Consider the following 56,995-nt stretch of genomic DNA (forward strand, 5'->3'; position numbering starts at 1 on the left):
AAAAATCAATCACCTTGGCAGTTTCTGTTGCTTTTTCACTAGCCTCTGCCATCCCTAACTGCTTTTTGGCAGCTGGCGTCATCTTGTCGGGCGTCCAAACCGGGTACCAGACCAGCTGTACCTGACAATGGTTGATCCCCGCAACGCTAGTCACGGCCCGCTCAATTTGGTTTTGCAAATAGGTGGACAAGGGGCAGCCAGAAATCGTCAAGGTCATTTTGACCACAGCGGTATCGTCGTTGAGATCAATGCCGTAGATTAAGCCCAAGTTGACCACATCAACCAGCAATTCTGGATCTTCCACTGATTGCAGCGCGGTCATGATTTGGTCAATTAATTTTATTTTTGCTGTTTCCATGCTCATTTCCTGTCTTGTTAATTTGCTTAAAAGTTTCTGCTCTTATCATAGCACAGACACAAGATCTGGTAGTATGGTTAAATAAAAATCCATAATTAGTAGGCAAGACTAGGATTGCTCTTCAGGATAAAAAGCTTCTAAGAACTTTACGTTCAAGTTAACGACCTGCCCCTTTTCATCAACTACTTCTACAAAGGCGGTAGTGGTGGGACTAGCGGCAGCTTCCGCAATGAACGTTTTGGCGGCCTGATAGGAAGCAAACTCCTGGCTGAAGTAATGCTTTCCGCCCGCCACTAGGCAGAGCTTGAAGCTGCTGATATTAGCTGTGTTTGCCACAACTTCAGCAAGCGCTGGTTTTTGGGCAGCTTTTTCCGGATGGAACTTGCTAGTCCGCTCTAAGTGATAAGTGGTCCGCTTCTTCTCTTGAATCTCAGCCACCTTATCCTTAACCTGCTGCTGTTCTTCCCGCTGGCTGGACTTAATTGCCGTTAGCATGGCCATGCTCTTTTTAAGCGGTTCTGACGGCTCAACCGGCATGCTTTCAGACAATGCTTCCTGGGCTTTTTCGGCAGCAGCTTGTTTGGCAGCAGCAATTGCCTCGCGGTGTTCAGCTTCCCGGCGCTTAATAAAGGCTTCAATTTTCGGCAAAACTGCCGCTGGATAAATGGCATTGTTCTTTTTATAGCTGCTCGGCAAAATTTTCAATTCTGCTAAATATTGCTTGACTTTACCTTGTTTCAATTCAAGCCGTTTGGCCAATTCGGACAAGGTCATCGTCTTCAGCCGCTTTTGCCGTTTGGCGGCTTGCTGCTTGGTCAACGGCTTTTCTGGCTGCGGCGTTAATGGTTTTTCACGCCCTTCACTCCAAGCCCGATATTGCTCTAGCCAGTCTGCTTCTTGTGGATAGCCTTTAGAAGCTACTAGTTTTTGCGCTAACAAATAGCCAACTAACGCTTCAGTCTGCTGCGGCACCTGGTAACGAATCAAGTTGTTGGGGATCTTTTTAGGATCGCTTTCTGGCAAAAAGACCTTAGCCGCAGTGGGCGTGTTGAACAAATCTAACCGATCTTTATTGCGAGTCACATGGATCGCAAGCAAGTTGCCCTGACGCAGCTGGCCCAATTTACGAAAAGCGGTGTCATAGTCAAACCACTGGCCGGTAGAAGGAAGGAAGTTTGGCCGTTGCAAATCCCTGAAATGGTCCAGGAAAATTTTAGCCACGGGCTGCCCATCCTCTAAGTCGAAATCAAAAGCCTTGACCCGGCCTTCCAAATCAGACGTAATTTGTCGGAACTTTTTAATTTCTTCAGCGTTCTCATCCGCTTCTTGCAGGCGATCATAGTAATGATCGTGCTTAGATGGCTGATAGGTAACCTCTACATGGCCCTTATATTCGTCGAATACTTCCACCCGCTTCTTTTCCTGGTAGCGATTGCGCCAGAATTTAGGCAGCGGCTTGTTGGACAATTGCAAAACCCAATCATCTTTTCTATCATAATTGCTTAAAATCTTGCCTTTATCGGTAAAGACGCCAGCATGCGCAATCACGGTTGGGCCCAGCCCGTACTTGGTAATCGTTTTGTTGCCGGTGTAGGAGATAATTTTACTCTTGCCAAACAGCATATCGCCAATTCCAATAACTTGGTGCTCGGTATTGGTCAAAAACTTAATGCGATGGGGTTTGAGCCACACGTGTTGGTCCAATAGATAGTTTTGCGTCCAGGAACGTTCCGGCACATAACTGAAATAATTTAGCAGGATGGACCCGTCTAAATCGCCACTCGAAGGAGGAAAAACGTCGGTGACGACCCCGCACCAGCTTAACCACATCCCGGTTTCGTAATAGGGACGCAAATAGCCATGGTTATTGAGGGGTGATTTATATTCGCTTGCGAAAAAGTCATACATGCGATGGCGGACCACATTAGCTTCATGATTAAGATCATGGTTCTTTTTGGTTGAAACCAATAACTTCGGCCCGACGCTTTTCTTTTGCGCGGGCCCGGGATCCACCGGCGGTTTTCGTTTAGCAAGTTGTTTTTTATGGTGCAGCATTTTTTTAATATTTTTAGTTCTCATATGTATCGTCTCCTTTAGCTTAAATGCCAGTTTTTCACATTAAATTATAACACGCCGCTTTTATTCGCCCTGGTCAGGCCCGGTTAATAAAAAAAGCAGACAGGTATCTTAACCCTGTCTGCTAAAGTTACAACTATAACTTTTCAGTTAATTTAACATCTGGATATTTATCGTGGAAGAAGCGCATGGCAAATTCATTTTCAAATAAGAAGAGCGGATTGCCATAGCGGTCCTTCACCAGTAAGTTACGGGAACTGGACATGGCCGGATCCAGCTGGTCGGGATCAATCCAGCGCGCTACCCGGTGACCAATTGAATTCATTTCCACTTCGGAATTATATTCATTCTTCATTCGGAATTGGAAAACTTCAAATTGCAATTGCCCTACTGCTCCGAGTATGTAGTCATCAGTTTGGTAATTTTGGTAAAGCTGAATGGCCCCTTCTTGAACCAGTTGGTTGATCCCCTTATGGAAGGACTTTTGCTTCATCACGTTCTTGGCCGTTACCCGAACAAATAATTCAGGCGTGAATTCTGGAAGCGGCGGGAAGACCAGGTCTTTCTTGCCGGCATAAATACTGTCGCCAATTTGGAAATTACCCGTATCATATAAACCGACAATATCGCCGGCCACGGCATCATTGACCCGGACCCGTTCACTGGACATGAATTCAGTAGCGTTATTGAGCCGGATTTGCTTGCCCGTCCGCGCCAAAGTGACGTCCATGCCCGGTTTAAATTCGCCGCTGGCCACCCGAACAAAGGCAATCCGGTCACGGTGGTTAGGGTTCATATTGGCCTGGATCTTAAAGACAAAACCAGCGAAAGTTGGATCATCAGCTGGCAATTTTTCATCTTCATTAACGAGATGGCTGCTTGGAGCTGGTGCCAAGTCAACGAAGCTTTGCAAGAAAGTCTCGACCCCAAAGTTGGTTAAAGCTGAACCAAAGAAGACCGGCGTTTGGTCGCCAGCCAGCACTTTTGCTTTGTCAAAAGTATTGCCGGCTTCTTTGATCAAGTCGATTGACTCTAGCGTCTCCTGGTATTGCGGATCCGCTGCCAATTCACTGTCAGCAACCTGGCCGTTTTCATCCAGCGGCACAAAGCGATCAGCGTCGTCTTTGCGGTAAAGTTCAATCCGGTTGTTGGCAATATCATATAGCCCCTTCAGGGTCTTGCCCATGCCGATTGGCCAGTTCATCGCCACCCCTTCAATCCCCAAGAGGTCTTCTAGTTCGGCGATCAAATCAAGCGGATCGCGGCCATCCCGGTCCAATTTGTTCATAAAGGTAAAAATTGGAATCCCGCGCTGCTTAACAACCTTGAACAGTTTCTTGGTTTGCGGCTCGATCCCTTTTGCGGAGTCAATTACCATGACGGCAGCGTCAACCGCCATCAAAGTCCGGTAGGTATCTTCAGAAAAGTCTTGGTGCCCCGGGGTGTCCAAGATATTAATCCGTTTGCCTTGGTATTCGAATTGCATTACCGAACTGGTTACGGAAATCCCCCGCTTTTTTTCAATTTCCATCCAGTCACTAGTCGCATAGTGACCAGTCTTGCGGGCTTTAACGGTACCGGCACTCCGAATGACGCCACCAAAAAGCAGCAATTGTTCAGTAATCGTAGTTTTCCCGGCATCGGGGTGCGAAATAATGGCAAAAGTCCGCCGCTTATTTACTTTTTCAGTTAATTCGTTCATTAATCTTCGTCTGCTTCTTCCTCTTGCTGTGTCAATTTATCTGGAATGGTTAACAAAACCGTGCTCAAGCGTGAGCCCTTCATGCGCCGCGTGGTCAAAACCATCCCGTTATCAAGCTTTACGCTTAATTTTTCTCCCTTGGCAGGAATTACGCCCAAGGTGGTAATCATATAGCCGGCAACCGTATCAACATCTTCCATTTCCAGGTCGGTGCCAAATTCTTCGTTGAAATCATCCAGCAGCATCTTGCCATGAATAATGTATTGCTGATTATTGAGCTTGGTAAAGAGGACTTCGGTTTGATCCACCTCATCATCAATGTCGCCAACAATTTCTTCAATCAGGTCTTCGATCGTGGCTAATCCGGTTACTCCGCCAAATTCATCCAGCAAAATTGCCAGTTGGCGCTGGGTATCCTGCATTTCCACCAAGAGATCGCTGATCAGGGTGGTTTCAGGGGCAAATAAGGCTTCCCCCATTACATCCTGATAGTCTAGTTTGTCAAACCCAACTTGCCGAGCCCGGCGCAAGACATTGCGAATGTGGATTACGCCGACAATGTGGTCCTTATCTCCTTGGTAAACCGGGATCCGGGAGTATGGTTCTCGCAGAATTTCATCCAAATTTTTCGAAAATGGATCGTCCATATCAATCATAAAAGCATCTGTGCGGGGAACCATCACTTCCCGAGCCGTTTTTTGTTGGAAATTCAAAATGCCTTGCAGCATGGAAAACTCAGGATCGGTTAACTGGTGCTGATCATGAAAATCTTTGATTTCTTGGGACAAGCGTTCCTTAGGATCAGCATCCTTGTCAGGGTCTAACTTATGTTTGAGGCGCTCAAAAAAGCCGCCCGCCGCGGGGTCGCTCATAGTGGTTCTCTCTTTCTATAAAAAGTGCATTAAATAAATTGATTATAGCACAGCTTGCTAATTAATATGATAAAATAGCGCTTAGTTAGGAGGTCCATCATGAAAAAAAGCCATATTTTGCTAGTTTTTACTTTTTTGCTGCTCATCCCCTATATTTGCAGCTTGATGATCATTGGGATCGGCTACAACGCCTTGGTGCTGCACTCAGGCGAAATCTTCCGCAGTTTGATCGGCTCTTTGTGCGGTGCCTTCATCATGATTGGCATCAAGGCAACGATTCAGCGGCCGCTGGACTTGCTCGCCAATGAAACGGCCGATGGCTTGATGAAACAACTGCTGCGCTTTTTCAGCGTTCGCCGGCGTTACTGGGCCATGGCTGCGAATGTCATCTTGGACTTCGTCTTGTGCTATGCGGCTACCAATTTGATTCGCGACTTTTTCACTTTAGACGAAATTGTTGGCAGCCTCATCGGCTACGTGCTCCTAATCATGTTTATTTCGACCTGCCTAGGGGCCTATGTCGAATATGAGAACCTCTCAATCGATCCCCAAGCCAAATAACTTATTCGCTGACCTGCAGATAAACTGTCTGGGTCAGCTTTTTTTCGGCCTGGTTCAAGCGCTGCAGAACATAAGGCGTGTCGCTGTCGCCTAGATTTTGGTAAATCTTGGCACCCATTTCAGCCGCTTTTTCCAAAAATTCCGGAATAACCTGGTTCAATGGCAACGAGAAGAAGGCCATGGTTTGGGTGCTTGCGACACTAGCAACCTCAGCCTTAGGCAAATCAAAACTCATTAAACCAGCCGGCTTAGTTACCTGGCCGCGCGGCACGCACACCCCGTACCAGTACATAAAGTTTTCAGGGCCAAAGACCACTAAACTAGCCCGTTGGTCAGCTAAGTTATTGTCAGCCAAAAACTTTTGAAAGACTTCATCTTGTTCCATTTGACTGTTGGCCTGGGTAAAAGTCCGACCGGCATCAATGGCGCTGTCGGGAAATGGCCGACCAATTAAAGTTAAAGCTTCTTCTGTATGCATCGTAACTCCTTTGTTGTCTTAATATTCTTCCAGTTCATCCCACGGGATGATTTCACCATTTAAAAAAGCATCAATTTCACCGGATGAAAAACCATGCTGGTATAAATAAGTCCGCATTTTTTGCTGCCGCTGGGTGCCTTGATAGCGCCGGGTCCGTTTATAGGCCTTAATCCCTTGCTGCTTTAAAGCTTCTAGCTGCTGGTCGCTATCTTCTTGGGACATGGCCTGGTCCAACACCATTTGTGCCAAGTCACCGCTAAAGCCGTGGCTCAGCAATTTAGTCCGCATCTTTTGCCCCAATTCGCGCTGCGAAATCTTGCCGGCCTTGCTGTTTAGCGACTTGACCACTTTTTGACCGACTGCCAGCCAGTCGCTGTCAGCAACTTCAGCTAAGCGATTTTCAATGATGTCTTCTTGGACGCCCTTTTGCTGCAGCTTGCGGCGCAAACTATTTGGACCGTCCGTACCAACATGCAGATTATTTTTAATGAATAATTTGGCATATTGGCTATCGTCCAAATATCCCAGCTCGCTGAGTTCGCTGACTGCCCGCTGGGCCGCTTGGGGCGAAGCCTTTTTCTGGTCGAGGTAGGTCAATACCTCATAAATAGTCCGTGGCTGATAGCTTAAGTAGTGTGCTGCCAGTTCACTGACTTTGGCATCCTGATCGAATTGCTTGAGCTCTTCAATTTTTTCCTCGCTCAGTTCCTGCCCCTTCAGCAGCACGTATTCAGCCAAGGTCTTTTCACTAACGGAAAAGGCATACTGCCCATCCAGAAAAATATTATAGCGACCTGGACGTTTCTGTCTACTTACTTTGGTAATTATTGGCATTGTTTTCCTCCATTCACAAAGATAATCCTAGCAAATTTTCAAAATCCTTGCTATGCGCTTTTCACTCAGAGTACAATTTAGCAAGTAATTAGTTTTTTGTAGAAAGAATTGAGTTATGCATAAACAATTTAAGCGCAAACCGCAAAAAGAAAAAGACGTCATTATTACCATTAAGCGTCTCGGCATTAATGGTGAAGGGGTCGGCTACTATAAAAAGAAGATCATTTTTATTCCCGGCGCCCTGCCAAATGAAGTGGTCGTAGCCAAAATTACGGTTGATAAGCCCCGTTATTTAGAAGGCGAACTTGTGAGAATTAAAGAAAAATCGCCTGACCGGGTCGACTTTCCCAAGGGTGTTGATCCGCGCATCGGCGGCTTGGAATTAGCCCACCTCGCCTATCCGGCGCAGTTAGCCTTCAAGCATGATATTGTCGTAGAATCTCTGCGGCGCTACCATCCGCGGGCTTGGCAAAAGTACAAGGTTAAGCCCACCATCCCCGCACCAAGCGAGTGGGGCTACCGCAACAAGGCCCAATATCAAATCGAACGGCCAAAGGGTCAGACCAAGCTGGGGTTATTTGCTCCCAATTCCCATGACCTGATTGACCTGCCGGAGATGCCGACCCAAAGTCCGCTGACCCAGAAAATTGAACGGCAAGCCAAAAGTCTGGTTGATAAATTGCGAATTCCGATTGCCAACCCTTACCGCCATACCAAGGGGCTAAAAACCATTGTCGTGCGGGAAGCTTTTGCTAGCAAGCAAGTACAAGTGACTTTGATTACGGTTGGGCATGAAATTCTCCGCCTGCCTGAATTGGCTGAAGCTTTGATGAAGCTGGATCATGTCGTTAGCGTTTATCAAAATGAAACCACTTGGGACAATCCACAAGTTTGGGGCAACAAGACGGAAAAATTAGCGGGCCAAAACCAAATTATGGAAGTCCTCTTAGACAAGAAGTTTGCCCTGTCGCCACGGGCCTTCTTCCAGCTTAACCCGGTTCAAACCGCCAACTTGTACCAAACGGCCCTGAAGTATTTGGACCTGACGCCGGACATGACCTTGATTGATGCTTATGCCGGCGTCGGAACCTTGGGCATTTTAGCTAGCGACTTTGTTAAACAAGTCATTGGGATTGAAACCATCCCTGAAGCTGTTGCCGATGCTAAACACAACGTCCAGCTCAACCATGTTAAAAACGCCGACTACCTGCAAGGCAGCGTTGAAAAAATTCTGCCGCAATTGCAAAAATCGGGCGTCCCGATCGACGCTTTGATCGTTGACCCGCCAAGAACGGGGTTGGCTAAGAGCTTGATCAAGACTTTGTTAAAGGTGCAGCCTAAGACTTTTGTTTACATTTCCTGCAACCCATCTACCTTGGCCCAGGATCTGGTCTTATTAGGCGAAAAGTACGATGTCCGCGTAATTCAAAATGTCGACATGCTGCCACAAACGCCACGCTGCGAATGCGTTGCTAAGCTGGTTTTGCGCGATAAATAAACTAAAAAGCCAAGATGAAAAATCATCTTGGCTTTTTTTAGTGGTTGTTGAGGTAGCTCATCAAGTGACCGTCCCGAAAAATGCATCACAGAAGAAAGACGGCCACCCACTTGTTCGGGTCTTTTACAATATACGTAATAAATAATAATTGGAATTATCAGATGCTGCCAGCAAAAGGAAAATAGGAGCAACATCCTCAGGGAATCTTTTCCAATAATAATACAATTCTGGAGATAAAAACTTACTTATTCGTTATTCATCTACCTCGTCCACACCAATCATTATAGCAGGATGTAAGCGCTTTTTAAACCCTATTTAAGGTATTTTGCCAAGAACTTTTGCACATGTTGTTTATAAGCTTTGGGATATGATTCAAACGACTTGGCATGGGCCACGCCCTTGGTTACCCATAGCTCCTTAGGTCCCCGACTTGCTTGATAGTTCTGGTAAACCATCCAAGTAGGCACAAATTTATCCTTGTTGCCGTGGATGAAAAGCATTGGCCGCTGGTTATGGTGCAGCATTTTAATAGCTGAAGCTTCGCCCAAATAGTTGCCGACTTTGATTTTATTAATTAAAGACAGAATTTCCACTAAAGGAAACCGCGGAACTGCCGGCATGTTATATAAAGCTTGAGCCTCATGCTCGATTTCATCTTTGACATCGGTATAACCACAGTCTTCAATGAAGGCTTTTACCTGGCTCGGCAACTTAATCCCACTAGTCATCATCGCCGTCGCCCCGCCCATGGAGACGCCAAAGATTACGATTTGCGAATCCTGGCCATTTTTCTTAATGACCTGCTTGCCCCACTTGCGCACATCATAGCGTTCCGGCCAGCCGTAGCCGATGTACTTGCCTTGGCTCTGACCATGGGCCCGGGCATCAGGCAAAAGAGTATTGTAGCCAAGTTGATGGAACATGGCGGCATATTCGCCCATGGTGTTTTTATTATTCATGTAGCCATGCAGGATAATCACTGTTTTCTTTGAGCCGGCCTTAGGAATATAATTAGCGTCAAGGCGCAAGTTGTCAGTGGCCGACTTCATGTACCAGCGCTGCTTCTTGGTCTCGCGATACCATTTCTGGTCTTTGTATACTATACTGGTCTTAGCATAGTGTGTCTTGCTTCCTAAAAAGCTCTTTTTGCCTGGTACGACCGCAACATTAAAAAAGTACATCCCGGCTGCCCCTAAAACCACGCCAAGGACGACAATAACGCCAATTAGCCACGCCAACCAGTGATGCTTTTTGGGCGTGTTTGTTTGTAATTTATGCAATTTTTCTTCTCCAGTTGTATATAAATATCAATAACAACTAGTATACTTTTTCTTAACAAAAATAGCAATATCAAAAATGCAATTAACCAATTTTTTACAGTTGATTACCGATCTGGATAATCAAATTACCTTTTATTACCAAATTGATGGACAGACCTTTCCCTTATCCAAATTAACCCTCACCAGCACTGCCTGCCTAGCAACGAGCTCCCAAACTCCGCTGACCAAAGAACGGATTGCCAAAATTGTGAAAAATATGCATCACCGCAGCCTGCCGCTGCTGGTCGGTTCGTCGCAAACAAAAAGCGTTCCTGTTTATGGCCTCCATATTGATCTGCAGGCACATACAGCAACGCTGATGTAGTATATTTTTTATTTTTGACGGTATTGGCGGATGTGGTTTTGCGTGCCCGCAAAGTACCAAACGCCCGTTTCTTCATCACTGGTCAAAACTTCCCCATCAGTTGGGTTAGCAAGAGCAGCATTAAAGATCGTTTCGTATTCTGGAATTGTTACATGCTTCCGACGGTCCAAGAGCGCCTGGTCACCTCTAGGGTTCAACTGGTCTTGGTAGCCATCAACCAAGTTGCCTGAGTAAAATTCAGCCATCGCCCCCGAGCCGTAGGAGAAGAGTCCGATTAAGGAGTTGGGTTCAAGTTCTCCGCGTTCTAAGAGGCTGAGCAAGCTCAAATATAGGGATCCGGTATAAATATTGCCAACTTCCATTGAAAGCTGCTTAGAAGCTTCAAAGGCCTTTACCAGCTTTTCTGCCACTTCAGGGCTTTCCCCGGCAATTGCCAGGTCGTTAGCCTTCTTGCCCATCTTGGTGAATGGCAGGTGATAAACAATGCTGCTGAAGTCTTGCGTGTTCCAGCCCTTTTGCTCCTTGTAAGCCGCAAAAGTATGCTTGAAGAAATCTAAATAAACCTGGGTTGAATACTTGCCATCAACCATGGCCACGGCTGAGTCATTCGGGCGCCAGAAGTCATTGATGTCATCGCTCCAGGCACTGTGACCGTCATTTAGGTCAAGAATCCGCGGCGAGCTGGAAATCAATAAGCTGATGCTGCCCGCTCCTTGGGTAACTTCCCCAGCTGTTGCCACCCCGTAACGAGCAATATCGCTGCCAATGACGAGGGCAGTTTGGTCAGGATGAGCCCGAACAAAATCGCGAGCAATCATAATCCCGGCCGTCAGACCGAAGCAGGCTTCTTTTACCTCAAAAGTCCGCACTTCCGGCGCTAAATTTAAGGCTTTTTTGACAAATAAGGAGGCTGACTTTGATTGGTCGACGCTGCTTTCAGTCCCAAATACCAAAAGGCCGACTTTGGCTGAATCAATATTATCCAGGTAGCGCAAAGTTCCATTGATCCCCATCGAAACCGCGTCCTGGGTGGAGTCGGCCAAACTCATGCGCTTTTGGCCGATCCCAATCAAGTACTTGTTGGGATCAACATTGCGGGCTTCAGCCAGTTCCACCATATCAACGTATTTATTAGGGGTAAAAAAACCAATCTGATCAATACCAATACTCATATATTTTTCTCCTAGCAATTATTTTTTCTTGTTCATGCGCAAGCGTCGTAAGCTGGCCTGGGCCGCTTCTTGGGTATAAGTCTGTTTTTGACGCAAATCAGCCAAGACTGCCTTTTTCTCGGCTTCGCTGGCATCGAGGCTGGCCACTAAATTGCGGGCTTGCAGGCGCATATGACCCGCTTGAATGCCATCAGTAGAAATGGCCTTCAATGCTGCCAAATTGTTAGCAAGACCTACGCTAGCAATAATTTCTGCCAGCTGCTTGGCTGAAACTTGGCCTAATAGCTGAAAGTTCTCGCTGACGTCGCTGCGAGCCTTGATTGACCCGCCGACCGTGCCAATTGCCAATGGCAGGGTCAATTCGCCAGTAAGTTCACCGTTCTCATAATACCACTTGCTCAAGCTGCGGTATTGGCCGCTTTGATTAGCCCAGACCGCGACGGCATTTTCGACCGCGCGCCAATCCTGGCCCAGAGCCAGCAAACAGGCGTCAACGCCATTCATAATGCCCTTGTTGTTGGTAACGGCCCGATAAACATCATCATGCCCAATCTGACTTAACAAGGCGATGCGTTTGGCAGCTGCTTCGCCTCCGACCGCCTCAGCGGACACGCTCCCTTTAACTTTGACAAATTGGCTGGGGTAATTGGATAAGATTGCAAATAGCTTGTCTTCTACGCCGCTTTCTTGGTCAAGCTGCTGGCCCAAATATTCCAAGATAGCATTGGTTTTATTAGCACCCATGGCTTCCGCCGGGTCCACCAGCACTAAAAGATAAACCAGCTGTTTTTCCTGGCGAGCCGTAATTTTCTTGACCCCGCCGCCATGCCGGACAAGTGAAGCGAATTGTCGATTAGCCAAATCAAGCAGCTGCGGAAACTGCTGGCGCAATTTTTCCAAGCTGAAGTCAGAGTTGACCTGCAGCACAATCTGACCATAAATTCCCTTGCGCTGGCTCTTAGCCGTTAAGCCGCCATGATGGTTAAACATATTGGCCCCATTATTGGCTGCCGCTACCACGCTGGGTTCTTCAATCGCCATCGGGACCAAATAGTCGCGCCCATTAACCCGCAGCTTGGTAATGACGCCAACCGGCAAGGTCAACCGGCTAATTACATTTTCACTTAATTTATCAACCTGCTCAAGCAGCTGCTGATCCACACTGGCTAAATGATAGCCTTGAGCGGCCAGCAACTTGCGCCGCTCATCAATTGATAAACGATAAAATTTCATTTCTAAACGCGCTTAATTTCATATGCGATGGCTAAGCCGCCACCAATACATAGCGAAGCAATTGCCTGCTTTCCAGCCATTTGCTCCAGGCTATTGACTGCCGCCAAGACTAATCTAGTACCGGTTGCACCCAGAGGATGTCCTAAGGCTAAGGCCCCACCAGCTGGATTTAGTTGCTCTGGGGCAATCTGCAAATCGCGACTAACTGCGATGGCCTGTGCCGCAAAAGCTTCATTAAGTTCAACAACATCGTAGTCTGACAAAGACTTCCCGGTCTTTTGCAAAAGATCTTTCATGGCAAAGTAAGGCGTATAGCCCATGTAGGCCGGATCAAAACCGACCTCGCTGTAAGCACCTAGTTCAGCTAGAGGCGTGAGGCCTAATTCCTGAACCTTGCTGGCAGTCGCCAAGATGAGCATGCTAGCTCCATCAGAGACTGGCGAAGAGGTTCCCGCCGTAACCAAACCATCGGCCTTAAAGACAGGATCAAGTTCTGCCAGCTTGGCAACCGTCGTATCTGGGCGAATAGTTTCATCGTGGGTCAAAGTTTGCCCATTGAGCTCGCTTGGCAAAATTTCATCCTTGAACCAGCCAGCTTGCACGGCCTTAGCCGCTTTCATATGACTTTGGTAAGCAAATTCATCCATTTCTGCCCGGCCAACATGGTAGCGCTGGGCCACATTTTCAGCGGTAAGCCCCATGGCTTGACCAGAAAAAGCATCTTCGAGGCCATCTCGCATCAAAACGTTGACTAAGTGCCCAGCCGGGTCGTCTTTGTATTTTTTAGCTAGGACAAATGGCGTGTTAGTCATTGACTCAATTCCGCCAACGGCTACTAAGCCAAAATCGCCTAGCCGCATTTGCGCTTCCGCTAGCCGGACCGCCTTCAAACTAGACCCACAAACCTCATTGATGGTTACTGCTGTACTAGTCTGATTTAAGCCGCTTTTTAGGGCCACCTGCCGAGCGGGATTTTGCCCCTGGCCAGCTGCATAAACATTACCTAAAAATACCGCATCCAGCTGTTTGGGGCTAAGGCCATACTTGTCCAGTACTCCCTTTAAGGCCATGGTGCCTAAATCAACAGCAGTTTGGTCTTTAAAGAAGCCGCGATAACGGCCAAAAGGCGTCCGTCCGCCAGCAACGATATATATCTTTTCCAATTTTTTCTCCTAAATAATGCATAGTGCAAAATTACTACTAGATCATTAATCTTAGCGGAAAAGTCGAACGTTTACCAGTCTCTCGCCCAGACTTAAGATTTTTTCAAAAAAAAGCTCCATTTGCGGTTCTAAAACCAACAAAGTGGAGCAAATTTTTACGTTAATTACTTGCTTGCCTTTTTAGCTGGCTTGCCTTCAGCTTCCAGCTTCTTGCCAAGGTCAATAATGAAGTTGCGCAAAGCATCCTTCGTTTCTGGGTGAGTTAAACCGTAGCCAATTGAGGTTTCCAAGTAGCCTTCCTTGTTACCAACATCATGCCGGTCACCCTTGAAGACGTGAGCAAAGACCCGTTGCGTCTTGTTCATCTTGTCGATCGCATCAGTCAACTGAATTTCGTTGCCTGCGCCTGGCTTCAAGTTAGCCAAGATTTCAAAGATTTCTGGAGTTAAAACATAACGACCGATAATAGCGTAATCACTTGGTGCATCTTCAATCGCAGGTTTTTCAACGAATGATTTAACGTTGATGAGGCCAGGTACGATTTCGCTTTCTGGTTCGATTACCCCATATTTAGAAACTTCTTCATGCGGCACCTTCATAACAGCAATGGTTGAAGCATGAGTTTCATCATAGCGGTCAATCAATTGCTTGGTTAAAGGTTCCTTATCGGTCATCAAGTCGTCACCCAACATTACGGCAAATGGTTCATTGCCGACAAAGCTGCGGGCCCGTAAAATGGCGTCCCCTAAGCCCTTTGGATGTGGTTGACGAGTGTAGTAAAGGTTAACCCCGAGGTTGGTAATTTCTTGGGTTAACTTCAAAAGCTTAATCTTGCCGGTTTCTTCCAAATCTTGTTCAAGTTCTGGGTTGGAGTCGAAGTGGTCTTCGATTGGTCGTTTACTTTTACCAGTAACGATTAAAATATCCTCAATCCCAGATTTCTTAGCTTCTTCAACAATAAATTGGATCGTTGGCTTATCAACGATTGGCAACATTTCCTTTGGCATCGCCTTGGTTGCTGGCAAAAACCGCGTACCCAGACCAGCTGCCGGAATAATAGCTTTTCTTACTTTCATATATTTATCTCACTTTCTTTAAATCCTACTCCTGTATTATCATACCAGATTTAGTGTTTTTTGGTAGCGCTTGCTCGTCTTCTTTGCCGAATTATGCCCGCCAGGCGTCCAGCCGAATAGGTCAAATCGCCTTGACGAATATTGACAAAGGCAGCATTGACTGCCGTACCAAATAATAACACCATCGCCGCCAAATTCATATATAGCATGAAAATAATAAAGGTGCCGACAATTCCATAGTTTTTCCAAGTCATATTAAAATGACGCAGGTAAAAACCAAATCCCCAAGATAGTGCTATCCATCCTAGCACTGTTACGCCGACTCCTGGCCAAATAACCCGCTTGGCAGGTCGAATATTGGGCAAAGCATAGTTTAAATAGTAAACCGCAATTACCATCAAAATAAAGACAATGTGGTAACGGTAGTATAAAAGGCGCCGCAACTCCCACAGACTAGTGCCTTTTATAAATGGTGCCAGCTGCTGGAAAATCTGCTGGCCAAAGATCAATGCTAGCGCCACCCCGGTAAAAATCACAATCATCAAAGTCGTTAAAACGACGGTAACTCCCCGTACCCACAGAAACTCCAGCATGCTCTGCTTTAACTCTGCACCATGAACTCCATATAGCCGGTTCATGCCGATCCGAATGCCGTTAACCAAACACGAAAACGACCAAATAGCCACAATAACACCAAAACTCAAAACGCCGTTACTTTTAGACGTCAAGAGCTGTTTCATGACGGGCACGACCATTTTGGCAATTTTAGCTGGAAAAACCAGCTGCACATAATCGGCAATGGGTTCGGTATTAATATTAAACAAGGGAAGCACGTTCCCGATGATAATGATAATCGGAAGCATCGAGAACAAAAGGTAATATGCGATCACAATCGCACTTTGGATAATTTCTCCTTGTGCCAGCGAAATTGATAAGGCCTTGAAAAAGCGATTGGCCTCGCGCCGGTGGTCCTTAGGAATAATCTTCATATAATAAAATCTTACCTTGCAGCTTTAGTCTTCCAGCTCGTCAAAGTGTGGCAAATACTTTTCATAGCCATCATAAGGCTTTTGCAAAGTCAAAATCTTCGGGCCGTCCTTGGTAATCGCAAAAGTATGTTCAAATTGGGCAGCCTTGGAGCCATCTGGCGTTGCGTAGTAAACCCAATCGTCGTTAGGATCGCTAACCGTCTTTTGGTCAATCTGCCACTGGCCGCCGGCTTCCACCATTGGTTCAACCGTAATGGTCATCCCTTCGCGCAGCCGCAAGCCGTGGCCGGCCTTGCCCCAATGCGGCACTTCTGGGTCTTCGTGAATCGTCGGCTGAATGCCGTGACCAACTAATTCCCGAACATCGCCATAACCGTTTTCGTCTTCAACATAATGTTGAATCACGGCACCGATATCTCCGATCCGATTGCCCAAAACAGCTTGGTCAATCCCCAGATACATGGCTTTTTCGGTAACTTCCATTAAACGCCGATCTTCATCTGAGATTTCACCAACGCCGTAAGTCGTGCAGGAGTCGGTTTCATAACCGTTTAAATTGCAAGTAACGTCAACTTTTACCAAGTCGCCATCCTTCAAAATCAAATCCTTGCGCGGAATCGCATGGGCAATTTCGTCATTAACCGAAATGCAAGTGCCATACTTATAGCCTTCAAAGCCTTGTTCAGACAAGCGGCCGCCCCGTTCTTTGACAAACTTTTGGGCAAACTCTTCGATTTCCCAAGTTGAAATGCCTGGTTTGATCACATCCCGCAAGCCTTCAAACATGGAAGCGAGCAAACGACCGGATGCTTGCATCCCTTTAAGTTCACGATTTGTTTTTATGGTAATCATAGCTAACTCCTTTTTCTACAATTGTATTCATAATACAATTACTCTCCATTATAACTTTTTCTAAAAGATCTATAAAGGCGAGCAAGCAAAGAAAAATTAGGATATAATGCAAGATAGACAAATTTAGACTAACTGAAAGGTCGGAAAAAAGTTCATGAAAGCAAGAATTGTCTATGCCAGCATGACTGGCAATGATGAAGATATGGCTGACATCTTGGAAGAAGACTTGCAAGATTATGGTTTCGACGTGGAAACCAGCGATATTGGCTTCACTGACCCCAGTGACTATTTGGAAAGCGACTTGTGCGTCTTGGTAACCTACACCTATGGCGAAGGCGTCATGACCGATGAGCTGCAAGACTTCTATGATGAAATGTCCGAACTGGACTTGACTGGCAAAAAATTTGCCGTCATGGGCAGCGGCGACAAGGTTTACGGAACGGCTTATTGCCAAAACGTCTTTGACTTCGAAAAGCTCTTCAAGAAATTAGGAGCAATCGAAGTAGCCAAGCCCGTAACGATTGAACAAAGCCCAGATGAAGCAGCGATTGCATTGATCGACGCCGCTGCCCAAGAAATGAACGACGCATTAAATGGCTAAAAGTGCAGATCAAAGACGGCGTGAATTGGGCGAACGCTTAAAAAACAGCAACAGCCGACTTTGGAGCTATATGTTTTTTGGCTTTATCGCCGCAGTGATCAATACGGTCCTCTTTATGATTTTTCGCCAAGTGCTAAAGGATTCGGTCTTCATCGCAAATACCGTGGCCTTTATCTTAAGCAACCTGGCCTCTTTCTATTTCAACAACAAAGCCGTTTTTACCACCAACGTCAACACCAATCGCAAATTATGGCAAAAGCTGGTGTCGTTTTTTACCTTTAGGATTATCAGCCTGCTCCCAGATACTTTTATTATGATGGTCGGGATTAAATGGCTCCACTGGAGTGCCTTTTGGGTAAAGATTATCGATCAGATCTTAGTTGGCATCTTCAACTACCTCACCACCAAGGCAGTCTTTCAAAAAAACGAACACAAGCTTTTGAAAAAAGTTCACGCTCGTATCCAAGACCACAAAAATAGCGCTTCTCTTAAATGAGAAACGCTTTTTTGCTTGCTTAATATAATTCAGCCACCTTGGCTTGGATATCAGCTTGGTTGATAAATTCATCATAAGTAGTATCAGCGCGGCTAATGGCGCCATTTGGTCCCAACTCAATAATCTGGTTGGCAATTGTTTGAATAAATTCATGGTCATGACTGGCAAACATGATTGATCCAGGATAGGCAATTAAAGCATTGTTCAAAGCCGTAATGGATTCCAAATCCAAATGGTTGGTTGGGTCATCCAGCAGCAGGACGTTAGCTTCTTCCAGCATTAAGCGCGACAATTGGCAGCGTACCTTTTCGCCACCCGACAAGACCTTGATCTGCTTATCAATTTCATCGCCGGAAAAGAGCATCCGGCCTAAAAAGCCCCGCAAGAAGGTATTATCATTCTGTTCTTCGGTCGCATATTGGCGCAGCCAGTCCAAAATACTCAATTCCAGGTTGTTAAAGCTGGCGTTCAAGTCTTTGGCCATGTAAGTTCGCGCAGTTGTTTGTCCCCAGGTGACCGTGCCGGAATCGGGCGTCAAGTCTCCCGCCAAAATCGCCAGCATCGCGGTTGGTGCTAAACTGTTGCGCGATAAAAAGGCCACCTTGTCGCCCGGACGTACGATAAAGGAAACGTCGTTTAAAATTACCTGGCCATCCAAGCTGTAAGAAACGTGGTCAACTTTGACCAAATCATTCCCCAACTCCCGATTCATGGCAAACTTCACAAATGGATACTTGCGCGAAGACGGCTTGATGTCGTCAAGGGTGATCTTCTCCAATTGCTTTTTACGCGAAGTAGCTTGTTTAGACTTCGAAGCATTGGCTGAGAAGCGGGCAATAAACTCTTGCAGCTCCTTGATTTTTTCTTCTTTCTTGGCATTTTGATTGGCAGCCAGCTCATTAGCTAATTGGCTGGATTCATACCAAAAGTCGTAATTGCCGACATAGAGCTGAATCTTGCCCCGGTCCACGTCGCACATCTGGGTGCAGACTTGATTTAAAAAGTGCCGGTCGTGGGAAACCACAATCACGATGTTAGGATAGTCAGCCAAAAAGTCTTCCAGCCAACTGATCGTATGCACGTCTAGTCCGTTAGTTGGTTCGTCCAAGAGCAAAATGTCGGGATTGCCAAACAGTGCTTGGGCCAGCAAAACCTTAACTTTCATGCTTTCAGGCAGGCTGGCCATTTGGGCGGTTTGTAATTCTTCGGGGATTTCCAAGGACTGGAGCAATTTAGCAGCGTCAGCTTCAGCATTCCAGCCGTCAAGTTCAGCAAATTTGCTTTCTAATTCTGCCGCCTTAACCCCATCTGCTTCGCCAAAATCAGGTTTGGCATATAAGGCATCCTTTTCCTGCATTACTTGGTAAAGCTGCTTGTGCCCCTGGATGACCGTTTCCATAACGGTAAAGTCATCAAAAGCAAAGTGGTCCTGGTTAAGACTGGACAAACGGTCATTTGGGTCAAAACTAATCGATCCGGTCGATGGTTCCAACTCCCCTGCCAACAATTTCAAGAAGGTTGACTTGCCGGCACCATTAGCTCCAATTACGCCGTAGCAATTTCCAGGCGTAAACTTCAGATTAACGTCTTCATAGAGGACGCGACCTGAAAAATTCAAACTTAAGTCAGAGATTGTTATCACGTAATTACCTCATAAATTATTTTTATAAAACTTGCAATCAAAGCAAGAGTATACCAGATCCAGCAATTTATGCAAAGAAAAACCCTGCCCTAAAGAGCAGAGTTAGAACTTTTTTAACGAAAATCAGCTGGCCGTACTCCTTGACCAAAATAAGAACTAATCGCGTCCATGATTCGCTCGCTGGCATGGCCGTCGCCGTACGGATTATGGGCATTGGCCATCTTGTCGTAAGCAGCTTGATCTTCTAAGAGCTCCAGCATGGCCCGGCGCACGCTTGCTTCTTCGGTGCCAACCAGCTTCAAAGTACCGGCTTCAACGCCTTCTGGCCGTTCCGTCGTATCACGCAGCACCAAGACCGGCTTACCCAAACTTGGGGCTTCTTCTTGCACGCCACCCGAGTCGGTCATGATAAAGTAGCTGCGTTTTGCCAAGTTATGGAAATCAACCACATCTAGCGGATCAATCAGGTGAATTCGCTCATCGCCGCCCAAGACTTCCTTCGCAACTGCTTGCACGCGCGGGGACAAGTGGACCGGGTAAATGATTTCCACATCTTGATGACTATCTACCACCTGCTTCATTACCTTGAAAACGCGGCGCATTGGTTCGCCTTGGTTTTCCCGTCGGTGCATGGTTACCAAAATTACCCGATGCCCCGGCTTGATTTGATCCAGCACATCGTGGTGGTAGTCCTGCTGCACCGTTTGTTCCAAGGCATCAATCGCCGTATTGCCCGTAACGTAAATATGTTCGGGATGATGGTTTTCCTTTAACAGATTTTCCTTGGATAAGTGCGTCGGGGCAAAATACAAGTCCGTTAAATCATCAGTCATCTGCCGATTCATTTCTTCTGGGTAAGGCGAATATTTGTTCCAGGTCCGGAGGCCTGCTTCAACGTGTCCCAGAGTTTTTTGCTGGTAAAAAGTAGCTAGTCCGGCTGCAAAACTAGTAGTTGTATCGCCGTGAACCAAGACGATGTCTGGATCTTCAGCCTGAATCACCTTGCCCAGATCGAGCAAGACTTTAGCCGTAATATCTGACAAAGTCTGGTTTTTGTGCATGATATTAAAGTCATAATCAGGTTTGATCTTAAAAATTTCCAGCACCTGATCCAGCATTTCGCGGTGCTGCGCCGTAACCACTGTCACTTCATCAAAGCGCGGATCAGCTTGCAGCTTCAATACTAATGGGGCCATTTTAATTGCTTCCGGCCGGGTCCCAAAGACCGTCATAACTTTGATTTTTGCCATAAAAAGCTCCTTACCGCAATCAAATTTTGCTATCATTAAGGATAGAGAATTCAGCGAGAAGAAACAAGACCGATTAAGGAGTTTTTACATGAATTTATCAATGTTGGTCCTCATGCTGGCCGCAGCTCTGATCATTGTCAGCACATTCTGTGTCGTCTTTGGTCTGGATACGCATCGATCAAAGAAAACGCGTAAATATCTGCTATTTACCGCTTTGATTTGTATCTTTATCTTGTGGGGGCTGATCAACTATATCTTGGCCCATCCATATTAAAAGCCCTGGTGCATTCGCACTAGGACTTTTTTCTACCCACCAATGATTTCTGCGGCATCCTCTTCCGTAAACTTAAATTCATCATCATCGGCAAGTTTATTTCGGAACAACTCGATCGTTTCTCGGACCTCTTTGGTCTTATATTCATAGTCAGCAGCAATCGGTGATTGATAATCAATGCTAGCTGCTAAGATCCGCTTAATCCAATATTGGGCATCCATTTGCCAAACGACCGAAGCTAATCCAGCTAATCCGGCAGTAACTCTTTTATCCAGCTCTGCCCTTGCACCTTGATCCTTAGCAAGCTTGGAGATTTCATCACGGTAGCTTTCGATAGCTGCCAACATCTTTTTTGGCGAATTCAAATCGCTCAATACAGCATTTGCAACTTCGCCCAGATCTCCTTGTTCAACATCAACCAAACCAGAAGCCTGAAAAACTTCATGTTGGCTTAAGAATTGCGCCTTAAAGGTTTTATGGCCCGCTATCAAATACTCAATCGTATCTAAAATCAGGCTGTCAGTTGTCTTGAGTAACATCATTTGCTCCTATAAAATTCTAGTTACAGCTTGCACCTTAAGTATAGCGCGTCGCACATCTGAACAGATAACTAAAAACATCAAAAAATAAAACCCACTGGACACCAGTGAGCTTTAGCATCTGAATGACCTCGGTGAGACTTGAACTCACGACGCATGGTTTAGGAAACCAACGCTCTATCCAGCTGAGCTACGAGGTCAATCCACAGATAACTTTACCAGATTTACGCACAATTTGCGAGTTAATATTGGGTCGCAAAGAAGCTTCTCGACCGATCGCCTTCCATTCGATCAGCTGCTTTGACAAACGGCAGCCAGATCAGAAGAGCAATCACCATATTAACTAAAACCAGGACAATAGCCCGCCAGTCGTAGTTGGTTGCTAGCCAGGCAGATAAAATTGACGGCATGATTGACGGCACCGCCACCTGCACTGGGTTTACCAGTCCCATCACACTGACGGCATATGCTACGGCAACATTGACCATTGGGGCCACGATAAAGGGAATCAAATAAACCGGATTGAAGACTACGGGCAGTCCAAACAGGATCGGTTCACCAATATTGAAAAAGCTTGGCGCAATTGCCACCTTAGCCACGGCCTGCAAATCAGTGCGTTTAGCAAATAGCAAGATTGCAATCACCAAAATCAAGGTACCGCCCGCCCCGCCGTACCAAGCAAAGACATCAAACGAGCTTCTCGTCCAAACATATGGCACCACCTTGCCATGCCGAGCGGCGGCAATGTTGGCGTTTTGGGCAGTCAGCCAAATGGAATCCAGCATTGGTGCTAGGACTGACAAGCCATTCAAGCCGAAGAAACTGAAAACCGAGATGAGGAAGGTCACTAAAAGGACAAAGCCAAAACCTTGGCCAATATTAACTAATGGCCTTTGAATGGTGTTCAACAGCCAGGTCCCAAAGTAGGTATGGAAAATGCTTTGGAACAGGTAATTTAAACCGCCCACCGTAATAATTGCAATCATCCCTGGCAGCAGCGATTCAAAGGCAGCCTGCTCGGAATGGAGCGTGGAAGAACTCAGCCGAATCACCAGCCGCGCCTGGTAGCACAGCAAGTAAATGGCAAAACCGATCCCGCCAAAGATAATGGCCGTAAAAATGCCGCTTGAATCAAGCTGCTTCAGATCAAAGGCTTGTTCAATGATGATGTGCTTGCTTTTTCCTAAGACGACATAGTTGGAAACGCTCATGGCAAAGGAAGCCAAGGAAATAATGGCTCCGGCTAAACGATTAGCTTCAAACGTTTTTGCCAGCTGGTATCCCAAGGCTAAAGCTAAATACACCGAAAACAGGGCAAAAGTCCCCCGCCACACCACATTTGAGATCGCCACCAGCGGCTGCATGAAGAAGGCAAAGGTTGTCCAGCCCAGTTGATTTTTTGCCACCTTAACCAAACTTGGCACGGCAACAGCCAGTGAGCCCGACATGGTGATTGGCAGCATGGAGATAAAAGCATTGCGGATTGCCACCAACCAGCGAATGCGCCCAATCGCGTTGGCCAGCGGCAAAAAATAATCTTCTAAGAATTTAACTAACCGATTCATTTCTTACCCTTCAAATAATGTGGATGATAGCCCTTATTTTTATTCTTGCGTTTGCCGTGCTTTTTCTTAGCTTTGGCAGACTCTTTTGTTGGCTGGGACTTGGCGATCGCCTTTTTCTCCGGCATCTTGGTAGATAATTTGCCGCCAGCGAAGTAAACTCTAACTAATTCTACGGATAATTCTTTCTTCAAATCGCGCAAGTCGTGGTCATCGCCTAGCGTAACCACAAAGCCTTCACTATTCATCCGGCCAACTCGCCCAGCCCGGTGGGTGTAAGTAACCTCGTCATTTGGTCGGTCAAAATTAATCACGTAGGTTAATCCCGGGATGTCCAAACCGCGTGCTGCCACGTCCGTTGCCAGCAAAAGCTTGCTTCGGCCTGTCCGCAGATCCTGCAGACTTTGGGCCCGCTTTTCCTTGCCAAAGTCATTAGTCAGCAGGCCAAACTTGGTCTTGGTATGACCCAAGATTCCCGCAAAACGCACCAGGGCTTTTTCAGAATCAAAAAACATGATGCCCTTAAAGTGTTGCAATTTCACCAGGCGCTGCACGGCATCGACCTTGTGGCGGTTGTCTACTTGCAAAAAGTAATGGGCAAGCGGCAATTTTTGTTCTTTTCTGACATCAATTAAGAAAAATGGCCGGTCAAAAATTTCTTCGGCTTTTTCGGTAATTTCTGATTCGGTGGCCCCAAACAGACAAATTTGGGCGTCAGCTGCAAGCTGCTGCCCTAAAGAAGCCAATAAATCAAGCTTGGCAAATTCCAACATGTCGTCGGCTTCATCTAAAACCATGGACTTGATCTGACTTGGCTTAACCCGCCCGGCAGAATAAAAGTCTAACAAACGCCCTGGCGTAGCCACTAATACTTCGGGGTGGTCTTTTTTCAAGCGCTCTTCTTGCCGTTTGCGGTTGCCGGCTCCGACTAAAGTCGCCCCATTGAGACCCATGGCGGCTAAAAAGGGATTTAACACGTGTCGGATTTGGACGGCTAATTCAGTCGTTGGTGCCAAGATCACGGCTTGGTTGGCAACCCCTGGTTTAATTGTTTCTAGCAGTGGCAAGGCATAAGCCAAGGTTTTACCCGTCCCGGTGCGGGCATAGGCAATCACATTATCGCCATTTTTGATACTGTCATAGACGCGCTCTTGAATCAAAGTCGGCTGCGTTTTATGTTGGGCGTGTAAAACACCCTGAATTTCTTCGGTATACATCATTGTGTCAGTTGTCCGTATCTTTCTTTATATTGCTGGGTCGTCCCCACATAAGTGTACATGGTAACGCCTTTGTTTAAATTGGTCACATTCTTAACGTGGCCATTGGTCGTATAACGCCAAAAAGCATATTGCATTTTATTTGGTGCATCCTTGGCCCCTGCCATAAATAGGGTTTTCTTAGGAAAATATTTGGCCGTTTGGAAACTCTCTTCCACCATGACCCGCTTGCCCAACTGCTGCAGTTTTTTGACAAATTTGGCCATCGAACGCAGGTATTGACTGCTATGGTCGTTTACGGCCGGCTCAATTAAAACTGGCAGGCTGCCAAGATTCCGGCCGGCCTTTTTCATTAAGTAGCGATAGTGCTGGCTGGCAGTTGATTCATTGCTATAACGGACAATGGTGCCGTAAGCCATTTTGGTCGACATCATACGTGAGCGGTAAGTCAAATAATCATCATCGAAATAAGACCGCCCCTGGGTGCTGACCAAATACACAAAACTAATCCCATTATTCTCCAATTGGCTAAGTTCAACCGAGCCATAATCTTGATCTAGGCGCACGCCAATTGTTGCCGTGGTTACGCCCGAAGGCTGCGAGGTTTCAGAGAAATAATTGTGAAAAGCATACAGCAAGCCACAGATCACGAGGATGAGGCAAATGATCAAAGCGGGCAAGGTATACCTATGGTGAAAACGTACTTTTGCCACAAACAAGCTCCTTCCTAGATATATATTGTAGCTAAAGTCTGATACTAGTCCAAGTACTGCTTTATTAAGTATAATAATTGCGATAACTATTTTTTAAGGAAAGTTGCTCATGAAACGAGAAATCTCATTTGGTCAAGCCCTTTCAACCGTCATTGGATCTGTTATTGGGGCTGGCGTCTTTTTCAAAATCGGTACCATCACCCAGCAAACCCAGTCAGGATCGATGACCCTCTTTGTGTGGATTGTGGCTGGGCTGATTTCAATTGCATCGGGGTTAACAATCTCGGAGATTGCGGCCAGCTTAAAAGTCAATGGGGCGATTGGCTACTTAAAACAAATTTACCACCCCGTCTTTGGCTTTCTTTTTGGCTGGGCGCAGATGATTGTTTATTTTCCGGCTCAAATTGGCGCCTTAAGTTCAATCTTCGGCGTTCAGTTTGCTTCGCTCTTTAACCTGCCAGCTCATTCTGCCACCTGGGTCAGCATCGCTTTGGTGGTCCTGCTCTTTGGCTTAAACATGCTCGGCACCAAGTTTTCTTCTAAAATGCAGCAGATTGTCACGGTGATTAAGATTATTCCAATTGTTTTGATCATTCTGGGTGGTTTGTTCTTTGCCCCCAAAACCAATCTCAGCTTTTGGCCAGTTGTAGCCGGAAGCGGCCTTTCCTGGACCGAAAGTTTTAGCAGCGGCCTGCTTTCTGCCTTATTTGCCTTCGAAGGTTGGATTATCGTCACCAACTTAGCCAACGAGGTCAAAAACCCCGAACGCGACCTGTCCCAAGCGATTATTCTGGGCCTGGCGGCAGTGACGGCGATTTATGTCCTGGTCAACTTTGCTTTCTTGGCCGTTTTGCCGTTAAAACAGCTTGCGGGTAATGACAATGCCGCCTTCCAAGCCTCGATGAAAATGTTTGGCAATTTGGGCGGCCGACTGGTAACCATCGGGATTTTGACCTCGGTTTATGGGGCGGTCAACGGCTTTTTACTGACCGGGATGCGGTCGCCATACATTTTAGCTAAGGAAAGGCTTCTGCCCTTCAGCGACAAAATCGGCAAAACCAACGTCAACACCGGTGTACCAGTCCTCGGCGCCATGATCGTGTCCGGCATTGCTATCGTTATGATTTTGCTGGGAAACTTTGATGTCTTAACCGACATGCTGGTCTTTGTCATGTGGACTTTCACCACCATGCTGGCCGTGGGCGTTGTCATCCTGCGCAAGCGCCAGCCGGATTTGCCGCGACCGTTTAAGGTGCCGCTTTACCCGCTCGTGCCCATTATTGCGATTTTGGGCGGGCTGTTCATCGTAATTTCGACTATCATCAACCAGTTTGCTTTGTCCCTAATCGGGATCGGTTTAACGCTGTTAGGTTTGCCGGTCTACTACTATCAGACTAGGAAAAAACCAACTGAAGAATAAGCGCAAAAAAGACCAGCGTCTCCTTTTGAGATGGTGGTCTTTGTGAATTAAGAGTTTAGTTAGAAAGCAAATGCCCCGTGTGATATTGGAACGACCCAAACAAAAGGTGAGGTATTTGCTAACTTATCATTACTAATATCTCCCTGTCTTGGTCGTTTTACCATATTTCCTCCCCTACAGGTTTAGAATCTTGCCAGTCCTCCAAATCTTCTGGCAAGCTATATTCCCCATGCCAGTCTTTAAGCAGATCTTTTAATGAAGTTGGCTCTTCTTTAGTTGGTGTGAAAGTTAAAGTCCCATTTTTAGAAATATTAAAATTGTATTCTGTACCAGCTTTTACTTTACTGAATTTAGGTATTGTGACTACTAAAGCATTACCTTGGATTCTTGCTTTTACGGTTGACATAAGATCACTCTCTTTCTTTATCACCATTATATAGAACTGCTTTTGAAATGGTGGTCTTTTTGGATTAAGATTTTAGTTGAAAAAACGGCTACGCAATTTCACACTTATTCAAAAAGTAATTGAGGAGTTTAGAAATGACAGAGTATCACATCGAACGAATTTTTGAAAACGACCAATTTAGACGCAAAGACCTGGAGGAACTGGTCAAAAAAGCTGGCATTCAGCTTGATAAAAACTTAGACTACACCTGCGGCGCCGTTGACGAAGAAGGCAAGCTAGTAGCTACCGGCTCGCTTTATCAAAACACGCTGCGCTGTTTGGCCGTTTTGCCCGAATATCAAGGTGAAGGCTTGCTCAATTTAATTGTGACCCACCTGATTGAAACTGAAACATCCCGCGGAAACTTCCATTTATTTGTCTACACCAAGCCCAAAGCGGCCAAATTTTTCAAGCAACTCGGCTTCTATGAGATTGCCGCCAATTCCCAATTGGTCTTTTTAGAAAATGAACGGACCGGCTTTAGCGATTATTTGACGGAATTAGCAGCTTCTTCCCCTGCTCCTGCTCCTAAAACTGCCGGAATCGTCATGAATGCCAATCCTTTTACCTTGGGCCACCAGTACCTCGTCCAACAGGCAGCAGAAAATAATGACCTGGTCCACCTCTTCGTGGTCAGTGAAGACAGCAGCTTTTTTGCCTTTAAAGACCGCTATCAATTGATTAAAGAAGGCGTCAGTCAATGGTCAAATGTCATTTTGCATGAAACCGGCCCCTATCTAATCAGCAGCGCTACTTTTCCTAGCTACTTCCAGCCGGATGATGATAGCGTTATTCAAAGCGAAGCCGGGACCGATGCGCAAATTTTTGGGCAAATCGCAGAAAAACTCGGAATTACTAAACGTTACGTCGGAACTGAACCGTTCAGTCACGTCACCCAGCTCTACAATCAAGAATTGCGCCAAGTGCTTGAACCTAAGGTTGAATTAGTCGAAGTTCCGCGGCTTAGCCAAGACGGCCAAGCAGTTAGTGCCTCAAAGGTCAGAGAACTCTTAAAAGCTGACAAATTGGCCGAAGCCGAAAAATTATTGCCCAAGGCTACTTGCGACTTTTTGCAGACGGCTGCTGGCCAGGCAGTTATTGAAAAACTAAAGCAAAGCGATTCCGTTGTCCATTATTAGCAAACAAAAAGGCTTGCCCGCTTAGGACAAGCCTTTTTTTGTTGATTTTGAATTGTTTACATTTAATTTTGGTATTCGGATGGTTTCAAAACGCCAACATAAGGCAAGTTACGATATAAGCCATCAAAGTCCATGCCATAACCAATTACGAATTCATTTGGACATTCATAACCCACAAATTCCGGTTCGATGTCGACCGTTCGCCGGGCTTTTTTGTCAAGCAAAACTGCACACTTGACGGACTTGGCCCCACGCTTCAGCAGCAGGTCCTTCATGAATTGCAGGGTTAAACCAGTATCCACAATGTCTTCCACAATTAACACGTCACGGTCTTTTACATCCTTGGACAAGTCATGTTCCACCACGATCTTGCCCGTTGATTCAGTTCCGCCATTGTAGCTTGAGACATCGATAAAGTCCAAGTCAGCCTTAACATCCATTTCACGGAAAAGGTCAGTTAAAAAGAAAACTGCGCCTTTCAATGCTCCAACTACGATTGGCCGCTTGCCCGCATAGGCTGCGGTTAATTCGCTACCCAAACGTTTGCAGGTGTCCGCAATTTCAGCTTCTGAGAACAGTTTGCGTTCCACAACTGAATTCAAGTTGTCACTATTCGCCATTGATATAATTCCTCTATCTCTTATATTACATTTACTTATGATCTGATTATAACATTAAGCAATCAAAAAAGCGCTATAAAAAGCGCCTTTTTGTTAATATTTATTCGTTTTCTGCAGTTGATTGGTCGGTTTTACCTGTAACAGGTTTTACAATGAACCAGCGCATGAAGCCTTGTTCAATGATTGCTAAGGTAAATTCATAACCTTCCAGTTCAACCTTTTCGCCTTTTTTCAAGTTCGGATAATGCTCCATCATGTACCCACCAATGGTAATAATGTCGCTATCTTGAAAACTCTGCAAATCGGCATGGAAATAACGTTCAAAATCGTAGAGCGTAGTCTTGCCCGAGACGTGAATGCGTCCTTGTTCGTCCTTGATGATATAGTCGTCAGAGACATCATCAATCTCATCCTTAACGGTCCCAAACAATTCTTCATAAATGTCTTTATCGGTAACGATACCGCTCGTGCCGCCGTATTCATCAACCACCAAAACCAAAGGGGTGTGTTTTTGAATCATCAGATGAAGAATATCTTGAATCGCCATCGATTCGGGCACGGTAATAATCGTCCGAATAATTCGCGTAACCGGTAACTTAGCGTCAGTTAAGCCTTGTTGAACAATATCGTAGGCATAAACATAGCCAACCACATCGTCTTTATCATTATCCCGCACTACGGGCAAACGACTGTAACCTTCATGCAGGTAAACTTCCAGTGCCTTGTGAATGCTGTCGGTTGCATCCAAAACGGTCAAGCGCGTCCGGTCAGTCATGATGTCTTTGGCAACTTTGTCATTTAATTCAAAGGCCCGTTCCATGTAAGTCAAGTCTTCTTTATCCAGGGAACCACCAGAAACCGCATTACGCGATAATTTGATGATTTCGGATTGGGAATAAACTTGATTTTCTTCGTCAGCGGGACTAAAGCCTAACAGTTTCAGAATGCCATTTGAACTAGTATTCAAAAGCCAAACAAAGGGATAAACAATCGTGTGAAAAGCCTGCAAGGGGTTAACAATGCCCATCAGCATTTTCACCGGCATATCAATGGCGACGTTTTTCGGAACTACTTCGGTCAAGACGACTTCTAAATAAGTCAAAATAACCACGCCTAAAATAGCAGAAACCGACTTCACCACCGATTCCGTCAAACCTGAAAGGCGCAACAAATCGCCAAAAATGGCAGCAAAGGTCTCAGCCGAGAACCAGCCCAAGACAACCCCAACTAAGGTTGTTCCCACCTGGGTCGTCGACAAATATTCGTTCAAATTATGCACCATGTGCAAGGCGCGCTTGAGCTTTTTTTCATTGCCTTGTTTTTGGGCCAACAAGTCTTCCAATTGGCTCGGACGCGTTTGCACTAAGGCAAACTCCGCCGCCACAAAAAAGGCAGCAACAATAAATATCAATAATGTAGCAACTAGATTAGTTACTATCTCACCAGTACTCAAATTTGATTCTCACCTTAAGCTATTTTGTTAACTTATAAATTGATTTCAAAGGCAAGCGCTTCGGAATAAACTTGGCGTCGTTAACTTCGGCTTTCTTATCTTCATAGCCGATCCCAATTGCCATCCCCACTGATTCATCTTCGGGAATTCCCGCATACTTTCTAACCAATTCTGGGTAGGCTACCAGCGAGTGGGCAGGCATTACCGCTAAACCTTTGTTTAGAGCTAGCAGCATAATGCTCTGGCCAAAAATCCCCAAGTCAAAGACTGACCAGGCAGGACTTTCCTTAGGAATTGTCAAGTAAATTACGCAAGGCGCATTAAACATTGTATTGTTAGAGTCATTGAATAATTCTAACTTATTATTGAAAAAGTAAGTCTGTGATGCCCCTAAATTAGCCATGTTTTGACTAGGAAAAGTATCCCAGTGCAAGGACAACATGGAGGCAAAGTCTTCATGTGCATGAGCGCCCTCTTGCACCATTGCTTCGTATTCTTTTCGCAGGTCTTGCAAAGCATCCCCCATTACGGCATATGCTCGCCAAGGTTGGGAATTAAGCAAGGAAGGAGAATTCTGGGCTGCCCGAATAATTTGAGCAATTGTTTTTTCATTCACCTTGCGATTTAAAAACTTACGTGTGACATGTTCACGTGCATACACATCTTCAAAATCCATGATCTCAGCTCTCTCCTAGATGTATAAAAATGAGTAAATTAATTCTCCGTCTGGTCTTTTTTGGCTTCCTTGGCAGCTTTCAGTTGGCGTCGATCACGCTTAATCATGCTCACTAGGGCTGCGATGGTCAAAGTTAACCCACCCAAACAGATCAACAGCAAACTTAGAGGAAACAGAAAAGTCCAGGCCGGCTTGAGGGCTTCGATCACCCAGCCGATAACGCCAGCAACCATTAGTAATATACCGATTATTACGATCGTAGTGCTAGGTCCGTCTTTTCTTTGTTTGACTGCCATTCTGATTCCTCCATTAAGTATAGCTAGTACCATTATATAAAAATTTTATGATTATTTCAAAATAGCTCTGACTTAAAATGAAATAAAAAATAATCAATCATCAGCTAATAAAAAAGACCCAAAAGTTACTAACTTTTAGGTCTCCCCTTGCGTTACCGTAAGGCAACTAATGCTGCTATGCGCAAGTTATTGCTAATTTTATTTTAAACCTGACCATTTCCATGAGGTAACTTCTGGCATGTCCTTACCATTGTCACGGATGTAAGCATGGTGCTTAGCAATCATGCGGTCCATTTCATCAATGAAGTCAGCTGACTTGTCACGCAAAGCCGGAATTTGTTCAATGGCATCCTTTGCTAAATCATAGCGATCCAAGTGGTTCAACACCCGCATGTCGAATGGCGTGGTAATGTCGCCATTTTCTTGGTAGCAGTGAATTGAAACATTGTAGCGTTTGCGAGCAAACCAGATTGATTCCATCATGGTCTTGTAACCATGCCAAGCAAAGATCGTCGGCACATCGCTTGGGAAGAGGCGATCAAATTCGGCTTGGGAAATGGCATTTGGATTATCCTTTGGTGCCATTAATTTCATCACATCGACCACATTGATGTAACGAATCTTCAATTCTGGGAACTTTTGGTGCAATAAATCAATTGCAGCCAAGGTTTCCATCGTTGGTTCCGTTTCGGTTGAAGCAAAGACAACATCTGGTTTTTGACCGTGGTCAGTTGAAGCCCAGTCAATGTAGCTTAAACCATGATCAACCAATTTAGTCGCTTCATCGGCTGAGAACCATTGTGGACGTGGTTGCTTGCTAGTTACCAAAATGTTGATGCATTCCCGGTCAGTAAAGGCCTTGTCGGCCACTGCCAAGAGCGTGTTGGTGTCGCTTGGCAAGTATTCATGAATCAGGTCCGGCCGATTCTTTTCAAACATGTGCGTCAAAATGCCGGGATCTTGGTGGGTGTAGCCGTTGTGGTCTTGTTGGAAGACCGTTGAGGTAGCGACAAAGTTCAATGCTGGGTAATCATGACGCCAGTATTGTTCCTTAGCCTTACGCAGCCACTTCATGTGTTGGGTCAACATGGAATCAACTACCCGGCCAAAGGCTTCATAAGTAGCAAAGAACCCGTGGCGACCGGTCAAAACATAGCCTTCCAAGAAGCCTTCATCTTGGTGTTCTGACAATTGCGAGTCGATCAAGCGACCGTGAGGAGCCAAATCTTCATCGTTTGGCGTATGGATTTCAGCTTCCCATTGACGCTTTTGCGAATCCAATAATTGGAAAAGCCGGTTAGACTTAGATTCATCAGGACCAAAACCACGGAAAGTCGTTGGGTTCAATTTGGCAACTTCATCCAAGTACTTAGCCCATTCAGCCATGTCTTGAGCTTCAACTGAACCTGGTTGGTCGAACTTTAAGCTGAATTTGCGCCAGTCTGGCAAGTTCAATCGCTTAGGATTCAAACCACCGTTGGTAATTGGGTTCATCGCCATGCGCTGGTCACCCTTTACCGTGTTTTCCAAGACGATTTCCTTTGGCGAACCATCTTCATTGAAGAGTTCTTCTGGATGGTAGCTCTTGAGCCAGTCAACCAGCATGTCTTGGTGTTCCATGGCATCTTGGGCAACTGGGATTGGAATTTGGTGAGCCCGGAAGCTGTTTTCAATTGGGTTCCCGTCCAAGTCTTCCTTCGGACCAGTCCAGCCCTTAGGACATTGGAAGATAATTACTGGCCAATGCTTTGGCGACTCATCGCCCTTTTCCCGGGCATCCTTTTGCAGGGACTTGATTTCGGCAATTACCGTATCCAAGGTTTTAGCCATTTCTTCGTGCATGGTCATGTGGTCCTTGAATTCGCCAAAACGGCCGTCCTTAAAGACTGAAACAAAGTATGGCTTCCAGCCTAAGCCTTCAAAGTATTTGGTCAATTCCTCATCGCTCATGCGTGAGAAAATAGTTGGATTGGAAATCTTGAACCCATTAACTTGAATAATCGGCAAAACTGCCCCATCAGTAACTGGGTTAATAAACTTGTTGGAGAACCAAGAAGCTGCCAAAGGGCCAGTTTCGCTTTCGCCGTCACCGATTTCAACGGCAGCAATCACATCGGGGTTGTCTAAAATTGCGCCAACGCCGTGTGACAAGGAATAACCTAATTCCCCGCCTTCATGAATTGAACCGGGAGTTTCGGGAGCAGCATGCGAAGCAACGCCGCCGGGGAAACTAAAGCGCTTGAAAAGTTTAGCCATGCCCTTTTCATCTTGGGTAATTTCCGGATAGCGTTCAGTATATGAACCGTCCAAGTATGAATTAGAAACCATTACCTGGCCACCATGACCAGAACCTTCAATATAGAACATGTTCAGGTCAAACTTCTTAATTGCCCGATTTAAGTGCGCATAAATAAAGTTTTGCGGCACAATCGTCCCCCAGTGGCCGATTGGCTTTGGCTTTACGTCTTTGGCTGCAAGTGGCCGTTTTAGTAAGGGATTATTCATCAAGAAGAGCTGGCCAACTGATAAATAATTAGCAGCTCGCCAATAAGCGTCAACACTCTTTAAGTAGTCTTTTGAGTCATAGTCAACTGTCGTCATAGGAATCTCCTTTTTTCAAACAACTCATTCGATTTACCTTTAGTATAACCTTTTCGATTTTTGGATTCAACTAATTTTTGAATTGGAACCTACCAATTTAAAAAGAAAGAAAAAAAGAAGCCTAACCTTAGTTAGTCTTCTTTCAACTTATCCGCAAAACTGCGTTCAACCAGGCCATACATCATGATTTGCTGCCAGTCGCGCCATAAGCCGCCATCCCGCTCAAGAGTCTGCTGATGCGCGCCGGCATATTCTTCCAAAGCCGTCAGCATCGTAATGATGCTTTCGTTAGCAGCATTAGTCTTGATCACACCGGCTTGGCGCTGCTTATCCAAAAATTGCCGCCAAATGGTTAATTGGGCCGTGCGAAAATATTCGTTTAAAACTTGGTCCTGCCGCACATACAAAATTATTTCCTGCAAAACCGCTGATGAACATTCACGGTGGGCTCTTTTAAAAAATGGCTCGTGGCGCCGGAGAACCACTTCCAGCTTCTCTCGCTTGGCCAGAAAAAGTTCAAATTTATGCTGCTCATCATCAATTGCTGACATGATCGCTGCTCGAATCACCGCTTTTTTATCTTGAAACATCTTATACATGGTGACATAAGAGATGCCTGATAATTCCGCTATTTGCCGCACATTAGTATTTTTTATACCCTGCTTTTTAATTAGTTCTTTGGCTGCTTGGATGATTTTTGCGCGATTGGCAGCCTTTTTAGCTTCACGTTTCATCAAATCACCTATTTTCTCGACTATTGAAATCAACTATAACACGCAGATAAAAGTTTAACAAGAAATAAAAAAGTTTAACTTTTATGTTGACAGTGCCAAATTTCCTGCTATGATAAGTTTAACAATTTTGGTTATTGTTTAACTTTTAGGAGATGAAGACTATGGCTTATTTGTCACTGAGAGATATCCACAAGTCCTACTACCTGGGAAAAGAAGAGTTTCCCGTTTTAAAGGGCATCAACCTTGACTTCGACCTGGGGGACTTTGTATCAATCCTCGGCGAGTCAGGTGGCGGAAAATCAACCTTGATGAATATCATTGGTGGTTTGGACCGCAAGTTTCAAGGCAGCGTAATTGTCGACGGCCAGAAACTGGACCACTCAAAAGAAAAGAATATGGATAAATACCGGCGGGACACGGTCGGCTATATTTATCAATCATACAATTTGATCAGCCACCTAACCGTTTTAGATAATGTTAAATTGGCTTTGGACATGACCAAGCTAAGCAGCAGCGAGCGGACTCAGCGGGCCAAGGACCTGCTGAAGCGAGTTGGTTTAGCCGACCAAATGAAGAAATATCCTAACCAATTATCTGGCGGGCAAAAACAACGGGTGGCAATTGCCCGCGCCCTGTCCAGCGACCCCAAAATCATCATTGCCGATGAACCAACGGGAGCGTTAGATTCGCAAAACACTGAAGAAGTGCTGAAAATGCTGCAGGATATTGCCAAAGAAGGCCGGCTGGTGATTGCCGTTACCCACTCCCAGCACGTTGCCGACGCCGGAACGCGCATTGTCCACCTAGCCGATGGAAAAGTGACCGGTGATGAACGCTTGCGGCCAGCATATCAAGTTGGCAACGAAGAGCGGCTTGCCTCCAAAGAAATTTCCTTTGGGGCCGTTTTAGGCAATACTTGGAAGCACTTTAAGTACCATTTAGGGCAAAATTCCTTGATTACGGCCGGAATGGCGATTGGGCTAATTGCCGTCCTTTTATTCACGGCGCTAGGAACCGGGGTCAACGGCTATGTGACCGAACAAATCAATAAAGTCGCTAACCCCACCGCGATTGCCATCACGCGCAAGGCCAACACTAATGGTACCGGCGGTTCAGCTCAAGCCAAAGAGGCGGCTAGTCAGCGGGCAGCCATGCTGGCCTTGGCAGGAGCCAGCAAGTCAACTGAGAAAGATTTCACCAGTCAGCAGGTTAAATCCATAAAAAACATCAAGCACGTCGCTTCAGCTGAACGAGCTTACACTTTCAGCAATGTTAAGGTCAAGTATCACGGTAAGAGTTCCACGCTTTCAAGCATTAATTCTTGGAATAAAACTTCCAGTGCTAGTGATATTAAAAATGGGCACAAACCTGGCAAAGGCGAAGTGGTCTTAGACCGGACTTTTGTAAAATCCAACCTGGGCATTAAAAATTACCAATCGCTGATTGGCAAAACGGTTACGCTGTCATATTCGACGACTGATAAAAAGGGCCAGCTGGTTACGGTCAAATTTAAGGCCAAGGTTTCTGGAATCTCCTACTCTACCCGCTCAGCTCTAAATGTTATCGATGCTGATTTGGTAACTAAGGCAGCCAAAAAGCAAAATGTGGACGTCGTAGCTTCGGCAATTGCGGTGACTACCGATAAATACCAAAACGTAAAGAGCGTCGTTAAGAAGATCACCAACTTGAAGAACAAAAAAGGCAAGAAGATGTACTCGGCCTTGAGTTCAGAAAGCATGATTTCCCAAATTCAGGTCTACGTCAACTTAATTTCTACTATCTTGAAAGGCATTGCTGGCATTTCATTAGTCGTTAGTGCCATCATGATTATCGTTACTACTTATATGAGCGTGGCCGAAAGAACCAAGGAAATCGGGATTCTTCGCGCATTAGGCGAAAGCAAGCGCGATATTCGCCGCTTATTCATCAGTGAATCACTCGTAGTTGGCGTCATCAGTGCGATTGTCGCAACGGGACTTTCCTATGGTCTAGCTGTCTGGATTAATCAAGGCTTATCGCGAATTACGGAATACCAATTCTTGCAAATTCAACCAAATGCCGTCTGCGGCATCTTCGTGATCTCTTTGGTAATTTCCCTCTTGGCAGCCCTCTTGCCAGCCCGGCATGCTGCCAACTTAAACCCAATCGAGGCCTTGAGCAACGATTAATTTTCCCTCTCTATAAAAAACAAAAACTCCCCGTTTAAAGCGGAGAGTTTTTTAGTGCAAATTTACAAAAGTGCTGAAACGCATATAGTCATGATGGACGCGCATGTTGGAAATCTCTAAAGGAGTACCATCATCTAAGAAGAAAATCCCTTCCATCACGCCCACTGGTTCGATTGGCTGCAAAGCCAAATATTTTTGATCATCGGCATTGCTGGATTCGACGGTAATGTTTAAAAAAGATCTGGTAACCGTCAGATTTAATTCAGTTTCCAAGTAGTTATACAAAGACTTGAGCAGGATTTGTTCATTTAATTCCGGAACCAGCTTGATCGGAATATAGCCGGTTTCGACTAAAAATGGCTGCTGGTCAAGCAAACGCAAACGTTTAAATTCATAAACAAAGTCGTTTTCACTGATGAACAAATCCTGAGCAATCTCAGGACTAGCCTTAATTACGTGAAATTCCAGCAATTTTATTTTTTGCTTTTTCCCCGGGACCTTAACCGAATCGGTTAAACCCAGGTTTGAGCCTTCATAGCGGAACATGCCCTGTTTTCGCAGATAGAGCGGATTAATAAAGGAACCGCTGCCGCGTTTTTTAAAAATGATGCCTTCTTGGGCTAGTAGCTCCAAAGCTCGCTTCATTGATGACCGGCTTACCTGGTATTCTTCGGCCAGGCTCCGCTCATCCGGCAAGCGCATATTCTTAAAAGCGCCCGTTAAAATCCGTTGTTTCAGATCATGTTTTACATTGCGATAGACAAAATCCGCCATCTTACTCTTCCTAACTAAGTGCGTCGGCTGCCCTAACCTGAGCAATAAACCAATCGCTAAAGCGCTGACGGTCAATTGCCGTTCCAATCATGGCATTGGCCGGCTGATCAAAAAAGTTGTCAAAATCTATTATGCTGGCTCCATAAGCATAACCAGGAGCCGTTTCAATCTTTACCATGGCTGGTTTGAAGGTATACATGTCGCTTTCCAGCAGCATCCCGCAAGCCAAAGCATCGTAACTTTCAATTCCCTTGCTTGGTAAAATATCGTGAATGTTGGTCATAATGCCATACAGCATCTCGCCAATCGGGCCACTGGCCTTAATTGCGGCGAGGGATGCTTGATCAAGGTAGGCTTGGTGGCCCAATTCTAGCGGTGCCACTTGCACCTTCAGGTGAGAATCAAAGACGATCTGCGCCGCTTCCGGATCACCGGCAACATTATATTCCGCATATGGTCCCCAATTGCCGCGTCCGATGGCTCCGCCCATGATCGTTAGTTGACTGATCTTGGCAAGGTCTTGCGGATATTGGCGAAAGTATAAGGCAAAATCTGTAGCTGGTCCAATCTGCATCAATTCAACTGGTTCAGAACTAACTGCCACCACTTCGTGGATCCGTTCAGCTGCTAAACCGGAAATTAAATTGCTGGAGTCGGCTTCCGGAAAGTCGTAGCCTGCCATCCCGCTTTCTCCATGGACGCTAGAAGCATCAATTGCCGGTCTTAACAAAGGGCGACTAGCACCAGCTACTACCGGGACTTTTTTATGCAAAAAAGTCAGCAAACGCAAGGTATTGTTTAAAGTTTTCGGCAAACTCACATTGCCCCAAGTGGGCACCAGTAATTTCACGTCTAATTGCGGATTAAACAAAGCCAGCGTAATTGCTGCAGCATCATCAATTCCCGGATCAGTACTAATTATCAATGGTTTTGGGTTCATTTGGTCCTCTTTCTGATTATTTTTGTTTTTCTACTCAATAATCAATGATACATGGAAATGACGAAAAAAGCTCCCGGAAATCAAATTCCAGGAAACTTTTTTTACCGGTGGCGTTGTTCAATCGTCCCATCGCCGCGCGCCACTAGGACTTCATCGCAAATATCAAGGAATAGGCCGTGTTCAACGACTCCAACAGTGTGGTCCAGGTAGTCAGCCAAGCCGTGCGGAGCAGGAATCGGATCAGCTGCCAGGTCAATAATATAGTTGCCGTAGTGCGTTACATAGCGCTTTTCACCAGCCATCCGCCATTGCGGTTTTAACCCTTCTTGGGCAAAGCGGCGGAAATTTTGTTCACAAGAAATTGGCAAGACTTCAACCGGCAAAGGAAAACCGCTTAAATGGTGAACCATTTTTGATTCATCCACAATCCAGACGTTTTTCTTGGAATTAATGGCAACGTTTTTTTCTAAAGTTAAGGCTCCGCCCCCGCCTTTAATGCCATCTAACTGGTCATCAACGCGGTCGGCTCCATCAACCGTCAAGTCAGCTTGGTCAATTGCGCTCAAGTCGCTAACGGTAAAGCCCCAGCCTTCCAATTGTTTTTTGGAACGATTGGACGTGGTCACCAGCGCCTTTAATTTTAAGCCGGCTTCTTTGCGTTTGCCTAAGGCATCGATAAAGAAGGCAACCGTAGAACCAGTACCTACGCCCAGCACCATGCCATCCTCAACCATGGCTGCGGCTTTTTGGGCGGCTTGTTTTTTTAATAAATCTTGTGCTTGCTTATCCATATTATTCCTCCATGGCCTCTTTAACTTCATTAGCAGTTGGGATTGACGGCTGAGCGCCTAAGCGTTGAACAGCCAGCGACGAAGCCCGACTGGCAATCGTCGCTGCTTCTACCAAGTTGCTCATATCTGACTTTAAGTTGGCTGCCAGATAGCCAATAAAGGTGTCGCCGGCTGCGGTGGTATCGACAGCCTTAACCTTAAAGGCCGGCACAATCTGGTTAACTTCCTTATTAGACAGGTAACTACCCTTGGCACCATAAGTAATAATGACATTTTCAACCCCGCGGTCGCGAATTTCTTCCGCACAGGCAGCAAGGGCCGTTTCATTATCAATCGCAATCCCGCTAATGGCAGCTGCTTCGGTTTCATTTGGCGTAATCAGATCAGTTAAATCCAGCAATTCCTGGGGCAGCTCGGCTAAAGCCGGCGCAGGATTGAGGATGGTCATTTTACCGGCTGCCTTGGCCATTTTGAAAGCGGCAATCGTGGCCTCAAGCGGCGTTTCAAATTGGGCAATCACGCAGTCGCAAGCTTCAATTAAATTGCGCGCTGCTTCGATGTCGCTCGTGCTTAAATCATAATTAGCCCCGTGGTCAATCACAATATTGTTTTGGCCTGCCTCATTTAAATTAATGTAGGCATGACCCGTATTGGCGTTTGGGGTTGCTTCTAAGTATTCAGTTTTGACGCCGTAGCTGTTCAGGGCTTTACGCATAAAGTCCCCTTCACTATCGCCACCGACTCGACTAATAAAGTAGGTCTGGCTGCCGGCCTTGGCCGCTGCAATTGCCTGATTGGCGCCCTTGCCGCCCCCAGCTTGCGTTACTTCAAGCGCGCTAATGGTTTCGCCCGGTTTAGGAAAATCTTTAACATGCAGGGTCGTATCAACATTGCTCGACCCGATAACGACAATTTTTTTCATCTTTATGCCTTTCTACCGCTCTAGTCTTTAGCTCAATTATAACAAACCAATTGCTAAGAAAATGAGTGCCAAGACGAACAAAATGATTAATAACTTCCAAATCCATTTTAGCCAGCGATCAAAACCAATCCCCGCCATGGCTAGGGACATTAGAATTAAACCCGTCGGTGCCAAGAAACTGATAAAGCCTTGGCCCCAGTTGTAGGCGTTAATCACATTGGCCCGATCTACGCCAACGACATCTGCCAGTGGCGCCATGATTGGCATTGATAATACCGCTAGGCCTGATGATGACTGGATAAAGAAGCCGAGGATTATGTAAACGACAAACAAGCACCAGACAAACATCAGTGGACTCATGCCGCTGATTTTGCTGGCAAAAGCATGCATCAAGGTGTCGCTGGTATTGCTTTCTTCCAGCACAATCGACACTGATCTAGCTAAACCAATGGTCAAGGCCACCCCTAAGAGGTCACAAGCCCCGGCGACAAAGCTGTCCATAAATTTGGACTCTGATAAACCGCTGATTAGGCCAAAGATGTAGGCACAGCCTAGGAAGACTACGGTAATTTCCGTAAAGTACCAGCCTTTTTGCTGCACGCCCCAAACCATGATGACAAAGGCAGCCGCAAAGACTAAGAGCGTGAGTTTTTGGCGCCAGGTAAATTTCCGGTCGCTAGTTAAAGCGTCCATATCCAAAAACTTATCCCGATCGGCTTGATATTGGTCAGCTACCAGTGACTTAGCAGGATCGCGGCGGACTTTTTCGCCGTAGTGAATGACGTAAATCATTGATACGATCACGATTGCTGCTAAAAAGGCAATCCGTAAGCCCAGCCCCGACGAGAAGTTAATCCCGGCTGCATTTGAGGCGATCACAACGCTAAATGGGTTCACCGTGCTGCCCATGGTCCCGAGCGCCGACCCCAGAAAGACGGTCGCAACAACGGTTAGGGTATCGTAGCCGGCTAGCAAAAAGACGGGGATCAGGATGGGATAAAAGGCCATGGTTTCTTCAGCCAAGCCAAAAGTCGTACCGCCCAAGGCAATTAAGCCCATCACGATCACAATTAAAAGTGCTTGTTTGCCTTTGATAACCTCTGATAAACGCTGCATCCCGCTGTCTAAAGCCCCATTAGCGTGAATTACGCCGATGCAGCCGCCTAAAATCAAGACAAAGGCAATAATATCAATTGAATCAGCAATCCCATTGACCTGGGCAGTTAAGAACTGCACCACGACTGTCCAAACAGTTTGATGCTGCTTCTTAATTTGCTGATAGGTGTTAGGAATTGCGACCGGCTTATAAACCGTACCGTCAATTAATTTTTTAGCATCCATCTTAATATGGTAACGATTCAAGGTCTTTTGCGTGGCCGGTGCATGCGTTTTTTTTGCCACTTGGCTGGGTAATCAAAAAAGTTTCGCTGCTGTGGTCGTACTGCAAGGTCGCATACTTGCCTGACGGGATCGCCAGAGTTAACAATTCCACGGCAAATAGCACGATGATAATCACCGTGTAGGCCGTTGGGAACTTAAAGTGCTTTTTCTTAGCCATTTTTTCTCCCTATTCACATCTATACTTCTTAACTTATTACTTATACACTTATTAGTATAAACGCTTTCAGGAAAAAATAATACCACCGCTCAAAGCGATGGTATTGTTCTTCATTAATATTTGCTGCTTAGGTGCTTTTCCAGCAAATGAAGCAGCCAAGCCAATAATTGCGTAATAATAAAGTAGATAATCGCTGCTACAACGAGCGGCGGAATGTAATCATACAGCGTGCCGCCGACGCCTAAGGCTTCAGCCGTGACTTCGTTGACTCCAATATAGAAGAGCACCGAAGATTCCTTAATCAAGGTAATAAATTCGTTGCCCAAGGCGGGAATCGTATTGTGCAGCATTTGCGGCAAGACCACGGAATAAAAGGTGTCTCGCCTTGATAGACCTAGTGACAAACCAGCTTCGGTCTGTCCCTTCGGAATTGAAATAATCCCTGAACGAAAAATTTCGCTCACATAAGCCCCCGAGTTAAGCCCTAAGGCCAAAGCCCCCGGAATAATCCGATCTAAGCCGGTGCCCATCACCTGGCTTTGCGGCAGGGGCAAAGCGGTCGCTAAGACATAATAAAGCAGCATAACTTGAATCATCGACGGCGTTCCCCGCATGATCGCAATATAAGCTGTCGCAATGCCACGCAGAATTTTATTCTGGGATTGCCGCATCATGGTTAACAACAGCCCCAACAAGAAGCCCGTAATGACCCCGATCACTGATACCAGCAAGGTGGTAACGGTGCCTTGCAGAAAGAGCGTCCAATATTTACCTAAAAAACTAAACATTTCGCAAGCCCCTTTCCTACAAGTTCAAAACCTTATCCAAAAAGTCTTGCGCCCGTTCAGTTTGCGGCTTTTGGAAGAAGGAAGCGGGACTGCCCTTTTCCAAAATCTGCTGATCGGCCATAAACCAGATCTCATCCGAGACATTCTTGGCAAAACTCATTTCATGCGTAACGACGACCATGGTCATCCCTTGCTCAGCCAGCTCTTGCATAATTTTTAAGATATCGCCTACCATTTCCGGGTCAAGGGCACTGGTCGGTTCGTCAAATAAGATCACTTCAGGATCCATGGCTAGCGACCGGGCAATTGCCACCCGTTGCTGCTGTCCGCCAGAAAGGCTGGACGGATAACTATCAGCCTTATCAGCTAGCCCAACCTGCTTTAATAAAGCTAGGGCCTTGTCTTTAGCGGCAGCTTCATCAAGCCCCTTGACCTTCTTTAAGGCTAGGCAAATATTATCGCTAACACTCATGTTGGCAAAGAGATTAAAGTTTTGGAACACCATGCCTACATGTTCCCGCAGACTTTGCAATTCCTTGTCTTTCATCTGTGTAACTTCTTGGTCATGGTAAAAAATCTTGCCGCTAGTTGGCGTCTCCAGCATGTTCAAACAACGCAAGAAAGTCGACTTGCCGGCGCCAGAGGGACCGATAATGGAAATTACCTGTCCCGGCATTACCTGGGCATTTACCTGGTCCCAAACCAGGGTGTCGCCGTACTTTTTGCTTAAATTTTCAACTTTTAAGACTGGTTCAGTCATTTTATGCTCCTCCAGTCTTAGTTACCGCTTGAAACTTGCAGGTTAACAGCTTTTTCGAACATCTTGTCCAAATTGCCGTTCTGTTTCTCCTCAGTGATTACTTGGTTAACCACTTTCATCAGCTTCTTGTCGCCTTTCCGCAAGAGGGCTGAGTAAGCTGATGACTTAGGCGTAGTCAGCTTAATCTTGCTGATAGCATACTTGTTCGGGTACTTCTTGACAAAGCCTTGAGCCATATCTTCACTCAAAACTACGCCCTTCAAAGTTCCGACTTGCAGCTCATTCATCAAAGTGTCGTTAGAACTTTCAGTTACCTTGGTAACGCCTTTGAGCTGCTTGGTCATGATCGTCTCTTGCAGGGATGACTGCTGAGCACCGACTTGTTGGCCCTTGAGCGAAGCTACAGTGTTGTACTTGTTCGCATTCTTTTTAGCGACAACGACCACGTTGCCTACATTATAGTAGGACTTAGAAAAAGCTACCGCTTTGGCTCTTTGCTTGGTGTAACTCATCCCCGACAAAACAATGTCAACCTTGTTGCTCTTTAATTCGCTAATCAAAGATGGAAAAGCAATATTTTCCACTTTCAGCTTAACGCCGAGTTTCTTAGCAATCTTTTCCCCTAGAAAAATGTCTAGGCCAGTGTATTGCTTCTTACCGTTCTTGACGATGGGGAACTCCATCGGGGCAAAGTCAGCTGAAGTCCCCATAACCAGGGTCTTCTTCTCCTTAACTGCTTTCACGCTATTATCTGTATTGTTGCTGCAAGCAGTTAAACTAACGCCTAAAGTTAAAACGGCAATGATTGACAAAACGATCTTCTTATTCAGTTTCATATTGATTGGTCCTCCGATTTTAGTAATTAACGTTCCTCCTAATTACCTTGTCGTCGTAAGACCAAATGGATGCCTTCCATACCTTCCTCCCAGGATCTAAAATCTTGGCATTTTTTGCCAGGTAGTTAATTTATAGCAACCATTATACACAGAACAAAATAAAATTAAAAGTATTTGGGCATTAAATAAAAATTTTAAATTAAATTCCGCCGGTCACAAATCCCCGCAAGCGCATCGCTTCCCATTTCAAGGTGTCGCTATCGTCAACTTGCGAAATTTTATAACCGACAAAATATGGCGAAGCATAAAAACGCGGAATAATCTTGCAGCAAGTTCCTTTTCCATTTTTGATTGGATAGAAGAACAAGTTATATGAATCAACGCCGTGACTTAAGACCGAGCGCATATACTGGGTACCCTTTTGAATCAAGTCACTCCAAGTGTCTAAATCTTGGTTATCCCAAGTAACGATATTAACTTCTTGGTAGCCCTGGACGGGACGCTTAGAAATATTCATCTCCACCTGGCCCTTCTCTACTACCGGAAAACCCGTAAAATTATCTTCCCTAATGGCATCATAGCCGTCTTTTTTTAATAAACCAACGATCTGCATATGCGGGTGCGTTAGCGAACCGTCAGACTTGGGACCGAAATTCTTGTACCACAACACGCTCCGATACCGGCCAGAAAGATACATTTGGTGAAAACAATTCAGAGCGAATTTCATTAATTGCCGATTTTCTTGGCGAGTATAAGTTGAAATGTCACCCTGGTGGTCGCTGGATTCGATTAAAATTGTCTGATCGGTATCTTGTAAGGTCGGATATTTGTTTTTCAACCAAATCATGTCACCCGTGCGGTCATAAATGTTCGTTAAGTGTTCAGGATCACAGAAAGGGCAGCCATTTGATTGGTAGCCTTGGCGATTCCCGAAGTCATAATCATAAGGTTTTCTTTTACCAATAGAATATGTGTAAACAAGTGGATCACGGTCCATAATGGGGTCCTCCTAAATCTCAAATCATCCTAAATTCAGTTTAAAAGGCGGACAAATTTAAGTCAAATAAATAGAAATGGTAAGTTTTTGCTTATTTTATTGTATAATAACCTTGTATCCGTCACATGTAGTGTAATAGGAGAAGAAAATATCATGAGATTCGGAAAAAAATTGCTGACCCTTGCTTGTGCCGGCGTTGCCGCCCTTGCCTTAACTGCTTGTTCGAATGGAAATTCATCATCCAGCAGTTCTAGCAAGATTCCAAGCAAGATTACCAAGAAAACGACGGTAACCATGTGGTACGCCCTATCAGGCCAACCGGAAACAAGCTTGAAGCAATTAGCCAAGGAATTCGAACAAAAGAATCCGAAAGTAACCATTAAATTAGAAAATCAAGGCAGCTCTTATAACGACCTGCAAGCCAAGATCACTTCCAGCTTGCAATCGCCAAGCAATCTGCCAACGATTACCTTAGCTTACTCCAACTGGATGTTTACAGCTGCTAAGAATAATTTGTTAGTCAACTTAGACTCTTACATTAAAAATAAGAATGTCGGCTGGGGCTCATATGCTGACAGCAACATCAAATCCAGCTTATGGACTTCTGCCAAAATTGGCGGCAAGCAATACGGCGTGCCGTTTAACAAGTCAGCCGAAATGCTTTTCTACAACAAGACTTTGCTGAAGAAATATAATGTCAAAGTCCCAACGACAATGGCTGAATTGCAGTCGGCTGCACAAAAGGTTTACCAAAAGAGTAACGGCAAGGTGGTCGGAGCTGGTTTTGACTCCCTTTCCAACTACTACATGTTAGCCATGAAGGAAAACGGCACGAACTTCTCAAGCAAGATCAACTTTGCTAGTGCTGCTTCCAAAAAAGTCATCAACTACTATGCTAATGGCGTAAAAGCTGGCTACTTCATGCAAGCGGGAACGCAAAAGTACATGTCTACCCCATTCTCTAACGGCAAGGTAGCCATGTTTATCGGTTCAACGGCCAATGAAAGTTACGTTCAACAAGGCTTGAACAAGAAATATTCATACGGCGTTGCCCCTCGTCCGTCAACTTGGAACATTCAACAAGGGACTGATATCTACATGTTCAGTCATGCAAGTGCAATGCAAAAAGCAGCTGCGTTCAAGTTCATCAAGTTTGTAACTTCTAAAGCCAGTCAACTGAAGTGGGCCGAAGCAACTGGTTACATGCCTGTTAATACGGCTAGCTTAAACTCAAGTGCTTACAAGAATTCGAAGAACCAAGTTCCAAAGCAATTAGCTGCTACGACTAAGCACTTATACTATGTGCCAAACATCAAGAATGCTGAATCAGCTTATATGCAAGCTGGTAGCAATATGCAAACGATTTTAGCCCAAGCCCAAAAGAAGCAATCATGGACTAGTGCGATTAACAGTGGTGCAAGCAAGTTTAAGGCTAGTTGGCAACAATAATTAGCTAAAGAAAAGGCCGCCCGGCATGTGGAGGGCGGTCTTTTTTACTGAAGTTGACTTTTATCAGCAAAATAATTAAAATATGTTTAAATTTTTAACAGTAAAATAAGTGAGGTATACCATGAAAGAAAAAGGTCTATCAGTTAAAAGCGTCGTTGCGATTGGGATCGGCACCGCGATTTACGTCATTCTTGCACGTTTCACTTCAATTCCAACCGGCATCCCTAATACCAATATTGAAATAGTTTACCCATTTTTAGCCCTGCTTGCGACGATTTATGGCCCGGTTGTTGGCTTTAGTGCGGGCTTAATTGGCCATGCGCTAACTGACTTCTTAATGTATGGTCAAACCTGGTGGAGCTGGGTTATCGCAACGGCAATTTTAGGCCTCATTATCGGTTTGTATGGCTTGCGCCTAGATTTGGAGAATGGCGAATTTACGACTAAGCAAATGGTTGGCTTTAACCTGGTCCAAATTATTGCCAATGTTGTTAGTTGGGGCATTCTTGCTCCTCTAGGAGACATTTTAATTTACAGCGAGCCAGCTAATAAAGTATTTTTGCAGGGCATCGTGGCTGCGATTACCAATTCACTCAGCATCTTGATTCTCGGGACGATCTTGTTGAAGGCATACGCAGCTTCAAAGGTTAAGAAAGGCAGCTTGCATAAAGATTAAGGACACCATGGACACACCAATCATTCAATTTAAGGATTTCAGTTTTAAATATAATAGTCAATCTGCACCAACGCTCAAGCACCTCAACCTGCAAATACAAAAAGGCGAGAAAATTTTGCTGGCTGGTCCTTCTGGAAGCGGAAAATCAACGATTGGCCGTTGTTTAAACGGATTGATACCCAATGTTGACCATGGTGAAATTGCCGGGACTTGTTTGGTTAATGGCAAAGACATTGCCAAAACAAGTCTTTTTGCTTTATCTTTTTCAACTTCGACCATTCTGCAAGATTCAGATAGTCAATTCATTGGGATGACCGTCGGTGAAGATATTGCTTTTTCCCTTGAAAATGACCAAACGCCGCGCGCGCAAATGCATGCGGTTGTAGATAAATGGGCCAAAGAATTGGGGTTAAGCGAGCTGTTAAAGCAGGCTCCGCAGACCTTATCCGGCGGGCAAAAACAACTGGTCGCCTTAGCTGGGGTGCTGGTCGACGAATCGCCAATCTTGCTATTTGATGAACCATTAGCTAATTTAGACCCGGCTTCTGGCCTAAAAACCATCAAGCTTATTGATCAAATTCAAGCTGAATTACATGCCACTGTGATTATCATTGAGCACCGCATCGAAGAAGTTTTAGCCGGAAGAGTTGATCGCATCGTTTTAATCGATGACGGTCAAATCATTGCCGACCAGACGCCTAATGAGCTCCTGCACACTGATTTGCTGGAAAAAGATGGCGTCCGCTTGCCACTCTATGTCAAGGCCCTAAAGAAGGCCCATGTCGATTTACAGGATATTCCGCTCCTCACTCAAGTAGCCTCACTTCCTACGACTAATGCCATTTCGACCAAGCTAACCCATTGGATTCAGCCCCAGTCTGCAGAAGAGCAGCGAAAAACCATTCCCCTTTTGACCCTAAAACAAGTAGGCCATCGTTATGATAAGCATCAGCGCTATCCGCTAGAAGACGTCAATGTCACGATTAATCAGGGTGACTTTGTTTCAATCGTGGGCCAAAACGGTGCGGGGAAGACGACGCTTTGCCGCATTATCTGTGGCTTTATTGCCAATGAGGGTCAGGTTTTATTCAAAGACCAGGATTTAGCCCAGCAAACAATCAAAGAACGGGCTGAAAAAATTGGTTACGTCATGCAAGATCCTAATCAAATGATCTCCCAGAAAATGATTTTTGATGAGGTTGCCCTCGGTCTGCGATTGCGCAACGTGCCAGAAACCGAAATTAAAGAACGAGTATTAAAGACGCTTAAAATCTGTGGACTCTATCCGTTTCGCAATTGGCCAATTTCGGCCTTAAGTTTTGGTCAGAAAAAACGCGTGACCATCGCCTCAATTCTGGTACTCGCACCAGAACTAATAATCTTAGATGAACCGACCGCAGGCCAAGATTGGAAAACTTATTCGGAAATCATGAATTTCTTACGGCAGCTTAATCAGCAAGGCAAGACCATTATGATCATTACCCACGACATGCACTTAATGATGGAATACACTAATCGCAGCTTGGCATTTGCCAAGGGAAAATTAATTGCTGATACCACGCCGCTTGAGCTGCTTACTAATCCTGATTTAGTTGCACAGGCAAGTCTTAGAAAGACTAGTTTATTTGAGCTGGCACAACACTATCAAATACCAAATTCTGCCGACCTAATTGCGACTTATGTAAATTCAGAAATGGAGCGTGACCATCATGAATGAAGATAAAGTGTTGGGGTTTCAACCAGGAACGGGCTTTATCTATGAACTTAATGCAACTACTAAGCTTATTTTCTTGCTGCTGGTCTCGGTAGCTTGCATGGTCACTTATGATACGCGGTTTCTGGCAGCTATTTGTTTGCTATCGGTCTTTTGTCTAAAACTAAGCGGAATTAAGTGGCGGCAAGTCTCTTTTGTCGTTAAACTAATTTTGGTTTTTGCCCTGCTTAATTTGATTACCGTCTACCTTTTTCAACCAAGCTATGGTCAAAATCTTTATGGCAGCAAAAATGTCATCGTCAATGCGGGCTATTTTACCTTGACGCAAGAAGAATTATTCTACTTGTTTAATCTGGTCTTGAAGTATATCTGTTCAATCCCGCTATTGCTGCTCTTTTTATTGACGACTAATCCCAGCCAGTTTGCATCCAGCCTGAATAAAATTGGCGTAAGTTACAAAATTGCCTACGCCGTTGCCCTAGCGCTCCGGTATATTCCAACCATTCAAAATGATTATTGGTCGATTTCCGTCGCCCAACAAGCCCGGGGTAACGAATTATCAAAAAAGGCTAGCTTGAGCAAACGAATTAAGGGAACCCTAAATATTGTTAAGCCCCTTATCTTCTCAAGTCTCACCAGAATCGACACAATTAGTACCGCCATGCAGCTGAGACGATTTGGTTCTAAGAAAAAAAGGACTTGGTACGTCTACCAGCCCTTCAAATTGCCCGATTATCTAGTCTCCCTGCTAGCCCTGCTGTTAGTGGCGGCAGTGGTTTGGCTATGGCAAATCAACCAAGGGAGATTTTTCAATCCTTTCAAATAAAAAAATAAGAGCTTTGATCTAGATGGTCAAAACTCTTTTTATATTGCTTAGCGCAGCGCATATAACAACTTATCTTTATTCAGCTCCAGTTGGTCATACAACCGAGCAAATACCTGATTAAACTTTTGAATTCGTTCATTTGGATCAGGAGAGGCAAACTGCTCTGCCAATTGCCGCACGATCTGCTGGTTTGCATCTTGATAGGCAATTAAATCCGCCTTTTGACCCAAACGCTGATTAAGGGCTGCCAAACTGTAGCAAGACTGGTCAGCTTGAAAATTAAATTGTCCATCAAACACTAGCTTATAGGTGAAATTCAATTCATTATCGCCAATTTCATGCACGTCTAAATATAATTCCAAAAGCACCTGCTGCCGGTCAATGGCATGAGTTAGCTCCTTAAATTGCAAGAAGTTAGCAAAAAAGTCATAGAAATCACCATAAAAATCGTCATCAAAGGCGGTGATTGCGGGATCGTTCTTCTGAATTACTTGTGCTTGTAAAATTTTGTCGACTGCCGAAGTCATGATTGCTTAATACCTTTCGTTTAATTTGGATGATCAAGTCGCGATTGATTAACTGTTCCCAATTATGAGGAATTTTTTCGGGGAAAGTGGCAGGGAGCTGGCTTAATTCATTAGCCGTTGCTAAAAACTTGCGCTGCCGCTGACTTTCCTGCAAAAAACGCTCATCAATCTCTTTGGTTTTGAGCCGACCTTGCTGGTCAAACCGATACCCGCCCCACATGTGCTGGTCAATTTTAGAGGCAAGTTCTGGACTATCTACATATTGCAAACGGCCGATCATGCGGTGGGAGTCCGTAATCCCCAGAGTTACCGGGTCATAGATGTCTTCATAGATATCGACGCGCTGCCACAATTTGCGAGCTCGGCGCTGTTCTTCTGGCGTCAGCAAGTTCCAAATGTTGGGCCCCTCATATAAATAAGCATGACGGAGCTGCGTCAGCCGTTTAACCTTAACCAAAGCATATTGGGCGTTAATTGCCCCCAAGGAATGGCCATAGAGATAAAAATTATAACCGCGATACTTTCTTAATAAATCCTGCAGCAAGATCGCCGCCGTCTTCAACTGACTGGGAATGCGACGCTGATTAGTCAGCATTGCTTCTAAAATAGGCAGATTGGTTTTCAGCCATTCATTGCGCCAGGTTTCGGGGCTACCCTTTTTCAAGCCGTAGGAACCCTTAAACAGCAGCGTCATTTCCTGGTTATGAGCGATGACAAAACATCGCATCCCATCAGGGGCATGGACATCGCGAATCACCACTCCTACCTGGGTAGCAGTCCCTACCGGCATCTCGGTATAGGATAATTGGGTTAGCTGGACCCGCTGGCGGTCAGTCAACTGTTCATTCAAGTCCATCAAAACACCCCCTTTTTTCCACAATCCACTTCTATTTTAGCGCAAAGTAGTGCCATTCTATGCAAACACATGTAAAATAACTATAGTAACAATGTGGAGGGAAACATGACTGAATTAAAAAAGCCGGTAATCATCGGAATCGCTGGTGGTTCGGGTTCCGGAAAAACAACCATTGCTCATGAAATTGCTGATCAAATCCATGATGACGATCACATCACCATGATCACGCAAGATTCATACTATCGTGACAATACCGGCGTATCGATGGCCGATCGGCAGAAGATCAATTACGACCACCCTGACGCCTTTGATACGCCACTCTTGGTAAAACAGATCGATCAACTGGTTCATCGCCAGGCAATCGAAATGCCGATCTATGATTTTACCGAGCACAACCGCAGCCGCAAAACCATCCATGTCGAGCCCAGCGACATCATTATTTTGGAAGGCATCTTGGTCTTAGCTAATGAAGAATTACGGGACTTGATGGATATTAAAATTTATGTCGATACCGACGACGATATCCGTTTTATTCGTCGCCTGCAACGTGACATGAAAGAACGGGGTCGGTCGCTTGACTCCGTCATCACCCAATATTTAGCGACGGTCAAGCCAATGTACCACTTATTTATTGAACCAACCAAACGGTATGCTGATATTATTGTTCCCGAAGGCGGTTCAAATGACGTGGCAATTGATATGTTGACTACCAAAGTCCGCGACATTATTGCCAAAAACAATGCCTAATAGCTGTCAGCCGAGCTGGCAGTTTTTTGATATGACAAACTTATGGCCGTTTCGTAACACTTTTGTGACCCGCTAAGAGAATTTTTCTGCTATCATAGTCTCATAAGTTAATCCTAGATTATTAATCTAAGAATATAGTTTATCTTACTCATAGTGTATTTGGAGTGTTATTCATGTTTAAGAAAATGCGCAAGTTGATTACAATCCTGGGAATTGTAATCATTGGGCTTTTCATTGCCAATTCGGCTCCCATTCAAGCCGCAAGTCAGAGCAAACAAGCTCTGCCGCAAACCTTAGTCGAGCGGCTTGAACAAAAGCGCCACGCCAAAGTTGACCTGCGCGCTGAAAGTATGGCCTTTCAAACTTCCGTTTTAACCAACTTTACCGATGCTTCCAGTAACGAAAGCCAGGCTATTTTAACTAATGCAATGATGAAGCAACCACCAAAAGCCCAAACCAAAAAAATGGCTTACCGGCCCAAGAAAAAGGCCAAAACTGCTACCATTGAAACCTCAACCAAAGTTGAAACCGTCAATGTTTCAGGTCACAAGCAGGCCCATAGTTTATGGAACCAGCCGCTGCCAATGATGCATGGTCTTTTAACTCTTGGCCAAGCCATTTTAATCTGTCTGATGATCATTATCTTGATCTTGGCTTTATATATTTACCATCGCCGATTTGATATAAACGACGATGATCAAACCAACAGCAATTTAAAACATTTGTAAAACAAAAAATCGATCCCCAGGGATCGATTTTTTCTTAGCCTTCAACGCGCGGATGAAGACTCTTTTCAAAAAGTTCAGTAATTAGTTTTACCAAAACGCCATCAAATATGATCGATGATAATAAGCCAGTGATGAACATTACGACTTGCAAGTTCCAGCTATATTTATACCAACCATACAGGTAGTAGGTAGAGAAAAAGCCACCAAAATGGGCCCCGATTGAACCGATAATTACGCTGGTCCAGCTGAACTTTTGGTAACGTTCTTTCTTCGGGAAGAAACCAATTTCGTTAGGTGCCCCTTGGCAAATACCAGCCAAAATGGTCACTACGCCCCACTGACCGCCAACGGCCATTTCAACTACTGCAGCCAGCACTTCGCCAATGGTACCTGACCCAATCGTTGGCACAAAATAAATCGCTAAAGGCGCTGCCATGTACCATAAACCAGAGAAAATCGTGTCAACTGCCGGGCCATAACCGGTCGGAGTTAGCAACAATTTAACCGCATTATAAGCACTATTGAAACCATAGGTATAAATGACCCCCATAATAATTCCAATTAAGGCTAGTAAAATAATCGACTTCACATTCCATTTGGATGATCTAACAAACATAAAAAACTCCTTCTGCCAGTAGTCAGAAGGAGCAATGAAAAGTTTAGAAACATTATGCACTTCCCTAACGCAAGTATTATCTTGATCAGGTTCAAAGGGTATTTTCTCAGCTTGACGCACCCCTAGTGACTAGGTAATATTCAATTCACTACCTATTATAGCAGATTACTTATGTAAGCAGATACATTTTTGCATTAAAAAACACTGTCAACCATTTGACAGTGTTTCTGGGTTATTTCGAAATCTTTTTAATTTCAGCTTGATACTTGCGCAGACCATTAAAGGCTGAATCCTTCACCTTCACATAGCCGTAGTGTTGGTAGACGCTTTCGATAACTTTCTTGCCCTCTTTTGACTTGGCAATATTTTGGAAAGCCTTGGTCAACTTATTCCGGAACTTGTCGCTCATATCTGGCCGAACAGAAATCGTGTCGTTAGGAATCCACTTGGTGTAGTAGATTGGGACAACGTCCTTCATAACCTTTGGTTCGTCTTGCGCAGCAATTGGCCGAGCATCTGAGAAGGTAAAGGCCGCATCCGCATCACCGTTGTAAACAGCTAAAACGGCTTGGTCAGCACCTTGAACTTGGATTACCTTGCAGTCCTTGAGGACGTTTAAGCCCTTGTTGTAGAGTTCAACAATTGGATAAATGTAGCTAGAAGCACTTGATGGGTCGCCGACGGCAACCTTCTTACCCTTTAAGTCCTTCCAAGACTTAATCTTTGAGCCCTTCTTAACAATGATTTCCGAACGATACTTCCGCATCAAAGTGTGATTCATCTTGCCGGATGGTTCGTCATAGCCATAGCGTTCAGCTTGCAGCAAAACATCAGCAGCACCACGCTTATGGGCCAAAACATATGAGTCAGGCGGCATAAAGCCAACATCAACCTTCTTGGAAGCCATAGCTTCAACTAACCCGTCGTAACTCGTTGAAACCGATACGTGAACGGAAATTCCCAGTTGCTTCTTCAGCAATTTTTCCAAAGGCTTGGCTTTGGCTTCAATTTTGTTTGCTTGGGTACTTGGCACAAATTCCACGTTCAAGCTCTTTGGCGTATAACTACGCTTAGATGAGGTAGAACTCGAACTATTAGAACATGCGGTTGCTAAAAGTGCTGCTCCAGCAACGACTGCTCCAAGCAAAATACGTTTAATCTTCATAAAATACCCTCCAAGTGTTCTTCATTTGCTTGCTACTAGAGTATAGGCTCATCAAGTTTCTTGGTCAAGGGTATTTACGAACTTTATTTATTTAAAACTAAATATTTCACCCTAAAATTGGATCCTTTACGAACGATATTAGTTTTATACATATTTATGACTAGAATTTTGAGAACGAAGCCAGTTTTTCTTGATCAAGATCCCGAATAATTGCGCAAGCTAAATCAACGCTCGCCTTAAAGTCGCTGTAAGCAGTAAAGCAATAAGGAGAGTGTTCATAACGAACCGGAATCCCAATGACGATGGTTGGTGCCCCATTTTCATAATAGATGGCAGCCCCGTCTTGCCCGCCGCCTGTCCGCACTGAGCGAGTATAAGGAATATTATTTTTATCAGCTAAATCACAAGCATATTGTTGGAACTTCGGATTCGGCAGGAAGGTCGTATCCATATCCCGCAGCATGACGCCGCGTTTCAAGCCAGTCTGGCTCAACCATTCTGGGGTAAAAGTATCATCAGCCGGGCAGCTTTCCAAAACAATCGCTAAGTCAGGCTTGACCTTGCGGGCAGTAACATATGCGCCGCGCAGGCCGACCTCTTCTTGGGCAGACAGAGCCCCAACCACATCAAAGTTAGTTTCTTCGCCTTGCAGTTCATTCAAAATGCCGACCATGGCGCCAGCTCCAAAGCGGTCATCGAAGTCCTTGCCAAAGAACAAGCCGGTTCGTTCATTATATTGACAGTCGACATCCACAAAAATCGGACAGCCCGTGTCAATCTTAAAGTCCTTAATCGTCTCTTCGCGGGAAAGCGAACCAACATCAATCGACATGTCAGCCACATCGGGAACTTGATTGCGTTCAGCGGCCGTCATAAAGTGCGGCGGTTTGGTAGCAACGACACCAGGAATATAGTCACCATCTTGGTTGCGAATTTTCACCTTCAAAGCCGGGATATTATATTTAACCCAGCCACCTAAGGGGACAAATTTAATCAAGCCGTTAGGCCGAACCGCCTGGGTGATAAAGCCGACCGCATCCGAGTGGGCGTCGAGCTGAATTACCGGCCGCTTGCCTTTGTTTTCCTTCTTGGAGGCATACACGTTCAACATCCCATCTACTTCAAGATTGGCATAAGGTTTTACTGTCTCAGTAAACAGCTTGACAAACTCTTCTTCAAAGCCTGAAGTAGCATTGGCGTTGGAGAAGGCTTTTAACATTTCAATTGCTTCTTGTTTTTCCATAATTAATTCCTTTCTGGGAAAAATACTCTCTTATTATTTTACAAAAAAATCAATCAGAAGTAGTAAAATGAATAGATTGACAAAAATAAGAATAGCGGGAGCGTCAACACAAAATGAATTCACATAATCCAATCTGGAAACGCAATTTGAAGGTCCTATCCCTTTGCGTCTTCATTGCTGGCATTGCTTTTTCTGAAATTATGCCCTTTTTATCTTTATACATTAATACCTTAGGCAAGTTTAGCCACCAGCAGCTGAACTTTTGGTCCGGGATTGTTTACTCAGGCACCTTTATTGTTTCCGCGGTTGTTTCCCCGTGGTGGGGCAAATTAGCCGACAAAAAAGGCCGCAAGCCGATGATTCTGCGCGCTGGGATCGGAATGGCCGTAGTAATTGCTGCCATGGGGTTGGTGCAAAATGTCTGGGAATTATTGCTTTTGCGCATGCTGCAAGGGGTTTTTGCCGGATTTATTTCAAACTCTAACGCCCTAATCGCCACAGAAACGCCGAAAAGCAATTCTGGGCAAGCTCTAGGAACAATTTCTTCAGCCACTACGGCAGGAACCTTGTTGGGACCTTTAATCGGCGGAGCCCTTACCTCCATCTTTTCCTATCGAGTAACCTTCATGATTACCGGTGGCTTGTTGCTCTTTGCGTCAATCCTCGTCTTATTCCTCGTTCATGAAACTGATTTCGAACCTGTAACTGAAAAGAAGCTAGATAAGGCTAGCGGAGTAATCAAAGCCTTACGCTCACCAAGATTAATATTTGGCCTCTTATTAACCACATTAATTATTCAAGCAGCCAATAATTCAATCAACCCGATCGTATCGCTCTATGTCAGACAACTACTCCAGAATCATGGCAATGTGGTCTTTATTTCTGGGGTTATCGCCGCTTTGCCAGGGATTGCCACCTTCTTAGCAGCTTCCCGTTTCGGCGCCTTAGGGGATCGCATAGGCACGCATAAAATCATCGTCGGCGGTTTTATTGCTGCTGCAATTTTCTTTTTCCTAACGGCCTTTGTTCAAAATACGCTTGAATTAGGAATTCTGCGTTTCTTAGTCGGCTTTTCTGATGCCTGCTTGTTTCCTCAAGTTCAAACCATGCTTACCAAAAACTCGCCTGCCAAGGTGACGGGACGAATTTTCTCCTGGAATCAATCAGCAATGTATCTGGGCAACATCGTCGGTCCCCTGCTCGGCTCCTTAGTATCAGGTCTGTATGGCTACAGCATGGTATTTATCGTTACCACAATCATCGTTTTAGTCAACTTACTCCTATTCAAGCTCAACGTAATTAATAACTTATAAAATTCTCAAATATTTAGACAACAAAAACAGCGCCCATCTAGGACGCTGTTTTTTATTGCATGATTGTGTGCGTATTAAACTTGATTAACGGCGCTTGCGCTTCCGATCGCCAGCTAAGCCTAAGATAAAGGCTGCACCAGCCATCAAGATACCTGCAACTGACATTGCAGACTTGTCGCCTTCACCGGTTTGCGGGAGAGTATCGCGATCAGCATTGACACCAGCAGTTGCGTTGCCTGAGCCATTACTGTTGCTGTAGCCAGCACCCATGTTACCAGAGCCGTTGCCGTTGCCCTTGCCCTTGCCTGAGTTGTTGTTTTCAGGTTCAGCAAGAACATTAACTGTGACTGTTACCCGTCTCTTAGTACCATCTGGGTAGGTTACTTCAACGACACCAGTTGACTTGCCTGGTTTA

General features: G+C 45.2%; 55 protein-coding genes, 1 tRNA gene, 2 pseudogenes and 1 riboswitch (2 of these 59 cut by a window edge). Of the genes and pseudogenes, 16 read left to right on the forward strand and 42 right to left on the reverse strand.

All coding sequences use genetic code 11. The annotated features are described in order from the left end of the window. The 4 genes from KI210_RS00525 to KI210_RS00540 all read right to left on the reverse strand — a co-directional run. On the reverse strand, positions 1-358 hold the 5' portion of the coding sequence (locus tag KI210_RS00525; RefSeq protein ID WP_212779939.1) for an iron-sulfur cluster assembly protein. The gene continues 206 nt to the left of window position 1, outside the view; 358 of the gene's 564 nt are visible here — the first part of the coding sequence; it begins with the start codon at positions 356-358; its stop codon lies off the left edge, out of view. 108 nt (positions 359-466) lie between these two features. Beyond that, complete coding sequence (locus tag KI210_RS00530; protein ID WP_212779940.1) at positions 467-2,437, reverse strand: hypothetical protein; 1,971 nt, start codon at positions 2,435-2,437, stop codon at positions 467-469. A gap of 133 nt (positions 2,438-2,570) precedes the next feature. Then, positions 2,571-4,136 (reverse strand): peptide chain release factor 3, encoded by a 1,566-nt coding sequence (locus tag KI210_RS00535; RefSeq protein WP_212779941.1) that lies wholly within the window; start codon positions 4,134-4,136, stop codon positions 2,571-2,573. Beyond that, entirely contained in the window at positions 4,136-5,008 is an 873-nt protein-coding gene (locus KI210_RS00540; RefSeq protein ID WP_212779942.1) for a hemolysin family protein, read from the reverse strand. The genes KI210_RS00535 and KI210_RS00540 overlap by 1 nt, the downstream gene beginning before the upstream one ends. A gap of 99 nt (positions 5,009-5,107) precedes the next feature. Between KI210_RS00540 and KI210_RS00545 the strand changes: the two genes are divergently transcribed. Next, the gene (locus KI210_RS00545) at positions 5,108-5,569 is read left to right on the forward strand and encodes a hypothetical protein (protein WP_212779943.1); all 462 of its coding nucleotides are present in this window, start codon (positions 5,108-5,110) and stop codon (positions 5,567-5,569) included. A gap of 1 nt (position 5,570) precedes the next feature. Here KI210_RS00545 and KI210_RS00550 read toward each other — a convergent pair whose 3' ends face one another. Next, positions 5,571-6,047 carry a hypothetical protein gene (locus KI210_RS00550; protein WP_212779944.1) on the reverse strand — a complete coding sequence of 159 codons (477 nt, stop codon included), beginning with the start codon at positions 6,045-6,047 and terminating at the stop codon, positions 5,571-5,573. Between the two features lie 18 nt (positions 6,048-6,065). Beyond that, positions 6,066-6,881 (reverse strand): recombination regulator RecX, encoded by an 816-nt coding sequence (recX, locus tag KI210_RS00555; RefSeq protein ID WP_212779945.1) that lies wholly within the window; start codon positions 6,879-6,881, stop codon positions 6,066-6,068. Between the two features lie 115 nt (positions 6,882-6,996). Here recX and rlmD point away from each other — a divergent pair, with 115 nt between their 5' ends. After that, positions 6,997-8,379, forward strand: a complete 1,383-nt coding sequence (gene rlmD / locus KI210_RS00560) for a 23S rRNA (uracil(1939)-C(5))-methyltransferase RlmD (protein ID WP_212779946.1) — start codon at positions 6,997-6,999, stop codon at positions 8,377-8,379. Between the two features lie 311 nt (positions 8,380-8,690). Here rlmD and KI210_RS00565 read toward each other — a convergent pair whose 3' ends face one another. Continuing rightward, positions 8,691-9,659: an alpha/beta hydrolase gene (locus tag KI210_RS00565; protein WP_246487293.1), complete on the reverse strand. Its 969-nt coding sequence runs from the start codon at positions 9,657-9,659 to the stop codon at positions 8,691-8,693. Between the two features lie 76 nt (positions 9,660-9,735). Between KI210_RS00565 and KI210_RS00570 the strand changes: the two genes are divergently transcribed. Next, positions 9,736-10,023, forward strand: a complete 288-nt coding sequence (locus tag KI210_RS00570) for a hypothetical protein (protein ID WP_212779947.1) — start codon at positions 9,736-9,738, stop codon at positions 10,021-10,023. 8 nt (positions 10,024-10,031) lie between these two features. On the opposite strand, the gene KI210_RS00575 is transcribed toward KI210_RS00570, so the two are convergent. From KI210_RS00575 to map, 6 genes are all read right to left on the reverse strand, one after another. Beyond that, a complete protein-coding gene (locus KI210_RS00575) occupies positions 10,032-11,195 on the reverse strand; it encodes a hydroxymethylglutaryl-CoA synthase (RefSeq protein ID WP_212779948.1) in 1,164 nt (387 codons plus the stop codon). A gap of 18 nt (positions 11,196-11,213) precedes the next feature. Next, complete coding sequence (locus KI210_RS00580; RefSeq protein ID WP_212779949.1) at positions 11,214-12,428, reverse strand: hydroxymethylglutaryl-CoA reductase, degradative; 1,215 nt, start codon at positions 12,426-12,428, stop codon at positions 11,214-11,216. A 2-nt stretch (positions 12,429-12,430) separates the two neighbouring features. After that, on the reverse strand, positions 12,431-13,591 hold the full coding sequence (locus KI210_RS00585) for a thiolase family protein (protein ID WP_212779950.1): 1,161 nt from the start codon (positions 13,589-13,591) through the stop codon (positions 12,431-12,433). Positions 13,592-13,755: 164 nt separating this feature from the next. Continuing rightward, on the reverse strand, positions 13,756-14,667 hold the full coding sequence (gene galU, locus KI210_RS00590) for a UTP--glucose-1-phosphate uridylyltransferase GalU (RefSeq protein WP_212779951.1): 912 nt from the start codon (positions 14,665-14,667) through the stop codon (positions 13,756-13,758). 50 nt (positions 14,668-14,717) lie between these two features. Further along, positions 14,718-15,656 carry a YihY/virulence factor BrkB family protein gene (locus tag KI210_RS00595; protein ID WP_212779952.1) on the reverse strand — a complete coding sequence of 313 codons (939 nt, stop codon included), beginning with the start codon at positions 15,654-15,656 and terminating at the stop codon, positions 14,718-14,720. A gap of 24 nt (positions 15,657-15,680) precedes the next feature. Next, positions 15,681-16,508 carry a type I methionyl aminopeptidase gene (gene map, locus KI210_RS00600; protein ID WP_212779953.1) on the reverse strand — a complete coding sequence of 276 codons (828 nt, stop codon included), beginning with the start codon at positions 16,506-16,508 and terminating at the stop codon, positions 15,681-15,683. A 154-nt stretch (positions 16,509-16,662) separates the two neighbouring features. On the opposite strand from map, the gene KI210_RS00605 reads away from it, so the two are divergent. Together KI210_RS00605 and KI210_RS00610 are read left to right on the forward strand one after the other, a co-directional pair. Then, positions 16,663-17,109 carry a flavodoxin domain-containing protein gene (locus KI210_RS00605; RefSeq protein WP_212779954.1) on the forward strand — a complete coding sequence of 149 codons (447 nt, stop codon included), beginning with the start codon at positions 16,663-16,665 and terminating at the stop codon, positions 17,107-17,109. Next, complete coding sequence (locus tag KI210_RS00610) at positions 17,102-17,605, forward strand: GtrA family protein (protein ID WP_212779955.1); 504 nt, start codon at positions 17,102-17,104, stop codon at positions 17,603-17,605. Before KI210_RS00605 ends, KI210_RS00610 begins: the two co-directional genes overlap by 8 nt. A gap of 19 nt (positions 17,606-17,624) precedes the next feature. Here the strand turns inward: KI210_RS00610 and KI210_RS00615 are convergent, their stop codons facing one another. Beyond that, positions 17,625-19,247 carry an ABC-F family ATP-binding cassette domain-containing protein gene (locus tag KI210_RS00615; protein ID WP_212779956.1) on the reverse strand — a complete coding sequence of 541 codons (1,623 nt, stop codon included), beginning with the start codon at positions 19,245-19,247 and terminating at the stop codon, positions 17,625-17,627. A 113-nt stretch (positions 19,248-19,360) separates the two neighbouring features. Further along, positions 19,361-20,497, reverse strand: coding sequence for a non-hydrolyzing UDP-N-acetylglucosamine 2-epimerase (wecB, locus tag KI210_RS00620; protein WP_212779957.1), 1,137 nt, complete (start codon positions 20,495-20,497; stop codon positions 19,361-19,363). An 88-nt stretch (positions 20,498-20,585) separates the two neighbouring features. Between wecB and KI210_RS00625 the strand changes: the two genes are divergently transcribed. Further along, a complete protein-coding gene (locus tag KI210_RS00625; protein ID WP_212779958.1) occupies positions 20,586-20,771 on the forward strand; it encodes a hypothetical protein in 186 nt (61 codons plus the stop codon). Positions 20,772-20,803: 32 nt separating this feature from the next. On the opposite strand, the gene KI210_RS00630 is transcribed toward KI210_RS00625, so the two are convergent. The 5 genes from KI210_RS00630 to KI210_RS00650 all read right to left on the reverse strand — a co-directional run bounded on the left by KI210_RS00630 (position 20,804) and on the right by KI210_RS00650 (position 24,802). Beyond that, positions 20,804-21,310, reverse strand: coding sequence for a hypothetical protein (locus KI210_RS00630; protein WP_212779959.1), 507 nt, complete (start codon positions 21,308-21,310; stop codon positions 20,804-20,806). Positions 21,311-21,436: 126 nt separating this feature from the next. Further along, positions 21,437-21,510 (reverse strand) — tRNA-Arg (locus KI210_RS00635). Between the two features lie 42 nt (positions 21,511-21,552). Beyond that, positions 21,553-22,875, reverse strand: a complete 1,323-nt coding sequence (locus KI210_RS00640) for a PTS sugar transporter subunit IIC (RefSeq protein ID WP_212779960.1) — start codon at positions 22,873-22,875, stop codon at positions 21,553-21,555. Continuing rightward, positions 22,872-24,089 carry a DEAD/DEAH box helicase gene (locus KI210_RS00645; RefSeq protein ID WP_212780081.1) on the reverse strand — a complete coding sequence of 406 codons (1,218 nt, stop codon included), beginning with the start codon at positions 24,087-24,089 and terminating at the stop codon, positions 22,872-22,874. The genes KI210_RS00640 and KI210_RS00645 overlap by 4 nt, the downstream gene beginning before the upstream one ends. Continuing rightward, positions 24,089-24,802 (reverse strand): GH25 family lysozyme, encoded by a 714-nt coding sequence (locus KI210_RS00650; protein WP_212779961.1) that lies wholly within the window; start codon positions 24,800-24,802, stop codon positions 24,089-24,091. The genes KI210_RS00645 and KI210_RS00650 overlap by 1 nt, the downstream gene beginning before the upstream one ends. A 109-nt stretch (positions 24,803-24,911) precedes the next feature. Here KI210_RS00650 and KI210_RS00655 point away from each other — a divergent pair, with 109 nt between their 5' ends. Then, a complete protein-coding gene (locus KI210_RS00655) occupies positions 24,912-26,222 on the forward strand; it encodes an APC family permease (protein ID WP_212779962.1) in 1,311 nt (436 codons plus the stop codon). A gap of 157 nt (positions 26,223-26,379) precedes the next feature. Here KI210_RS00655 and mazE read toward each other — a convergent pair whose 3' ends face one another. Beyond that, positions 26,380-26,628: a type II toxin-antitoxin system PemI/MazE family antitoxin gene (gene mazE / locus KI210_RS00660; protein ID WP_212779963.1), complete on the reverse strand. Its 249-nt coding sequence runs from the start codon at positions 26,626-26,628 to the stop codon at positions 26,380-26,382. A 134-nt stretch (positions 26,629-26,762) separates the two neighbouring features. Between mazE and citC the strand changes: the two genes are divergently transcribed. After that, complete coding sequence (gene citC, locus KI210_RS00665; RefSeq protein WP_212779964.1) at positions 26,763-27,806, forward strand: [citrate (pro-3S)-lyase] ligase; 1,044 nt, start codon at positions 26,763-26,765, stop codon at positions 27,804-27,806. A gap of 62 nt (positions 27,807-27,868) precedes the next feature. Here the strand turns inward: citC and hpt are convergent, their stop codons facing one another. From hpt to KI210_RS00695, 6 genes are all read right to left on the reverse strand, one after another. After that, positions 27,869-28,426 (reverse strand): hypoxanthine phosphoribosyltransferase, encoded by a 558-nt coding sequence (gene hpt / locus KI210_RS00670; protein ID WP_212779965.1) that lies wholly within the window; start codon positions 28,424-28,426, stop codon positions 27,869-27,871. Between the two features lie 100 nt (positions 28,427-28,526). Next, on the reverse strand, positions 28,527-29,879 hold the full coding sequence (locus KI210_RS00675; RefSeq protein WP_212779966.1) for a hemolysin family protein: 1,353 nt from the start codon (positions 29,877-29,879) through the stop codon (positions 28,527-28,529). Between the two features lie 19 nt (positions 29,880-29,898). After that, positions 29,899-30,555 carry a nitroreductase gene (locus KI210_RS00680; RefSeq protein WP_212779967.1) on the reverse strand — a complete coding sequence of 219 codons (657 nt, stop codon included), beginning with the start codon at positions 30,553-30,555 and terminating at the stop codon, positions 29,899-29,901. A 38-nt stretch (positions 30,556-30,593) separates the two neighbouring features. Further along, complete coding sequence (locus KI210_RS00685; RefSeq protein ID WP_212779968.1) at positions 30,594-30,851, reverse strand: hypothetical protein; 258 nt, start codon at positions 30,849-30,851, stop codon at positions 30,594-30,596. A gap of 198 nt (positions 30,852-31,049) precedes the next feature. Next, positions 31,050-33,452, reverse strand: a complete 2,403-nt coding sequence (locus KI210_RS00690) for a phosphoketolase family protein (protein ID WP_212779969.1) — start codon at positions 33,450-33,452, stop codon at positions 31,050-31,052. Positions 33,453-33,583: 131 nt separating this feature from the next. Beyond that, positions 33,584-34,186 carry a TetR/AcrR family transcriptional regulator gene (locus KI210_RS00695; RefSeq protein WP_212779970.1) on the reverse strand — a complete coding sequence of 201 codons (603 nt, stop codon included), beginning with the start codon at positions 34,184-34,186 and terminating at the stop codon, positions 33,584-33,586. Positions 34,187-34,347: 161 nt separating this feature from the next. On the opposite strand from KI210_RS00695, the gene KI210_RS00700 reads away from it, so the two are divergent. After that, positions 34,348-36,354 carry an ABC transporter ATP-binding protein/permease gene (locus KI210_RS00700; RefSeq protein WP_212779971.1) on the forward strand — a complete coding sequence of 669 codons (2,007 nt, stop codon included), beginning with the start codon at positions 34,348-34,350 and terminating at the stop codon, positions 36,352-36,354. Between the two features lie 51 nt (positions 36,355-36,405). On the opposite strand, the gene KI210_RS00705 is transcribed toward KI210_RS00700, so the two are convergent. From KI210_RS00705 to KI210_RS00745, 9 genes and pseudogenes are all read right to left on the reverse strand, one after another. After that, positions 36,406-37,128, reverse strand: a complete 723-nt coding sequence (locus KI210_RS00705) for a GntR family transcriptional regulator (RefSeq protein ID WP_212779972.1) — start codon at positions 37,126-37,128, stop codon at positions 36,406-36,408. A 10-nt stretch (positions 37,129-37,138) separates the two neighbouring features. Further along, positions 37,139-38,068, reverse strand: a complete 930-nt coding sequence (locus KI210_RS00710) for a nucleoside hydrolase (protein ID WP_212779973.1) — start codon at positions 38,066-38,068, stop codon at positions 37,139-37,141. A 101-nt stretch (positions 38,069-38,169) separates the two neighbouring features. Then, entirely contained in the window at positions 38,170-38,859 is a 690-nt protein-coding gene (rpiA, locus tag KI210_RS00715) for a ribose-5-phosphate isomerase RpiA (protein ID WP_212779974.1), read from the reverse strand. A 1-nt stretch (position 38,860) separates the two neighbouring features. Further along, the gene (rbsK, locus tag KI210_RS00720; protein ID WP_212779975.1) at positions 38,861-39,781 is read right to left on the reverse strand and encodes a ribokinase; all 921 of its coding nucleotides are present in this window, start codon (positions 39,779-39,781) and stop codon (positions 38,861-38,863) included. Positions 39,782-39,817: 36 nt separating this feature from the next. Further along, a pseudogene (locus tag KI210_RS00725) lies at positions 39,818-41,339 on the reverse strand (YfcC family protein). A gap of 113 nt (positions 41,340-41,452) precedes the next feature. Then, positions 41,453-42,127, reverse strand: coding sequence for an amino acid ABC transporter permease (locus tag KI210_RS00730; protein WP_212779976.1), 675 nt, complete (start codon positions 42,125-42,127; stop codon positions 41,453-41,455). 16 nt (positions 42,128-42,143) lie between these two features. After that, positions 42,144-42,887: an amino acid ABC transporter ATP-binding protein gene (locus tag KI210_RS00735; protein ID WP_212779977.1), complete on the reverse strand. Its 744-nt coding sequence runs from the start codon at positions 42,885-42,887 to the stop codon at positions 42,144-42,146. A 17-nt stretch (positions 42,888-42,904) separates the two neighbouring features. After that, positions 42,905-43,723 (reverse strand): transporter substrate-binding domain-containing protein, encoded by an 819-nt coding sequence (locus KI210_RS00740; protein ID WP_212779978.1) that lies wholly within the window; start codon positions 43,721-43,723, stop codon positions 42,905-42,907. 199 nt (positions 43,724-43,922) lie between these two features. After that, a complete protein-coding gene (locus tag KI210_RS00745) occupies positions 43,923-44,720 on the reverse strand; it encodes a DUF4931 domain-containing protein (RefSeq protein WP_212779979.1) in 798 nt (265 codons plus the stop codon). A gap of 153 nt (positions 44,721-44,873) precedes the next feature. On the opposite strand from KI210_RS00745, the gene KI210_RS00750 reads away from it, so the two are divergent. The 4 genes from KI210_RS00750 to KI210_RS00765 all read left to right on the forward strand — a co-directional run bounded on the left by KI210_RS00750 (position 44,874) and on the right by KI210_RS00765 (position 49,385). Further along, complete coding sequence (locus tag KI210_RS00750) at positions 44,874-46,169, forward strand: extracellular solute-binding protein (RefSeq protein WP_212779980.1); 1,296 nt, start codon at positions 44,874-44,876, stop codon at positions 46,167-46,169. 121 nt (positions 46,170-46,290) lie between these two features. Beyond that, on the forward strand, positions 46,291-46,845 hold the full coding sequence (locus KI210_RS00755) for an ECF-type riboflavin transporter substrate-binding protein (protein ID WP_212779981.1): 555 nt from the start codon (positions 46,291-46,293) through the stop codon (positions 46,843-46,845). A gap of 7 nt (positions 46,846-46,852) precedes the next feature. Further along, entirely contained in the window at positions 46,853-48,562 is a 1,710-nt protein-coding gene (locus tag KI210_RS00760; protein ID WP_212779982.1) for an ABC transporter ATP-binding protein, read from the forward strand. Then, complete coding sequence (locus KI210_RS00765; RefSeq protein WP_212779983.1) at positions 48,555-49,385, forward strand: energy-coupling factor transporter transmembrane component T family protein; 831 nt, start codon at positions 48,555-48,557, stop codon at positions 49,383-49,385. Before KI210_RS00760 ends, KI210_RS00765 begins: the two co-directional genes overlap by 8 nt. Positions 49,386-49,432: 47 nt before the next feature. Here the strand turns inward: KI210_RS00765 and KI210_RS00770 are convergent, their stop codons facing one another. Both KI210_RS00770 and KI210_RS00775 read right to left on the reverse strand, forming a co-directional pair. Next, entirely contained in the window at positions 49,433-49,912 is a 480-nt protein-coding gene (locus tag KI210_RS00770; protein ID WP_212779984.1) for a hypothetical protein, read from the reverse strand. Continuing rightward, on the reverse strand, positions 49,839-50,768 hold the full coding sequence (locus KI210_RS00775; protein ID WP_212779985.1) for an alpha/beta hydrolase family protein: 930 nt from the start codon (positions 50,766-50,768) through the stop codon (positions 49,839-49,841). Before KI210_RS00775 ends, KI210_RS00770 begins: the two co-directional genes overlap by 74 nt. Before the next feature lie 105 nt (positions 50,769-50,873). Here KI210_RS00775 and udk point away from each other — a divergent pair, with 105 nt between their 5' ends. Together udk and KI210_RS00785 are read left to right on the forward strand one after the other, a co-directional pair. Beyond that, positions 50,874-51,515: a uridine kinase gene (gene udk / locus KI210_RS00780; protein WP_212779986.1), complete on the forward strand. Its 642-nt coding sequence runs from the start codon at positions 50,874-50,876 to the stop codon at positions 51,513-51,515. Positions 51,516-51,688: 173 nt separating this feature from the next. After that, entirely contained in the window at positions 51,689-52,243 is a 555-nt protein-coding gene (locus tag KI210_RS00785; protein ID WP_212779987.1) for a hypothetical protein, read from the forward strand. A gap of 34 nt (positions 52,244-52,277) precedes the next feature. On the opposite strand, the gene KI210_RS00790 is transcribed toward KI210_RS00785, so the two are convergent. The 3 genes from KI210_RS00790 to KI210_RS00800 form a co-directional block, all read right to left on the reverse strand. Beyond that, a complete protein-coding gene (locus KI210_RS00790) occupies positions 52,278-52,859 on the reverse strand; it encodes an ECF transporter S component (RefSeq protein ID WP_212779988.1) in 582 nt (193 codons plus the stop codon). Between the two features lie 44 nt (positions 52,860-52,903). Further along, positions 52,904-52,993: riboswitch (TPP riboswitch) on the reverse strand. A 98-nt stretch (positions 52,994-53,091) separates the two neighbouring features. After that, positions 53,092-54,024: a phosphate/phosphite/phosphonate ABC transporter substrate-binding protein gene (locus KI210_RS00795; RefSeq protein ID WP_212779989.1), complete on the reverse strand. Its 933-nt coding sequence runs from the start codon at positions 54,022-54,024 to the stop codon at positions 53,092-53,094. A gap of 160 nt (positions 54,025-54,184) precedes the next feature. Further along, entirely contained in the window at positions 54,185-55,267 is a 1,083-nt protein-coding gene (locus tag KI210_RS00800) for a M42 family metallopeptidase (RefSeq protein WP_212779990.1), read from the reverse strand. Positions 55,268-55,380: 113 nt separating this feature from the next. Between KI210_RS00800 and KI210_RS00805 the strand changes: the two genes are divergently transcribed. Continuing rightward, the gene (locus tag KI210_RS00805; protein ID WP_212779991.1) at positions 55,381-56,580 is read left to right on the forward strand and encodes a multidrug efflux MFS transporter; all 1,200 of its coding nucleotides are present in this window, start codon (positions 55,381-55,383) and stop codon (positions 56,578-56,580) included. Between the two features lie 84 nt (positions 56,581-56,664). Here KI210_RS00805 and KI210_RS09170 read toward each other — a convergent pair. After that, positions 56,665-56,995, reverse strand: a pseudogene (locus KI210_RS09170) (Rib/alpha-like domain-containing protein); it runs 3,647 nt beyond the window's last position.

The organism is Lactobacillus corticis (assembly GCF_018327645.1).
In the GTDB taxonomy this organism is placed as follows: domain Bacteria; phylum Bacillota; class Bacilli; order Lactobacillales; family Lactobacillaceae; genus Lactobacillus; species Lactobacillus corticis.

What these genes read in the sequence shown, in the direction of transcription:
- KI210_RS00530 (WP_212779940.1), bottom strand. Translation starts at nt 2,437, where the DNA reads ATGAGAACTAAAAATATTAAAAAAATGCTGCACCATAAAAAACAACTT.
- KI210_RS00535 (WP_212779941.1), bottom strand. Translation starts at nt 4,136, where the DNA reads ATGAACGAATTAACTGAAAAAGTAAATAAGCGGCGGACTTTTGCCATT.
- KI210_RS00540 (WP_212779942.1), bottom strand. Translation starts at nt 5,008, where the DNA reads ATGAGCGACCCCGCGGCGGGCGGCTTTTTTGAGCGCCTCAAACATAAG.
- KI210_RS00545 (WP_212779943.1), top strand. Translation starts at nt 5,108, where the DNA reads ATGAAAAAAAGCCATATTTTGCTAGTTTTTACTTTTTTGCTGCTCATC.
- KI210_RS00550 (WP_212779944.1), bottom strand. Translation starts at nt 6,047, where the DNA reads ATGCATACAGAAGAAGCTTTAACTTTAATTGGTCGGCCATTTCCCGAC.
- recX (WP_212779945.1), bottom strand. Translation starts at nt 6,881, where the DNA reads ATGCCAATAATTACCAAAGTAAGTAGACAGAAACGTCCAGGTCGCTAT.
- rlmD (WP_212779946.1), top strand. Translation starts at nt 6,997, where the DNA reads ATGCATAAACAATTTAAGCGCAAACCGCAAAAAGAAAAAGACGTCATT.
- KI210_RS00570 (WP_212779947.1), top strand. Translation starts at nt 9,736, where the DNA reads ATGCAATTAACCAATTTTTTACAGTTGATTACCGATCTGGATAATCAA.
- KI210_RS00575 (WP_212779948.1), bottom strand. Translation starts at nt 11,195, where the DNA reads ATGAGTATTGGTATTGATCAGATTGGTTTTTTTACCCCTAATAAATAC.
- KI210_RS00580 (WP_212779949.1), bottom strand. Translation starts at nt 12,428, where the DNA reads ATGAAATTTTATCGTTTATCAATTGATGAGCGGCGCAAGTTGCTGGCC.
- galU (WP_212779951.1), bottom strand. Translation starts at nt 14,667, where the DNA reads ATGAAAGTAAGAAAAGCTATTATTCCGGCAGCTGGTCTGGGTACGCGG.
- KI210_RS00595 (WP_212779952.1), bottom strand. Translation starts at nt 15,656, where the DNA reads ATGAAGATTATTCCTAAGGACCACCGGCGCGAGGCCAATCGCTTTTTC.
- map (WP_212779953.1), bottom strand. Translation starts at nt 16,508, where the DNA reads ATGATTACCATAAAAACAAATCGTGAACTTAAAGGGATGCAAGCATCC.
- KI210_RS00605 (WP_212779954.1), top strand. Translation starts at nt 16,663, where the DNA reads ATGAAAGCAAGAATTGTCTATGCCAGCATGACTGGCAATGATGAAGAT.
- KI210_RS00610 (WP_212779955.1), top strand. Translation starts at nt 17,102, where the DNA reads ATGGCTAAAAGTGCAGATCAAAGACGGCGTGAATTGGGCGAACGCTTA.
- wecB (WP_212779957.1), bottom strand. Translation starts at nt 20,497, where the DNA reads ATGGCAAAAATCAAAGTTATGACGGTCTTTGGGACCCGGCCGGAAGCA.
- KI210_RS00625 (WP_212779958.1), top strand. Translation starts at nt 20,586, where the DNA reads ATGAATTTATCAATGTTGGTCCTCATGCTGGCCGCAGCTCTGATCATT.
- KI210_RS00630 (WP_212779959.1), bottom strand. Translation starts at nt 21,310, where the DNA reads ATGTTACTCAAGACAACTGACAGCCTGATTTTAGATACGATTGAGTAT.
- KI210_RS00640 (WP_212779960.1), bottom strand. Translation starts at nt 22,875, where the DNA reads ATGAATCGGTTAGTTAAATTCTTAGAAGATTATTTTTTGCCGCTGGCC.
- KI210_RS00645 (WP_212780081.1), bottom strand. Translation starts at nt 24,089, where the DNA reads ATGTATACCGAAGAAATTCAGGGTGTTTTACACGCCCAACATAAAACG.
- KI210_RS00655 (WP_212779962.1), top strand. Translation starts at nt 24,912, where the DNA reads ATGAAACGAGAAATCTCATTTGGTCAAGCCCTTTCAACCGTCATTGGA.
- mazE (WP_212779963.1), bottom strand. Translation starts at nt 26,628, where the DNA reads ATGTCAACCGTAAAAGCAAGAATCCAAGGTAATGCTTTAGTAGTCACA.
- citC (WP_212779964.1), top strand. Translation starts at nt 26,763, where the DNA reads ATGACAGAGTATCACATCGAACGAATTTTTGAAAACGACCAATTTAGA.
- hpt (WP_212779965.1), bottom strand. Translation starts at nt 28,426, where the DNA reads ATGGCGAATAGTGACAACTTGAATTCAGTTGTGGAACGCAAACTGTTC.
- KI210_RS00680 (WP_212779967.1), bottom strand. Translation starts at nt 30,555, where the DNA reads ATGGATTTTGAAGATGTGTATGCACGTGAACATGTCACACGTAAGTTT.
- KI210_RS00685 (WP_212779968.1), bottom strand. Translation starts at nt 30,851, where the DNA reads ATGGCAGTCAAACAAAGAAAAGACGGACCTAGCACTACGATCGTAATA.
- KI210_RS00690 (WP_212779969.1), bottom strand. Translation starts at nt 33,452, where the DNA reads ATGACGACAGTTGACTATGACTCAAAAGACTACTTAAAGAGTGTTGAC.
- KI210_RS00695 (WP_212779970.1), bottom strand. Translation starts at nt 34,186, where the DNA reads ATGAAACGTGAAGCTAAAAAGGCTGCCAATCGCGCAAAAATCATCCAA.
- KI210_RS00700 (WP_212779971.1), top strand. Translation starts at nt 34,348, where the DNA reads ATGGCTTATTTGTCACTGAGAGATATCCACAAGTCCTACTACCTGGGA.
- KI210_RS00705 (WP_212779972.1), bottom strand. Translation starts at nt 37,128, where the DNA reads ATGGCGGATTTTGTCTATCGCAATGTAAAACATGATCTGAAACAACGG.
- KI210_RS00710 (WP_212779973.1), bottom strand. Translation starts at nt 38,068, where the DNA reads ATGAACCCAAAACCATTGATAATTAGTACTGATCCGGGAATTGATGAT.
- rpiA (WP_212779974.1), bottom strand. Translation starts at nt 38,859, where the DNA reads ATGGATAAGCAAGCACAAGATTTATTAAAAAAACAAGCCGCCCAAAAA.
- rbsK (WP_212779975.1), bottom strand. Translation starts at nt 39,781, where the DNA reads ATGAAAAAAATTGTCGTTATCGGGTCGAGCAATGTTGATACGACCCTG.
- KI210_RS00730 (WP_212779976.1), bottom strand. Translation starts at nt 42,127, where the DNA reads ATGTTTAGTTTTTTAGGTAAATATTGGACGCTCTTTCTGCAAGGCACC.
- KI210_RS00735 (WP_212779977.1), bottom strand. Translation starts at nt 42,887, where the DNA reads ATGACTGAACCAGTCTTAAAAGTTGAAAATTTAAGCAAAAAGTACGGC.
- KI210_RS00740 (WP_212779978.1), bottom strand. Translation starts at nt 43,723, where the DNA reads ATGAAACTGAATAAGAAGATCGTTTTGTCAATCATTGCCGTTTTAACT.
- KI210_RS00745 (WP_212779979.1), bottom strand. Translation starts at nt 44,720, where the DNA reads ATGGACCGTGATCCACTTGTTTACACATATTCTATTGGTAAAAGAAAA.
- KI210_RS00750 (WP_212779980.1), top strand. Translation starts at nt 44,874, where the DNA reads ATGAGATTCGGAAAAAAATTGCTGACCCTTGCTTGTGCCGGCGTTGCC.
- KI210_RS00755 (WP_212779981.1), top strand. Translation starts at nt 46,291, where the DNA reads ATGAAAGAAAAAGGTCTATCAGTTAAAAGCGTCGTTGCGATTGGGATC.
- KI210_RS00760 (WP_212779982.1), top strand. Translation starts at nt 46,853, where the DNA reads ATGGACACACCAATCATTCAATTTAAGGATTTCAGTTTTAAATATAAT.
- KI210_RS00765 (WP_212779983.1), top strand. Translation starts at nt 48,555, where the DNA reads ATGAATGAAGATAAAGTGTTGGGGTTTCAACCAGGAACGGGCTTTATC.
- KI210_RS00770 (WP_212779984.1), bottom strand. Translation starts at nt 49,912, where the DNA reads ATGACTTCGGCAGTCGACAAAATTTTACAAGCACAAGTAATTCAGAAG.
- KI210_RS00775 (WP_212779985.1), bottom strand. Translation starts at nt 50,768, where the DNA reads ATGGACTTGAATGAACAGTTGACTGACCGCCAGCGGGTCCAGCTAACC.
- udk (WP_212779986.1), top strand. Translation starts at nt 50,874, where the DNA reads ATGACTGAATTAAAAAAGCCGGTAATCATCGGAATCGCTGGTGGTTCG.
- KI210_RS00785 (WP_212779987.1), top strand. Translation starts at nt 51,689, where the DNA reads ATGTTTAAGAAAATGCGCAAGTTGATTACAATCCTGGGAATTGTAATC.
- KI210_RS00790 (WP_212779988.1), bottom strand. Translation starts at nt 52,859, where the DNA reads ATGTTTGTTAGATCATCCAAATGGAATGTGAAGTCGATTATTTTACTA.
- KI210_RS00795 (WP_212779989.1), bottom strand. Translation starts at nt 54,024, where the DNA reads ATGAAGATTAAACGTATTTTGCTTGGAGCAGTCGTTGCTGGAGCAGCA.
- KI210_RS00800 (WP_212779990.1), bottom strand. Translation starts at nt 55,267, where the DNA reads ATGGAAAAACAAGAAGCAATTGAAATGTTAAAAGCCTTCTCCAACGCC.
- KI210_RS00805 (WP_212779991.1), top strand. Translation starts at nt 55,381, where the DNA reads ATGAATTCACATAATCCAATCTGGAAACGCAATTTGAAGGTCCTATCC.